Source organism: Gilliamella intestini (assembly GCF_900094935.1).
Lineage (GTDB): Bacteria > Pseudomonadota > Gammaproteobacteria > Enterobacterales > Orbaceae > Gilliamella > Gilliamella intestini.
The window spans coordinates 1-57671 of the sequence record NZ_FMBA01000009.1 but is presented as its reverse complement, the minus strand read 5'-3'; the positions used below and the strand labels follow the sequence as shown (position 1 = coordinate 57671).

The window sequence follows — 57671 nt, the reverse complement described above, 5'->3', positions numbered from 1 at the left end:
TTGTTAGCTGCTTTTACTCGACCGTAAAAGTCAACTTTATTACCATCTTTGTTCCATACTTCGATAGATGCATTTGCACCAGCTGCTACTAAAAGAGCAGGGATAGCGATTGCTAATAGATTACGTTTCATTTTTTACCCTCATGGTTATTTTTTAAAAAGACACATCCCATAAGTTTAGTGTCAATTTTGTTTAAAAATTATTCATCCAAAAGATAATTATATTTTGATTATCTTTATCCACTTTTTACAGTAGTGTAAATTATGTATAAATTTTTTTTAAAATCAAGCGAACTTTTCATTAAATGTAGTGTCTAAGTCTAAATTCAAGCCTGTTTGGTTGTTTTTTAAACTAAAACAGATTAATATCTACCTTTTGTAACTCTCAATAAATTCTTGTTAGGGATTTTAATCAACTTAAAAGTTTGCATTACGCGGCGTTCTTGGGAATGGGATCACATCGCGTACATTTTGAACGCCTGTTACATAAACAATTAAACGTTCAAAACCAAGACCAAAACCAGAATGCGGTACAGTACCGTATCGACGTAAATCACGATACCACCAATAATCTTCTTTTTTGAGTCCCAATTCTTCCATGCGCTTATCCAACATATCTAAGCGCTCCTCACGCTGAGATCCACCAATGATTTCACCAATTCCTGGCGCTAAAACATCCATTGCCGCTACCGTTTTACCGTCATCATTCATACGCATATAAAACGCTTTAATATCTTTCGGATAGTTTTTTACTACCACTGGTGCTTTAAAATGTTGTTCAGCTAAATAACGCTCATGTTCTGAAGCTAAATCAATTCCCCAACTAACTGGATTTTCAAACTTAGCATCACAATTTTGTAATATAGTAATAGCATCAGTGTAATCCACTTGAGCAAAATCAGCATTAATAAAGTTTTCAAGACGATTGATGGCTTCTTTATCGACATGCTGGACAAAAAATTGCATATCATCAGCACGTTTTTCTAGCACTTCTTTAAACACATATTTCAACATATCCTCAGCAAGCTTAGCGTTATCATCTAGATCAGCAAACGCTACTTCAGGCTCCATCATCCAAAACTCAGCTAAATGGCGAGTAGTATTTGAGTTCTCTGCTCTAAATGTTGGACCAAAAGTATAAACTTTAGAAAGTGCACAAGCATAAGTTTCAGCGTTTAATTGTCCAGAAACGGTTAAAAAAGCTTCTTTACCAAAGAAATCTTTATCAAAATCAACTTTACCATTATCAGATTTAGGCAGATTTAGCATATCAAGTGTTGAAACGCGGAACATTTCGCCCGCCCCTTCAGTATCTGATGCGGTAATAATAGGAGTTGATAGCCAATAAAAGCCACGATCATTAAAAAATTGATGAATTGCTTGCGCAAGCGTATGGCGTACACGCGTTATCGCACCAACAATATTGGTTCTTGCACGCAAGTGAGCCACTTCACGAAGATATTCAATTGAATGGCGCTTTGCTGCCATTGGGTAAGTTTCGGGATCGTCAACAAAGCCATACACTTCAACTTGCGTTGCTTGTAATTCATATTTTTGACCTTGACCTGGTGACTCCACTACTTTACCAGTGACTTTAACCGAACAACCAGCTGTTAGACGTAAGATTTCTTGTTCATAATTAGGTAAATTATTTTCAATAACAGCTTGAATAGGATCAAAGCAGGAACCATCGTAAACAGCTAAAAATGAAATACCTGCTTTAGAATCACGGCGAGTTCTTACCCAGCCTTGAACTGAAATAGTGCTACCAACAGCAATTTTGCCTTGTAACACATCAACAATAGGTGCAACTGAAGTCATTTAATTATCCATCTCTACATTAATTTGTTTAAGTAATATTTAAAGTAATACAGATATATTCTAAAGACTATCCCATAACTAAATGGAATTCTTGAATAAGTTGTTTCTTATTACTAATTTTTATTTTCTAGTATTAATAATAAGTTAAATATGAATTATTATCATTGTTTAACACTAAAAGTTCGTTTTAATTCATCAATAAAATCTAAATCCTGAGATATTGTTTTACCTGGACTATCTGATAGTTTAGCTACGGATTGATTATTACATTCCGTTAATTTAAGCACAATGTTTAATGCTTTGGTATTGGCATCTTTAGATGGAATATCACAAGCTAAAAAACCGCCAACGCCAAAAGATAATTTTACGCGATGATTAAAATGTTGATAGATTTTAATCGCTTTATCAAAATTTAAGCTATCAGAAAAAACCAAAAGTTTAGTTTGTGGATCTATGCCCAATTGCTGATAATGAGCAATCGCTTTTTCACCCCATTGAATTGAATCACCAGAATCGTGGCGGAGCCCTTGATAATGAGAAGCAAAATGCAAATCAAAATCGCGTAAAAATGCATCCATTGTAATACAATCTGTTAATGCTATTCCTAAGTCATGAGGATATTCATCTAACCAAACCTGAAGAGCATTTCTTTGGCAATCTTGAAGATTAGCACTTAAACGTTGATGAGCTTGAAACCACTCGTGTGCTTGCGTTCCAACAGGAGTCAGCCCTAAACGATAAGCCAGTAAATAATTACTCGTACTATGAAAATTAGTGAAATGGTTTTTCAAATAACTGACAACTGCCTCTTGCACCACAAACGAATAACGCCTACGCGTACCAAAATCCATTAAATTAAAGCCCGACATATCCATATTAGCTGTTTTTTCATTAAACAACGCCAATTTATCTTTTAGCCGAGCTAGTGCTTCAGGGACACCAATATTAGGCGAACGATCTTTATGAACAATTTCACTGATAACGGCAAGTAATGGCACTTCCCATAGAATAACATCTAGCCATTTACCTTCAATTGTAATAGAAAGCACTCCATCTTCATTTTTTATAGTGAGCAAATCACTATTGAAACGCCATTTTTTAAGCCAATTTAAATAGTCAGATTTAAAAAAGGAAATATTTGATAAATAGTTAAATTCATCATCAGACAGCGCTAATGATTCCATTAATTTCACTTGATGTATTATTTCATCAACATATTGTCCCAATAAATCATCACTACGACAACGAAACTGCGCAACGACAGTTACCTCAGGGTAGTAATGAAATACAGCTTGCTGCATATGCAACTTATAAGCATCAGTATCTAATATTGATGTAATTATTGCTGGTAACATGTAAATTTAGTGCTATTGCTTTAAATAAAAATTTCAAAGATTATAGCAGAATAATAATGAAGATATAGATTAATTATGTAATAAGATTGTTTTTAATCGACTATAATATCGATCAGTATAAAATATAAATTGATTTCAAACCAAAAGGTCATAACAACATGAATATAAAAACACCTGAATCGCAGCCTATTGCCAAAAATCGTCTTGATTATAAATCACCCGATTTTACCATTACCGACATTGATCTTGATTTTGATTTAGCACCCGAAATAACAACCGTCACAGCTCGCAGCCGTGTTGTTAAAAAAAATAATCAAGCGGACAATTTAATTTTAGATGGTGAAGACCTTAAATTGATTTCTGTTAATATTGACGAACAACCATGGCATGATTATCAACTCACAAACACCGGTTTAATCATTCAGCGTGTACCAGCAGAATTTACATTAACGATTGTTAACGAAATCAAACCAATTGATAATACAGCACTTGAAGGATTATATGTATCAGGCGAAGCACTCTGTACTCAATGTGAAGCAGAAGGATTCCGCCATATTACCTATTATCTTGACAGACCTGACGTTCTTGCTCGCTTTTCAACACGTATTACTGCCAATAAACAACATTATCCTTATCTACTTTCGAACGGTAATCGCATAGCGCAAGGCGATCTATCTGATGGACGTCATTGGGTACAATGGCAAGATCCTTTTCCAAAACCGGCTTACTTATTTGCATTAGTTGCTGGTGATTTTGATATTTTAAAAGATCAGTTTATCACGCAATCAAAACGGAAAGTTGATTTAGAAATTTACGTTGATAAAGGTAATTTAGATCGCTCGCAGTGGGCAATGACAAGCTTAAAAAATGCCATGCGTTGGGACGAAACACGCTTTGGACTTGAATATGATTTAGATATATTCATGATCGTTGCAGTTGATTTTTTTAATATGGGAGCAATGGAAAACAAAGGATTAAATATCTTTAATTCAAAATATGTGCTTGCCAAACCACAAACAGCAACAGATGATGACTATCTAGGTATTGAAGGTGTAATTGGTCATGAATATTTTCACAACTGGACTGGTAATCGGGTAACCTGTCGCGACTGGTTCCAACTTAGTTTAAAAGAAGGATTAACTGTATTTCGAGATCAGGAATTTAGCGCTGATATGGGATCTCGTGCAGTAAAACGCATTGAAGATGTCAAACTTTTGCGCACCGTTCAATTTGCCGAAGATGCTAGCCCAATGTCTCACCCTATTCGGCCTGAACAAGTAATAGAAATGAATAACTTTTACACAGTCACCGTGTACGAAAAAGGCGCTGAAGTTATTCGAATGATGCATACTTTATTAGGAGAAGATAAATTCCAAGCAGGGATGAAACTTTATTTTAAACGCCATGATGGTAGTGCCGCAACTTGTGATGATTTTGTTGCAGCCATGCAAGATGCCTCAGGTATCGATTTAACTCAATTTAAATTATGGTATAGCCAATCAGGAACACCTGAATTAACCGTTACCGATAATTATGATGAGAAAAATCGACAATATACTTTAACAGTAGAACAATATACGCCAGCTACTCAAGATCAAGCGCAAAAACAAGCTTTGCATATTCCACTTGATATCGAGTTATATCAACATAATGGTGAAATAATTCCACTGCAATACCAAGGCAAATCTGTTCACCATGTTTTAAATTTAACACAAAAAAAACAACAATTTATCTTTGATAACGTAACTCAAAAACCGATTATCTCAGTATTACGTGATTTTTCAGCACCTGTTAAGTTAACTTATGATTATCAAGATAATGATCTTATTTTCTTAATGCAACACGCTACTAACGCATTTAGCCGTTACGATGCAGCTCAAATGTTATTAGCAAAATATGTTCGCTTGAATGTAAAAAATTATCAAGAAAATCAAAATTTAATGTTGCCTGATTCAGTATTAGATGCATTTAGAGCCGTATTGTTATCAGAAAAAACTGACCCTTTCCTTATTGCACAAATCTTAACCTTGCCATCTGAAAACGAGTTGGCGAATTTATTTACTGTGGTTGATCCAATCGCAATTCATCAAGTGCGTCTATTTTTGTTAACTCATTTTGCAAACGAACTTTATGATGAATTATTAGCCATTTATCACCACAATAAAACATCACAATATCAAATTAAACATAATGACATTGCTAAGCGGTCACTTAAAAACTGTTGTTTAACTTTATTAGCTCATGCCGATGATAATTCGCACGCCAATACATTGGTTAACCAACAATATTATCAAGCAAATAATATGACTGATTGTTTAGCCGCCTTGAGTGTAGCCGTAAAAGCTGAACTTGATTGTCGAACTGAGTTATTGGCTAACTTTGATGACAAATGGCATCAAGATGGACTTGTTATGGACAAATGGTTAGCACTAAACGCAACAAGCCCAGAAAAGAATGTTCTTGCTACCGTGAAAAAATTATTAACTCACCGTTCATTTACACTCAGCAACCCAAATCGGATTCGTGCATTAATTGGAGCATTTGTAAATAATAACCCTGTGGCATTTCACGCTGAAGATGGCAGTGGTTATCAATTCTTAGTTGAGATTCTCACTGAGTTAAACCAAAAAAATCCGCAAGTTGCAGCAAGGCTTATCGATCCTCTAATTCGATTAAAACGTTATGACAAAAAGCGTCAACAGCAGATGCAAAAAGCACTTGAAGCATTGCTAAAAATTGAAAATTTATCTAAAGATTTATTTGAAAAAATTAACAAGGCACTAGAAGCCTAAGTAAGAACTAGCATCCTGCAATATCCTTGCAGGATGCTATTAATAAATTTAAAATTGAAGTTTTATACTAAAACGTATAGTTTCCTGAAACTTTTTTACAATTACTTTAATAAGTTTTAAATAATGACAATAAAAGAAATCACTCCCACAGAACTTGCACAAAAATTAAATCAGCAAGATAATCTATTTCTGCTCGATGTACGAGAACCCAATGAAATAGCCATTTGCAGTATTGGTAACGCAACTCATATTCCAATGAATATGCTCCCTTTATATCTAGATAAAATTCCAGATGAAATCGATATTGTTATTTATTGTCATCACGGCAGACGTAGCCTAACTGTTGCTCATTATTTAGCAGAAAACGGGTTTGATCCTAACTTTCTCTATAATCTTACAGGAGGGATTGATGCTTGGGCGCTAACAATTGATAAACAGATGACAAGGTACTAAAATGCCCGTTATCAAACGGGCTTTTCTTTATTACTTTACTTTACCTTGCTATGCTTATTCTTGAGGCATCACCCAATAACCATTTTGGTTATGCGTTTTCATATAATCTTTAAATTGTTGAGATTGATAAATACGCTTCACATCTTGAGCCCATCGACTATTTTCGTTTCCTTCATTCACTACAACCATAATTTCCAAGTCAGGAATGATGGTTTCAGAAAGTAATGCTTTGTTCGAGTCAATATTAGCAGAATAAACAATGCTACCTGGAATTACCGCAAAATCTAATTCATTAAGCACTCTAGGAATATTGGCCGAATCCATTTCAATAATTTCAATACCTGCAATATTTTGAGCAATATCATTTTTACTAACAATAATTGGGTTGGTATTATTTTTTAATTTTATCCAACCAGCTTTTTCTAGTAGATTATATGAACGAGCAGCATTAGAAGCATCTTGTGGAATAGCAACTTTTGCTCCTGAAAAAACTTGCGTTAGTGAGGTGAACTTATTTGAAAATATTGCCGCAGGTACCGATGGTACATGCACAACCGGTTTTAAATTTGCTTTACGCTGGGCATTAAATACATTCATATAAGCTGTGTGCTGTGCGACGGTTAAATCAATACTACCTTCACTTAAAGCTACATCTGATTCAAGTAAATGCGGAAAATTCACTAATTTAACCTTATAACCCTCTGATTCAAGTATGGGTTTAACAGCATCATTAAAAAGATCGTTATATGGACCTGGTGATACGCCCATGCTAATTTCTTTTTTTGTCTGATTATCGACTTGTTTAGACGAATTATCACAACCAGAGGTCAAAAACACTGAACTAGCAACTAAAACGACTGATATGTATTTAAATATTTTTTGTTTGATAAACGCATTTTTCATTTTAGCTATCCTCTATAAGCTATAAGCATTAAATACACTCTAGCACAGAAAAAAGCATTTATTTATTCCAAGTAATTCTATCTTATAACTATATGGAATAAGATATAAAAAACGATTATTAGAGCAACAATTTAACCTGTGATACCGTTAGATATATCAATTATTGTCAATCGTTGAATATGCTATAAAAACACCTGCAATAAATGATTCAGCCAAATTGCCTAAGCAAGCACTTATTCAACTAGAACAAAATAAATAGGTGATGAACAATGATTAAATTTGAACATGTCTCAAAACAATATGAAAGAAATGGCGTCACTACACAAGCTTTAAACGATATTAATTTAACCATCAGTAAAGGTGATATTTATGGCATTATTGGTTACAGCGGTGCAGGTAAAAGTACCTTAGTGCGCTTAATTAACTTTCTTGAAAAGCCAACACAAGGCAATGTCATTATTCAAAATAAAGTATTAAATCAATTATCTAGTACTGAATTACGTCAAACCCGCCAAAAAATCGGTATGATCTTTCAGCATTTTAATTTGCTTGAATCAAAAACCGTATTTGAAAATATTGCTATTCCTTTAATTTTAATCAAAAAAGATAAACATTCAATTAAACAAAAAGTCTATGAACTTTTGGAATTTGTTGGATTAAGTGATAAAGCTAACAGCTATCCCAAAGAGCTTTCTGGTGGACAAAAACAGCGCATTGGTATCGCCCGAGCATTAGCCAACGATCCTGATATTTTACTATGTGATGAAGCAACTTCAGCACTTGATCCACAAACCACTCAAGCTATTTTAGATTTAATCAAAAAAATTAATGAAAAATATAAAATAACAGTCGTGTTAATCACTCACGAAATGCATGTAATTGAACAAATTTGCCATAAAGTTGCAGTAATGGAAAAAGGCAAAATCATTGAACAAGGTAATGTACTTGAGGTATTTGGACAACCAAAACACCAAACTACTCAAAATTTTGTTAGCTCAGTGATCAACAATCAAATTCCAAATGGTGTTGTAGAAAATCTGTTAGAAATAGAAGGTAAAAAAGACAATATTAAATTATTTAAGCTCGAATTCTTAGGGCGATCTGCGTCAGAACCCGTGATGAATTCCCTTATACTGCAACAAAAAGTTATCGTCAATATTTTGTTTGCCCATATGTCAGAAATCGAAAAAACGGTTTTAGGTAGTATGTTTGTTCAACTAAAAGGTAACGATAGTAATATCAAACAATCAGTACATTACTTACGTGAGCGCGGTGTTCAAGTCACTGAAATTAAACATTGGGAGATGAGTAAAAATGGAAATATTTAATACTATAATTGACTATTTGGCTTCTTGCTTTGCAACATCAGTAACCACTGAACAATTTGTTCAAGCATCCTATGACACCCTAATTATGGTAGTTTTCTCCTTAATTTTAGGTTCATTAATCGGAATTCCACTTGGTATTTGCTTAGTTACAACAAGACCTTATGGACTATTAGAAAATCGTCGAGTGTTTCGTATTATCAACCCGATTATTAATATAGTTCGCTCATTGCCTTTTATTATTTTATTAGTTGCTATCCAACCTTTGACAAAGGTCATTGTAAATAGCTCTATTGGCACTATAGCAGCAATTGTTCCGTTAACATTTTATGTTGCTCCTTACATTGCTAGATTAGTTGAAAATTCATTACTTGACGTGAATAGTGGTATTATTGAAGCGGCTCAATCAATGGGAGCGACACCAATACAAATTATTTGGTATTTTATGTTACCAGAGGCATTTAGCTCTTTAATTTTAACGCTTACAACTGCTACTATAGGTTTAATTGGTGCTACAGCGATGGCTGGTGCTATTGGTGCTGGAGGTATTGGTGATTTAGCTGTGTCATACGGTTATCAACGTTTTGATAATACTGTTACTTATATCTGCGTTTTGATCTTAGTTATCGCTATACAATTTATTCAAAGCACCGGTAATTACTTAGCCCGTAAAGCACGGCATGAATAAAACACATAATCACTTTTAGTTATGCATGATGAGTAAAAAATGGGGGAGCTAAAATATAACTTTCCCCATTTGTTATTTAGAAAAATAACCTTAATTATCTTTTATCTCTCTAATAAGATATTTTACGTAAAACCTCTATTTGCCTATAAAAATCAACTATCGAGTATAAAAACTGTTTATTTACCAGTTATACACAAATAGGCAATACGTTTAATTGATTTCTTTATTTACAAATATCAAGTAAAATAAACAAAATTTTACCATTCTAGTAATCTAGGAAATCAATGTGACAAACGCATTACAACAAAATTTGGTTGAAATTCACGATATGTCTTTTTATCGTGGAACAAGGCCTATTTATAAAAATATGAGTTTGAATGTCCCTAAAGGAAAAGTGACAGCAATCATGGGACCTTCAGGAATTGGTAAAACCACACTACTAAGGCTCATTGGTGGTCAATTAAAACCGCAGTCAGGAAAAATTTTATTCGATGGTGAAGACATTCCAAGCATGTCTCGCTCCCGACTTTATGAAGTACGCAAACGCATAAGTATGTTATTCCAATCGGGGGCTTTATTTACTGATCTAACTGTATTTGACAATGTTGCTTACCCGCTACGTGAGCACTTCAAATTACCTGAACCTATATTGCATAATTTAGTCTTAATGAAATTACAAGCTGTTGGTTTACGTGGTGCAGCTCAAATGATGCCAGCCGAACTATCAGGTGGTATGGCCAGGCGAGCCGCTTTAGCTAGAGCCATTGCGCTTGATCCTGATTTAATTATGTTTGATGAACCTTTTGCTGGGCAAGATCCTATATCTATGGGTGTTATTGTTAAACTGATATCTGAAATAAACCAATCATTAGGATTAACCTGCATTGTTGTGAGCCATGATGTGAGCGAAGTACTCAGTATTGCAGATCATGCTTATATTGTAGCTGAACAGCATATTATTGCAGGCGGTACACCACAGCAATTGCGTGATAATGATGATTTACGAGTAAAGCAATTCCTTGACGGATTGGCTGATGGTCCAGTACCTTTTCATTATCCTGCTGAAGATTACAAATTAGACCTAAGCAGAGGTACAAAATAATGTTAAATTTACTGGCAAAATTAGGACAATGGTTTATTGATATCATTGCGATGATTGGTCGTTCTGGTGTGATGCTCTTTAGGGCATTAATTGGTAAGCCACAATTTAATAAACAATTTCCATTACTCATTAAGCAATTTTATTTTGTTGGAGTACAATCACTCACTATTATTATTGTTTCTGGTCTTTTTATTGGCATGGTTTTGGCCTTGCAAGGTTATTTTATTCTGACCACTTTTGGTGCTGAAGCCAGCCTTGGAATGATGGTAGCCCTTGCCTTACTCCGAGAGTTAGGTCCTGTTGTTGCAGGTTTGCTGTTTGCAGGTCGTGCTGGCTCTGCATTAACGGCTGAAATCGGTTTAATGAAAGCCACTGAACAATTATCAAGTTTAGAAATGATGGCAATTGATCCATTACGACGTATTATTGCACCTCGTTTTTGGGCTGGTTTTTTCAGTATGCCATTTTTAACTGCAATTTTTGTTACCGTTGGTATTTTAGGTGGTGCGCTTGTAGGTGTTGATTGGAAAGGTATTGATGCAGGCTTTTTTTGGTCATCTATTCAAAGTAATGTTGATTGGTGGCATGATTTAGGTAACTGTTTTGTAAAAAGCTTTGCATTTGCCATTGCCAGCACTTGGATTGCACTTTTCAATGGTTATGATTGTGTACCAACATCAGAAGGAATTAGTCGAGCAACAACAAGTACTGTTGTTTATTCATCATTAGTTATTTTGGGGTTAGATTTTATTTTAACCGCATTAATGTTTAGTCATTGAGGTCATTAAACATGAGTCGTAAAATCGAAATTACAGTAGGATTATTTATGGTACTGGTCATTTGTTCAGTGCTATTTTTATGTTTTAAAGTAACCGATCCAACATCATTTGCTAGCCATAATTCCTATCGAGTTTATGCTGTATTTGATAATATTGGGGGATTAAAAGCACGTTCTCCTATCAAAATTGGTGGGGTAGTCATTGGTCGCGTCAGTAATATTTCGCTAAATTCGTCAAATGGCAATCAATACAAACCTTATGTAGCCATGGATATTGATGCACAATATAATAAAATTCCAAGTTCAAGTTCACTTTCAATTAAGACATCTGGAATACTTGGAGAACAGTTTATTGATATCAATATAGGCGTTGATAGAGAAACAGAATTTAGTATTGACGCATCAGGCGTTGATCCAGCTGTTTTAGCTAAAGCTAAAGCAGAAAAAAATAAAACTCCGCCATATTTACTCGAAGGTTTTGTTGTGCAAAACACTACACCTGCTCTAGTTTTAGAAGATCTCATTGGTAAATTCCTTTACAGTATAGGAGGCTCATCAGATAAAGACAAAGCCAACAAAGATAAAAAAGAAGATACAATTGAAAACTAAGGAGTTAACATGTTAAACAAATTTAAAACAACCATTTTTTTAGTATTAGCTTTATTGTTTAGTTCTACAGCTTTTGCTGAAAACGATCCCTATAAAGAAATGCAAGTTGCTGCTGATAAGATTTTTAGCACCATGAATGCACAATCTGCAGCTTTAAAATCAAACCCTAACAAACTCAAAGAGATTGTAAAATCGGATCTATTACCTTATGTACAAGTCAAATATGCTGGCGCATTGATTTTAGGTAATTATTATAAAAGTGCAACAGAGGCACAACGCACAGCTTATTTCGCGGCTTTTGAAAACTATCTGGTACAAGCTTTTGCTCAAGCATTATCTATGTATAATGGTCAAACCTATCAAGTTGAATCGCCAAAAGATTTAACTGGCAAAACACTTATTTCCATTCGTGTTTTATTAAATCAACCGGATAAAAATCAACAACCATTACGTATTGATTTTCAATGGCGTAAAAACTCTGTCACTGGCGAATGGAAAGCTTATGATTTAGTTGCTGAAGGTGTAAGCATGATCACCACAAAACAAAATGAATGGTCAACTATTTTACGTCAAAACGGTATTGATGCATTAACTAAGCAATTAACTGATCTTTCAAATCGCAATATTGATCCAAATGCTAAACAAAAAGGTTAGTCGATAATGTCGCGAATCAAAACAGAACAGCAACAAGATATATTGTGTTTACAGGGTGAACTTGATGTTCACTCTTTAAACGATTTGTGGTCAACACAAAATACTATTTTAAATGGTGTAAAATGCATTGATGTTGCGCAACTTACTCGAGTTGATTCTTCAGGGCTCGCAACTTTAATTTATTTTTGCAATAAATATCATGTAAAGCTCAAAGGTATTAATCCTCAGCTACAAACATTAATTACATTGTATGATCTACAACCTGTAATTGATATTTAAAAAATTTTAATTTTTATACTTAAACACATAGTTACCTGAAACTTTTTAACAAAAAATACCCCCCATAATTTACATTAATGATGAGTATGAATAATGGATAAACAAGAAATTATAAACAAATTAAAAAATTCGCTTGAACTTGATGATGTACATGTCCTAACCGATGATGGAAGCCATTTCCAAGTTATTGCTGTAGGAGAATTATTTGCCGATTTAAATCGAGTGAAAAAACAACAAGCAATCTATGCCCCTTTAGCTGAATTTATTAATGATAACCGTATTCATGCGCTTTCTATAAAGACTTATACCCCCACTGAATGGCAACGAGAACGCAAACTTATGGGATTATAACCATTTCTTAGCATGATAATCCCTTGAATTAATTGTTTTCGCCACCATATTATGTTGTATCAATAGACAACACCATTTGTATAAAGGTATCGCTACATGACTAATCCATTATTAACAGATGCACCATTACCCCTTTTTTCACAAATTAAACCCGAACATGTTTTGCCTGCTATACAAGAAACTTTAAAAAACTGCAGAAATACCATTGAAGCAGTATTAAAGCAAAACAGCGAATATACTTGGGATAACTTAATTCAACCAATTGATGAAGCAGACGAAAAGTTTAGTCGCGCTTGGTCACCTATTAGCCACCTTAATTCAGTTAAAAATAGCCCTGAATTACGTGAGGCTTATGAAGCTTGTCTGCCATTACTATCTGAGTACAGCACATGGGTTGGGCAACATAGACCTTTATATCAAGCTTATAAGCAACTCAAAGAGAGCGAACAATATGCTACTTTAACCAAAGCACAGAAAAAAGTGGTTGATAATGCATTACGTGATTTTGAATTATCTGGAATTGGCTTACCTGATGACAAACAGAAACGTTACGGTGAAATTGTTACAAAATTATCAGAATTATCCTCAAAATATAGTAACAATGTGCTAGATGCCACCATGGGATGGTCAAAATTAATTACCGATATCAAAGAACTATCTGGCATACCTGAAAGTGCGCTTTCTGCCGCAAAAGAGCAGGCTAAATTAAAAGATAAAGAGGGTTGGTTATTAACTTTAGATATACCAAGTTATCTTCCTGTGATGAGCTACTGTGATAATCGTGATTTACGATTTGAACTTTACCAAGCCTATAATACTCGCGCGTCAGATCAAGGACCAAACGCAGGTAAGTGGGATAACACTGAAATTATCAAACAAATCTTAACGCTTCGTAATGAGCTTGCACTACTACTAGGCTTCGATAATTATGCTAATAAATCACTAGCAACAAAAATGGCAAGCTCAACCACTCAAGTAATTGAGTTTTTGAACAATTTAGCCACTAAAGCTAAACCACAAGGTGAAAAAGAGTTAGCAGATCTTAAACGTTATGCCTATGAGTTTTTTGGCGCAAGTGATATCAAACCATGGGATATAGCTTATTATAGTGAAAAGCAGAAACAGCATTTGTACGCTATCAACGATGAAGAATTGCGTCCTTATTTCCCTCAACAACGAGTTATTAATGGTTTATTTGAAGTAGTGCATCGCATTTTTGGTATTACAGCCAAAGAGCGACAAGGCGTTGAAGTTTGGGATCCTGAAGTTAAATTCTATGATCTCTTTTCCGCAAACGGTGAGTTAAAAGGTAGTTTCTATCTTGATTTATATGCACGTGAACATAAGCGTGGCGGTGCTTGGATGGATGATTGTATTGGTCGTATGCGTTTTGCTGATGGTCATGTACAAAAACCTGTTGCCTATTTAACTTGTAACTTCAATCGCCCTGTTGGTGATAAACCAGCACTATTTACACACGACGAAGTCACAACCCTTTTTCATGAATTTGGTCATGGTTTACACCACATGTTAACCGAAATTGATACTTCATCAGTTTCTGGTATTAATGGGGTGCCATGGGATGCTGTTGAATTACCCAGTCAATTTTTAGAAAACTGGTGCTGGCAGCCTGAAGCGCTTGCATTTATATCTGGGCATTATCAAACTGGTGAACCGCTACCAACTAATATGTTAGAAAAAATGCTAGATGCTAAAAACTATCAAGCAGCACTATTTATTTTACGCCAATTGGAATTTGGTCTTTTTGACTTTAAATTACATACACAAAAAGATCCAGATATTTTAAACACATTAGCCGAAGTAAGAAAGCAAGTCGCTGTTGTGCCTACTGTTGAATGGGGTCGATTCCCGCATGCTTTTAGTCATATCTTTGCTGGTGGTTATGCTGCAGGTTATTACAGCTATTTATGGGCTGAAGTATTATCTGCTGATGCATTTTCACGTTTTGAAGAAGAAGGAATTTTCAACGCTAAAACAGGCAATGCATTTCTTGATAACATCTTATCGCAAGGCGGTAGCGATGAACCAATGACACTATTCAAAAACTTCCGAGGTCGCGAACCTCAACTTGAAGCATTACTCCGTCATTATGGTATCCACTAGTCCTAACTTAGCTCAGCTAAAATTGTTAGCTGAGCAGTGGTTATCCACACATGTTGCTCTTCCATTCACTCTTGTTACCCAAAACAATCAACTTCAGTTACAAAAAACTGACGAACCAAAACTAGGGGCAATATGCGTAAATTTTGTTTCTGGAACAATGGCTCATCGTCGCCAATTTGGTGGTGGACGTGGCGAAGCGATTGCTAAAGCGGTAGGTATCAAAGGTGAGTATTTACCTACAGTTCTTGATACCACGGCAGGGCTTGGTCGAGATGCATTTGTTTTAGCATCAATCGGTTGCCATGTCACTATGTTTGAAAGACATCCTGTTGTTGCTGCATTGCTAGAAGATGGCTTGCAGCGTGCCTACCAAGATCCCCAAATCGGTAGTTGGCTTGAGCAACATTTGCGTTTAATTTATCATTCAAGCATTGAGGGATTGAGTACTTACCCTGAAAAACCTGATGTTATTTATCTCGATCCAATGTTTCCACATCGACAAAAAAGTGCACTTGTCAAAAAAGAGATGCGCATTTTTCAACAATTAGTGGGCAGTGATAATGATGCAGATAGCCTATTAGAACCAGCAAGAAAATTAGCAAAAAAACGAGTTGTAGTAAAAAGACCCGATTATGCACCGTTTTTAGCTAATCAAAAACCAACGGCCGAAGTTAAAACTAAAAATCACCGTTTTGATATATATACACCTTTAGAGTAATACAAGGATATTGTTTAAATTATGCGATTAGATAAATTTCTCGCTCATCACTTAGGCGCTAGCCGCACTATTGTAACCAAAGAACTCAAAGCTAAAAAAGTGACTGTCGATGGTGAAATTATAAAATCAGGTGCTTATCAATTATCGCCAGAGCAGATTGTTCAATATGATGGTTACCAAATTGAGCAAATTACAGCTCAACGCTATTTCATGCTCAACAAACCGCAAGGCTATGTCTGCTCGACTGACGATCCTGACCACCCTACTATACTTTATTTTATTGATGAACCTATGCCTGAAAAATTGCATGCAGCAGGTAGGCTTGATCTTGATACTACAGGACTTGTTCTGCTTACTGATGATGGTAAGTGGTCACACCGTATTACATCACCCAAACACCATTGCGAAAAAGTCTATCTAGTAACGGTTGAACAGCCATTATGTATTGAACTGATTGATATATTTAAAAATGGTATCCAATTAAAAAATGAGAAATCACTTACCAAACCAGCAAAATTAAATATTATTGATGACTTTCACGCTGAATTAACTATTAGTGAAGGACGATATCATCAAGTTAAACGCATGTTTGCAGCAGTCAATAATCATGTTATTGAATTGCATCGTAAACAAATAGGCAAGGTAATTGTTGATATACCTGAAGGTGAATATCGACCACTTACACAAAATGAAATTGATTCATTTAACTAATATTAATAATGACTAGCTATGACTTTATGTAATCTTATTACATTAGCATTATTTTAAGCATAAAAAATCTGAAAGAGGTCAAGCATGATTTATCAACTAGACAATTTACACCCCAAAATCGACACAAACTGTTTTATTGCAAAATCGGCCGATATTATTGGCGATGTCACCTTAGCCAAAGGTGTTTCTATTTGGTTCAACGCTGTTTTACGCGGTGATATTGCTCCCATACATATTGGTAAAAATAGCAATGTGCAAGATAATACTACCATCCATATTGAAACAGATATCCCTTGTATTGTTGGCGAGAATGTCACTATTGGGCATAATGTCATCCTACATAGTTGCACCATTGAAGATAATGTATTAATTGGTATGGGTAGTACTGTATTAAACAATGCCAAAATTGCAAAAAATTGCCTTGTTGGTGCCAACTCGCTAGTAACACACACTATACCTTATGAAGAAGGTTGTTTAATTATGGGATCGCCCGCAAAAGTTATTCGCAAATTAACTAAGGCTGAAATTACAGCAAATATCACTAATGCACAGCGGTATGTACAAAATGGTATAAGATTTAAAACTACCCTACTTCCTGTTGCATAATAACCCAACAATAAATTGCGTTTTAGACGGTATTGGCTCTGTGAGCAAGCACAATTTATGATAAAATGCTAGCTATTTTAATAGCAATAGTTTTTAGGTACTTGTTTGAAAAAGCCCAAAATGACAAAAAAACAGATCATCACTCAATTGATTCTACTAACAATAATAGGTTTATCTGTTTGTTTATTTTTATCACAATTCAGTTACGATCCATCTGATCCTGGTTGGTCTCGTACGGCTTGGCACTACCCTATTAGTAATTTTGGCGGTTATATTGGTGCATACATCTGTGACGTTCTTTTTCAATTTTTAGGCTTTATTGCTTATAGCCTACCTTTTATCGCTATTTTTATTTGTTTACAGTCAATCGTTTATTTTTATAAACATGCTAATGATCCTATAAACTACTTTAGTCTTTCATTTCGGATTATTGGTGTTTTAGCATTTATATTTAGTGCTACAGGATTTTTTGCTTTAAATATTGCTGATTCTGAACAATTTGAAGCGGGCGGTTATTTAGGTGCGATAGTCATCGAAAGCCTTTTACCAATTATAGATAGTATTACTTTATCCTTAATTCTTCTTGGAACTTGCTTGGCCTGTGTCACATTATTAACTGGATTATCATGGTTGAATCTAATTGAAAAATTAGGTGCTTTTGTCATGATTTTACTACTACCGATTAGATGGTTAATTAAGCCTCGCACAACCGATAAATTTGAACAGCCAGATCCTCTAAATGAAAAACCAATAGCGCAGACTAATGAGGAAACAAAAGATCCTCAATTTACAATACCTTTTGATACAAAACTAGATAAAAAATCAGATGATAATACCAATATCATTCCAACATCAAATGCTATCTCTAGTGCTGAAACAGCTCAAAATCAGACTGCAAATACTATCGTACCAGCTGAAGATAAAACAATCTCAATAAAAACAACCGATGAATTAATCAAATCATCCCACAAAGATACTCAAGTACCGCAGTCAACAACAGCGCCTCTAACAAGTGATAATCCACAAAATAAAGAGCTCGATCCTAACGAGATTTTATCTCGCCTTGAATCAATTATTCAAAACATGAATGGAAACAAAGCTACTCCAGATCAAGAGCAAACCTTGTCTTCATCAATAGAACAAATAAAACAGGTAATACAAACACAAAAATCAGAAGAAAAATTACCATTCGATGAACCAGAAAAATACACAATTTCAGATGCACCAAGTAAACCACTGTTTACACCAGTACACAACGAACCCAAAATTAATTTTACTAATGAACAAACACCGTTTGAATCATCCATCAACCTTTCAGCTATAGAAACAACTGAAACCAAACAACCATTTATTCAAGAACCACAGGTTATTACAAGTACAAAAGACACTGCATCTATAGAAGATACACAAAACATAACAGATACAAAGACTGAAACTGAAATAAAAGAAGTGAAAGCAGACGTAGAGCAACTAGAATATGTTGACACTGAAGCACTAAAAAAAGCAAATCCAATTATTGACGATATCTATCCTGAAGAAGATCGTGTTGAAGATATTCAGCATAATCATTTCAATGAAAATGACGAAGATAGCTTAATTCATCCGTTATTAAGACGTAATGATAAACCGTTACCTAAACCGACTACGCCACTACCGTCACTGAACTTATTAACTGCACCACCAACAGCTCGAATCGAAGTCGATCATGGTGCCTTAAACGCAATGTCGGAAATGATTGAAAAAAGTTTGTCGGATTATCGAGTTAAGGCTAAAGTGGTCGATTATTTACTAGGACCAGTGATTACTCGATTTGAAATTGAACTTGCACCGGGTATCAAAGCAGCACGAATTTCAACGCTAGATCGTGACTTAGCGCGATCATTATCAATGCCATCGGTTCGTGTAGTTGAAGTTATTCCGGGAAAACCTTATGTAGGTATTGAATTACCCAATAAAAATCGTCAAACAGTTTATTTTAGAGAAGTTTTAGATAGCCCTCAATTTAAAGATGCTCAATCGCCGTTAACTGTCGTATTAGGGAAAGATATCGCTGGGCAATCAGTGGTTGCTGATCTTGCTAAAATGCCTCATTTACTTGTTGCTGGCACTACTGGCTCGGGTAAATCAGTTGGTGTTAATGCGATGATTTTAAGTATTTTATATAAATCACAACCTGAAGATGTCAGGTTTATTATGATTGACCCAAAAATGCTAGAGTTATCTATTTATGAAGGAATACCACATTTATTAACACAAGTGGTTACTGATATGAAAGATGCCGCTAATGCATTAAATTGGTGTGTTAACGAAATGGAACGACGCTATCGTCTAATGTCAGCATTAGGTGTGCGTAATATTGCTGGTTATAACGAAAAAATAAAATTAGCAGAACAAATGAGCAGACCAATTCCCGATCCACTTTGGAAACCAACTGATAGTATGGATCTTAATATGCCGACACTCGAAAAATTACCCTATATTGTGGTCATGGTCGATGAGTTTGCTGATTTGATTATGGCTGTCGGTAAAAAAATCGAAGAACTAATTGCACGGCTTGCTCAAAAAGCGCGAGCAGCAGGTATTCATCTAGTCTTAGCCACACAACGTCCATCGGTGGATGTCATTACGGGCTTAATCAAAGCGAATATACCAACTCGTATCGCTTTTACAGTATCAAGCAAAATTGATTCTCGCACTATTTTAGATCAAATGGGAGCAGAATCATTACTTGGTATGGGGGATATGCTTTATTTAGCCCCTAATAGCTCCATTCCAATTCGTGTTCACGGTGCATTTGTGCGTGATGAAGAAGTGCACGCCGTTGTGCAAGATTGGAAAGCTCGTGGCACACCAAAATACGTTGAAAATGTCACTGTTGCGGCCGATGATAGCGAAAATGGCAATTCAAACTCGTCAGATGAAGAACTCGATCCATTATTTGATCAAGTTGTTGCTTTTGTCATAGAAACACGAAGAGCTTCTATCTCTAGCGTACAACGAAAATTTAGAATTGGCTACAACCGAGCAGCTCGAATTGTCGAACAAATGGAAGTAGAAGGCATTATTAGCGCCCCAAGCCATAATGGAAATCGGGAAGTACTAGCTGTATCAACACATAACGATTATTAGTTTTATCACACGCCAATCCATTTAAGCGAGTGGCTTGGTGTTTACATCATAGCATCATGCAAACTAATTAAATTAAATCCCTATAGGTAACCAATAATAATGAGTGATTATTCTCAGCAAGTAGCATTATTAGAATTACAACTCAATAATGACTCTAACCGATGTTTACCTGCGCAATTAGCAACCAAAGCATTAATCAAAGAAATTTGCTTATCACCAAAACCCGGATTAGTTGATATGAATAATAGTGGTGCACATCGTGATATGGATTTCCAGACCTTTATTCAAAGTATTAGTGCTATTTGTGTCTGGTTTGAACGTTTTTACCAATATGGTAAAACATCAGCTTTGCACGATAACAACCTATTTTTAGCTGGTATTAGACCTATTGGTATTGAGTGCGAACAAGCGATGTTTAAAGCCACCAATCAAGTTAATACTCATAAAGGCGGGATATTTGCCTTTGGTTTGCTACTCGGTGCTATTGGCAAGTTAGAGCAATTAAACTTACCAATCAATATACAAAGCATTTGTAACGAAGTTTCATCCATTTGCCAAGGCATTGTTCAAAGCGAGCTAAAACAAAATAATCTAACAAACTCTGTAGGTGAAAAGTTATTTAAACGCCATAACCTTACAGGAGCAAGAGGAGAAGCAGAATCAGGTTATGCAACAGTTAGAAATATCTCACTGCCTATCTTTCAACAAATGCAAAAGAACAGCTATGATGAAGAAACTTGCTTATTACAAGCGATGTTACATTTACTTGCTTTTAATCAAGACACTAATGTAGTTTCTCGAGGTGGACTTGATGGCTTGGCCTTTGTACAAGAACAAGCGAAAAATCTCATCAAACAAGGTGGCATAATCAATCCAAAAGTACGAGAAAATTTATATCAACTTGATAGTGAATTAATAAAACGCAATTTAAGCCCTGGCGGATCGGCGGATTTAATTGCAATTACTTGGTTTTTGTCTCAATATAATGGATAAAACAAGGCAATAAAAAGATAAGATTTATTGATATAAAAAGTAATTAAAAATAACAGAATTTAATATTTAACACTATTCTCCAATTAATTTTGGGGCTTTAATATCGGCCCCAATTAATATAACCAAAGATGAGTAATAATTATTGATTAATAAAATAGCTCACCTTATGTGCTTCAGTCGGTAGAGGAACTTCCCATTTATTTAATAACCGCTGAATTGCTTTATTTGGCAGCGTAGTATCTCGTGCTGAATTACGGCGATATAACTCTTTTTCTGGTTGTTCAAGATAGACAATTTCCACATTCGCATGATAAGCATAAAGCAAATCGAGTGCTTTTTGACGCATCTCTTGCGATAAGTGGGTCGCATTCCAAATAAAAGGTTGTTTTGTTCTTAACCACTGTTTAACCTTTGCTAACACAAACTGAATAACCAGCCCTTCGTTTTCACCGTGCTTTAGTTTTAGCTCAGATCTAGCATCATCATAAGAAGCAACATCCCATGTTGGATAATGTTTACTCACCCAACTATTTTTACCCGATGCAGGTAAACCAGCTAGCATAATCACCATAGATCCTTCTTGAGGATATAATGCATAATCAGGTAATACATTACTGCCTCGAAAATATTGAATGCGAGTATAATCATCAACAAATTGGCGAGGGTGATATAAACATCCTTCTTCAAAGGCCAACTGTTTAAATAATTCAACTTCATCAAGCGATCTTTTTTTATCAGCACAAATACGACCTTCCATATCTGCTTTAGCTTGTAAACACAACATCCAAATAGGCAATTGCCACGATAAACGGTGAATTAAATATTCGGGTGATTTATTTCTTACGCTATCACTTAAAGCAAAAAAAGGCACTTGATGTACACTAATGATTCGGCAGATTTGTTCCCGCAAATCAAATGGCACCCCCATTCGCCATAATAATATACGACTACGGATCTCGCCTTTTTTGGAATGCCTTGGTTGTGTAATTTTACCTGTCAACTCATCTATGACGGTGGTTTCTGGCTTAGCGATATCATGTAATAAAGCAGTCATAAATAATACAAACTGCTCATCTTCTGTTGCGTTGGTAAACTCTTCTTGCGTTAATAATGCACGCACAACCATTTGCGTATGAACCCAAACGTTCCCCTCTCCATGATGCGAGGGATCTTGTGGCGTTATTATCAAACTATTCAATTCAGGAATACAGGTTAACCATGGGCTAAAATCATCTGTTGCCAACGTACTTGCTATTTGTTGTTTTAGTGCTTGGTAATTCATAATTTACCTCCGTTTAGGCATCCATTATTCCAATTCACTGTTAATTGAGGTGTATATAACTCAACATGTTGAGCCAATTGGTTTGGAATAAAAGGCTGTTCACTATGGTGTTGCCCTGCATCTAAAATCGCCTGAACAAAATCCTGCCTAACCCATTTTAATCGATCAATGGTTTGTTCTTCCGATTCGATTTTAAGATATAACCCTTCCATCAAGTCAGAGTTATCGCATTGTTGCCAAGCTTTGCTTAAGTCAAGCTTTTCACGCATCACCATTTGTTCAAAGCAAGTACGCCAATTGGCTGTTTTAGCTAAAGATGGCTTGACTAATGCCAATAAATCGCTCAATTTAGAAGGTGCAATCCCTGCAAATAGCACAGGTACCGATAAAATAGGACCACCAGCCAATAACTTATGTCGCTTTAAAGTCGATAAAAAACAGTTTTGTTGCCTATCCCAAATATCAAATTCACAAAAATAGTGCGGTAAAGCATCATAAAAGATAGCGTGCTTTTTATGTAACCATTCGCCATACAAAATATAACGATCTTCTAAACGCTCAAGTAACCAACGTTCATGTACCACTGCCCAGTGTTTTAGTAGGTTGAATTGTCGTTTTCTTGCACCACCCAATAAATAGTGCCCTCGTGATTGTAATAATAATTCACCATAAGCAGAAAAACTAATTGCACAATTTGCGCCATCCAGCTTTTCTTCAACAACAATATATTTACCTGCAAGTAGGCTATAAGGACGTTGCCCATGTTCACTATCACCAAACTGTAGGCGTGAGCTTTCTAGGTGCGGTGTTCGTGGATATTTAATTAATTCTAAATTTTGAATATAAGATTCCATTGTCATGATGTTTTCTCCAAAAAAATAAGGGAAAACCGACAAGGCAAAAATCTATAGATTGAATTGTGACGAAGGGGCTTAGATAATACTAAGCAAAAGACAATATGATAGAAGGTACCATGTCGGCATTAAGATAAAGTGTTAACTAAAGGCATTTTGCCACCTCATTAAAATTAAAGTTTAAGGTTAAAAAACGGCGCCATTATTAACGGCTGTTAATTATTTGTCAAGTTTAATTGTAATAATTAATTAAGAAATTAAACCAATAATCGATGGTAAATATTACTTTTGCACTAATCTCTATTACGATTTGAATTCCATTGATTCAAATGATTTTCTACTTAATGAAAAGATAATAATATTCAATAAAGCTGAATTCTTGGGAGTAACTTATGAAGGTAAAAATTGTACAATTTTCCATGACACAATTAGTCATTATTAACATTATAGTTCACCTTTATTATAATATAAAACGGTCAATAAACTGGTTAAACAGCAACAAGATAACAATATGTTAGATTGCTATAAATACCAAAGTTATCGCATTTACTATCCCAATCCTAATACCACTTCGTTGTAAGATAAACAGTATATTGATTTTGTCATATCAATTGATAGACCAATTGCGGAAAATCCTTATGATGTTATCAATAAGACCATACTACCACTACACTGAGCTAATGCTAAGGACGCCTGCTCAAGAAAAAATAATCAAGCTATTATTTACTTATTCACAATACGTCTACACAAGATAGGAAGTAAATGGTTACTTTCCGCTAATTTTCCATTATGTAAATGTAATTCCTAATATTCGATCACAAGGCATGATAACCGATGTTTATCTGCCATTAGCATAAAAAAATTGATTATCAATTTAAAAGAGTAGAAAATTGATTATTTAGGTGAATAATCTGTACCAAAATAATGTTCACTAATTTTCGACAACTTGCCATTATTGATAATTTGTTGTATCCCTTGGTTAATATCTTTAATTAACTGTTCACCTTTAGCATCTTTACTGATCAATAAATAACTGTATGGCGAACCAATACGATCAGTATCATCTTGGTTTAATTCTATTATTTTTAGATTAAGATTATATTCAGTAATCAATTGCGATAGCATCACTTTATCGATTAATTGAAAATCATATTGTCCAGTTTCAACATGCTGAAGTACAGGCAATAAATCAGCTTCACTATAAACAATTTTAACAGGATTATTTGGATGTTGTTCATTATATAACTCTAATGCGGTAGCATAATTCAGTCCCGGCGTCACTTCGGTTGATTTGCCATTAAGATCGGTAAACTGTTTAATATTGTTATTTTTTGTTGCAACTGCAATAGCATATTGATTTTTAAAAATAGGATCAGAATAGAAATACTTTTCTTTCCGTTTTTCATTCATGGCAAAATTATTAGCCCCTACCTGATAACGCTGCGAATCGAGCCCCGCTAAAACTGATGGAAATTCAGTAATTTCAAAGCTAATCTCATATTGAGGTAGATTTGCAAATATTGCTTTTACCACATCAATATCATACCCCATTAGCTCACCTTTCTTATCTACCGTGGTGAAAGGACTTGGGGCCCCAGATGTTGCAATAATAATTTTTTCTTTACCTTTTGCTTGCGTATCTTTATTTTGATTATCACAGCCAGTTAAAAATAAAGTTCCTACTAATAAAATATTTAACCACTTTTTGTAATTCATAACACTATTTTCTCCTTAAATTTGACTTAATCTTGCCAACGGATTGATTGAACTGTTTTTATCTACATTTTAAATAAAACCCATGTTTCTCATTTCAGTTAGATGATCGGATTGATAACGAACCATGCCCGTTTTCATTACTTCAAAGCCTAAATTTTTATAAAACTCGACGGTTTGTGGGTGGGTGTAAAGAATAATATTGCACTGTGTTACCTGCTCAACAAGCTTATCAACTATCAGCCTTCCATACTGTTGCCCATGTAGATGTTTTGCCAATGCAATGTTATATATAGCCGCCTGACAAACACCATCAGATAATGCACGCCCAACACCAACAATGCGTTCTTGGTCCAGTAAAAATACAACGGCATAGCTATTACGAAACACTAGTTCTTGCATTTTAGCATCCAATGAACTAAGTCCATAAAAAGCAAGTAAATCTGCGACGTCTTGCCAATTAATACCATCACAATTTTGTTGAATAATAATATTCATTCATACTCCATTTATTAAATTTCATAATCAACTGCCGAATAATATCTGGCTAAAAAATCTTTAGTTCTTTGCTGAGTTGGATTTGAAAACACTTGCTGCGGTGAATCATCTTCAATGATTTTTCCTTTATCTAAAAATAGCACCCGAGTTGCAATGTCATGAACAAAACTCATTTCATGAGAAACTAAAATCATAGTGATACCTAACTTAGCTGCTATTTTTATTGTTGCTAACACTTCTCCCACTAGCTCAGGATCAAGTGCCGAGGTTGGTTCATCAAGCAACAAAACTTTCGGCTCCATAGCTAATGCTCTAGCAATTGCGACCCGTTGCTGTTGTCCTCCTGATAACTGTTTTGGATAATGATAAATTCGCTCAGCAAGACCGACCTGAACTAGTTTTTCATATGCTATCTGTTTTGCCTTATCCTTTGAGTATTTTTTTACAATCATTAGTCCTTCCATGACATTTTCTAAAGCATTTTTTTGTTGAAATAAATTGAATTGTTGAAACACCATTGCTGTTTGCTGGCGAAACGCTACTACTTTATGCCGTTTTCTACAGCTGACATCAAATTCAAAATTATCAATACGGATCTTTCCTTGCTGTGGTTTTTCTAATAAATTTAGACAACGTAAAAGTGTCGATTTACCCGCTCCCGATGCTCCAATAATCGCAACAATTTCATGGGGGCGAATGTGAAAGTTAAGTTGATTCAATATAAGATTATGATGAAAAGATAATGTTAAATTTTGAACATTAATCATAATAATTTTCCTCGGCGATAACTTGGAGTGTCAACACTTTCAGAAATGGTTAAACGCTTTTCTAAATGTTTTATGATTAGCTCAATAATGATGGTTAATGCCCAATAAATTAAAGCCAATGAGATATAAACTTCAAAATAGCGGTAACTATGCCCTGCTAAAGTTTTCCCTCTACCAGTCATTTCAGTCACCGAACAAACAAATGCTAATGATGTGCCTTTTAGTAAACCAATCAGCGCATTCGCTAAATTAGGTAATGCCACAATAAAGGCTTCAGGGATCACAATCCTTCGTAACAATTGGCTATAGGTCATGCCCAATGATTGCGCAGCTTCAATCTGACCTTTATTCACAGACTGTAATGCTGCGCGGATTGTTTCTGAATTATAAGCTGCCTCGTTTAACGAAAAGGCAATTAACACAAAAAACATTGGGGATATACCATTAATATTATAGTGAGTATCATAAAAATAATTGATATAACGCAATAAGATAGGAATACCATAAAAGCTTAAATAGAGCTGTACTAATAATGGCGTTCCTCTTATAAAAGAGACAAATACCGCTGCTATTTGTGATAATATCGGTATTTTATTCATTTTGATGATAGCAATAATCAGGCCGAGTATTACCCCAAGTAACATTGAGAAAAAAGTAATAAAAAGTGTTACAGGCAAATAAGCAAGTAACATTGGGATTTGAGTAAAGATTAATCCAATATCTAATATATTTGGCATTATAATTATCCCATTAATTAAATTAGTGACTTGAACTAAACTGTTTATCTCGGTTATGTGGTGTATGCCAATTACTCACATCTGGGCCTAAAGGTAAAATATCATAAGGATTATGCGCATTATCACCCAAAAAATAGCCTTTCTTTATTGCTTCAAAATCAGTAGTTTCACCAAAAGCAGGGATTTGATAAAGGTCTCGAGCATAAGCCCACAAGTTAGGGTAGTCGATAATTCGATTACGATTGGTTTTAAAAGCACAATAGTAGGCAACATCAAATCGAACTAATGTCACATAGAGGCGAATATCAGAATCAGTTATCTTATCACCAAATAAGTAACGTGACTGACTCAAACGCTGTTCTAACTTATCCAATTGATTAAAAACAAGGTTGTATGCATCTTCATAAGCTTTTTGCGAACGTGCAAAACCTGCTTTATACACACCATTATTTACTTCATGGAATATCACATGATTTAGTTCATCAATATCCGCTCGTAATTTTTCTGGATAAAGGTCAGGTGCACCCTTTTTATGGAAAGGTTTAAATGCGGTTTCCCAATAATAGGTCAGTTTAAAATAATCATTATTAACGACTTTGCCTGTTTTTACATCGACAACCGTTGGCACTGTCGCCCTGCCGTCATACTCACGATCAGTTAAAGCGTAGATTTCAGGTAGATAACGAATACCTAGTACAGGATCAACACCGCCCGCATCAAGCGAAAATTCCCAACCATAGGGGGTTCTAATCGGACTTACTTTTCCAACACTAATTACATCTTCTAATCCCAATAATTTAATAGCAATCATTGAGCGATGCGCCCAAGGGCAAATAGCCGCCCAAATTAAGCGATAACGGCCTGCTTCAACCGGTAGTTGTCCAGGTTCATCGCCAAATGGTGTAATAAAACGATTTGTCTGGCGAACAAATGCTCCATTTTTGTCAATCTCATTATTTTCAGTAGTAACGATCTTTCCTATAACTAAAGACATATGCTTACCCCTTATTATTTGGTACTGCAAAATTTAACTATCTGATAATTTAGTTCAATCTAGCATCAAACATTTTGCAGATAAAATAACTAATAAGCATATTTATATAATTATCAATTATATAGAAAATAAATCACTATATAAAAAAGACCTTAGCCAATATATTACTTTCCTAAACGTTTATATAGCCTTTCTGGTCGTCCAATTTTTCCATGATTAAGTTCGACTGTTAATAATTTGATTTGTACACAATATTCTAAATATCGCCTAGCGGTCGTTTTGCTAATATTGGCTTTTTCGACTATTTCGTCAACAGTGAGTGCTTTATCGGTTTGCATAAATAAGTCTTTGACTTTTTGTAGCGTGATTTCTTCAATTCCTTTTGAGTGGCGATTCATATCAACAAAATCTTTAGTTTGCAAATTGAAAAGTTCGTCTATTTTTCGTTGATTGACATGTTTTTGTAAACTTTGTCGATATAGAAAGAGTTCAAAACGCTCAAGTGAATGTTTTAATCGTTGATAAGAGACGGGTTTAATCAAATAATCAAACGCACCATAACGAATCGCTTTACTACAAGTATCCATATCACTTGCGGCTGTAATAAAAATAACATAGCAATCTAGATGATTATTTATGATGTATTCAAATAATTCTATTCCTTTGCCGTCAGGTAAATAATTATCGAGTAATATTAAGGTCGGTTTTAGTTTTTCTACCATTATTTTAGCTTCTTCTAGTGTTGAAGCTATTCCAATGACTTTAACTTTGGTATCTTTTTGAATAAACTCTGCATTTAATTCGGCTAAAATTGGTTCGTCTTCGACTATAAGCACTTTAATGGTGTTTTCTTGAAATTCGTTCATACAATTACCTTCCTATTATTTGGGAATAAATACAGAAAAAATTGTTCCATACGGAGTATTATCTTCAAATGTAATATAACCATTGGCTTTTTTTATGTAGGTTGAAACAAGATGTAAGCCAATACCGTGCTCTTTACCTTCTTGAGAGGTAACTCCAGGTTCAAAGATAGAGCTACGAATACCTTGATCGATCCCACAACCTTGGTCGCTAATTTCAAGGACTATTTCGTTTGTTGCATCACTAAGATATAAGTAAATTGTTTTATCACCATGTTCATTTTTTAAGCTAGCGTTGAAAGCATTATCAAGTAAATTACCTAAAATTGACATAAATTCTGTTTCGGTGATAAGTGAAGGTAATACATTTAATTGGCATGCTGGATCAAATACTAGATTTAAGCCAATTTCGTGTGCTTTTGAATATTTGCCAATTAATAAACCACATATAGCTGGCATATTAAAATGTTTGGTGATAAAGTCTAAATTAGTTTGGTTATCGGCAGAATGCAATGCAATAAATGATTGCGCTTCGTCATACCGTTTCATATATATTAAACCAGATAACGTTGCTAACCAGTTAAGATGTTCATGCCTTAATGTGCGTAAATTATCAACATATTTAGTTACTTGCGTTAATTGCATGCTTAATACATTAATATCATCAAAATTACGAAAAGTAATTACCCAGCCTTGAATTTTATCATCAATAACCACTCGAACTCGGCTGGCAATAACAATCATGTTATTGAAATAGCATATATGATCGTGTATGTCTTCAGTTTGATTTTCTTTTTTATAGATAAAGTCACTTGAGGTGATAAATTCGCTTAAATCATGTTTATGTAACTGGTCATCATTTATCTTAATATCTAACATTGTGCGAGCAGATTGATTAATATTGATTATTTTATAATTAAGATCGATTGCAATAACACCTTCAAAAATCGATTCCATGATCGACTTTTGGCTTTTTGCAAGTAGTGCAATTGCTTTAGGCTCTAGATTAAGCATCTGATTTTTAATCGCTTTTGAAAAAAAGTATGAAAAAATAAATAATGCTAAAAACAATAAAGAACAAAAAACGATAAACGGTATAAATTGCTTTATACGCAATGCATAAATATCATCAATCAGATAACCAACTGAAACAATTCCTACAACTTTATCATGTTCAATAATTGGTGCTTTACCCCTTAGTGCTAACCCTAAAGATCCTTCGCTAATGGTGATACTACTATTGCCATTAAGAACCTCCTGATTATCATTGCCAATCATGGGCGAAAATAAAGATCTACCAGATGTATGAAATAGGCGATTTGCATTCTCATCACCAATAACAATATAGCTAGCATCACTTTGTTCAAATATTTCTTTAATTAAAATGGCTATTTTATTAATGTCTTTGTCTTCGACATACTGAATTAAATTTGGTAAAACAGATAACTCTTTTGCTTGAATTTGAGCCTTTTCGCCTAGGCTTCTGTATAAATTACTTTCTGTTGTATTCCAAATGTAGCTTTGTAATAGCGCAAGAACAGTCAACGAAAAGAGCAAAAGCGATAAAAAAAGTTTTGTGGTAAATGATAAGTGGATTTTCCTTCGCATTTTTGTATTTTGCTTTTCAAATTAAGTTCAAATAAGTCTATCACAGCATAAAAAACATATATCCTTTAAAACCATAAAAACCACAGTTAATTTATGATTTATATCACAAAAAAATCATTAATTTTTTGTAAATATACCCGCCAATAATTTCGAATAAATCAACTTATTTTGGAGAAAAAATTAATGGTGAATTTTAACTCATTTGAGAAAAACATTAATGGAAAAGAATCAACGGGTAATACTGTTACAGAAAATTTAACAGGTTGGCCATATAATTGGTGGCGACTAATGGATAATTATAAAATTGGTGTCATCCCACTTCCATTATTTATTATCGCAGGTATTTTTATTTTTGCTGAAGTGTTAGTAACAGGAGAATTACCTAGCGAAATCGTTGTAATGGTAGTTACTTGTGCTTTTTTTGGTTTTCTATGTGGTGAGGTAGGTAAACGTTTACCTATCGTTGGAAAAATGGGTGCTGCAGCAATTTGTGCGACCTTTATTCCTTCTGCATTAGTTTATTATGGTATTCTTCCTGAACCTGTCGTTGTTGCAACAAAAAAATTCTATAAAGATACACATATTCTTTATTTATATATCTGTTGTATCATCGTGGGTAGTATTATGAATATGAATAAGAAAACACTTATCCAAGGATTCTTAAAAATCTTCGGCCCAATGGTATGTGGCGAAATAGTTGGTATGCTTGTTGGTGTTGGCGTTGGTTATTTACTTGGTTTAACACCATTTGAAACATTTTTCTTCTTAGTATTACCTATTATGGCTGGTGGTGTTGGTGAAGGTGCAATTCCACTTTCAATCGGGTACGCTTCAATCTTAGGTATGGAACAAGGTGATGCGCTTGGTCGTGTTTTACCAATCGTAATGTTAGGTGGTTTAACTGGTATTATTTGTGGTGGTATTTTAAATCGTATTGGTAAAGCTTATCCGCACTTAACTGGTAACGGTCGACTATTACCAGCAGATGATGAAGTTGCTGATAAAAAAGCAGCTAAAACTGAATCGATTATTGATGTAACTACATTCGCTTCAGGTGTATTATTAGCAGCTATTCTTTATATGGTTGGTATGATTGGTCACAAAGAGACTGGTATTCCAGCGCCAGTAGGAATGCTATTTGCAGCAGTTTTTGTTAAATTAGTATCAGGTGTTTCACCTAAAGTATTAAGTGGTTCACAAGTTGTTTATAAATTTTTCCAAACTTCTGTTACTTACCCAATTTTATTTGCGGTGGGTGTTGCAATCACGCCTTGGGAAAAAATTGTAGATGCATTCACAATCACAAACCTAATTGTTATTGTTTGTACAGTTGTTAGTTTGGTTACTACTGGTTTCTTTGTTGCTAAAAAACTTGGTATGTATCCTGTTGATGCTGCTGTTATTTCTTGTTGTCAAAGTGGTCAAGGCGGAACTGGTGACGTGGCAATCTTAACTGCAGCAGAACGTATGGAACTTATGCCGTTTGCACAAATTGCAACTCGTATTGGTGGTGCAATCAATGTATCTGTATCATTACTTATTCTCGGCAATTTCTTAGTATAGATTTTACATATTAAATAACAACCTTGGTTTATACTAAGGTTGTTTATTTTTATTTAATATTAACAAAATAGCTTTTAAGGAGTTTTCATGAAGCTTGTCAGTTATCTTGTCTCTGGTAGAGCAAGTTTTGGTCTTCTTACTCACAACGGTATTGTTGATTTAAAGCAAAAATTAGGTGATAAATATGCCGATTTAAAATCACTACTTGCCGATAAAGAAGGACTATCTATTGCCAAAACCTACCTTAATGCCCGAAGTGACATTGATGAACAAGACATTACTTATTTACCCGTTATTCCAAATCCAAATAAAATCTTGTGTGTTGGTATGAATTACGCTGAAAAACGCGCTGAATTTAATGAAACTAGCTCCGCACCAACGCTTTTTGTTCGTTTCCCTGATTCTCAAACAGGTCATAAAACCAACATTATTAAACCAGCTATTACTAATGAGTTCGATTATGAAGGTGAATTAGCTATTATTATTGGTAAAGCAGGTTTTCGTATTAGCCAAGAAGATGCATTGTCTCATATAGCAGGTTATAGCTGTTATATGGATGGTTCAATTCGTGACTGGCAATACACTTGGTTTACTGCAGGTAAAAACTGGCCTAGCACTGGTGCTTTCGGTCCATGCATTACAACAAGCGATGAAATCTCTGATCCAAAAGTATTATCTTTAACTACTTATTTAAATGGTCAAGAAATGCAACATGATTCAGTCAACAATCTTGTGCATACTGTTCCTGAATTAATTTCTTATATTAGTACATTTACCCATTTATCACCGGGTGATGTTATTCTTACTGGATCACCTGGTGGAGTTGGTAAAAAACGTAATCCTCCAGTATTTATGAAAGATGGCGATAAAATTGAAGTCGAAATTACAGGAATTGGTCGACTAACTAATTATGTAGTAGCTGAATAGAGGTGAATTTATGTACGATTTAGTTGATTATACCGTTGTTGATATTTCTAAAGCAGAACAAGATTATCAAGAAATTAAACAGTTGTTATCTCGCTCTGAACTTGATCTTGATTCACAAGTTACTATTTTTATGGTAGCGAAAGTTAGTGAACAAATTATTGCTTGTGCAGGTATTGATCGCAATATTATTAAATGTGTTGCTATCGATCCTAATTATCGCGGTAATCAGCTAAATCTGACATTGATGGATCATGCAATAAAATATGCCAATGAAAACGGCTATTTTCATCTTTTTCTATATACAAAACCCGAAAATATAGATTTTTTTAAGGGATGTGGGTTCTATCCTATTGTTGAAATAACAGATCTTGTTGTCCTAATGGAAAACAATCCAGTTGGAATAAGACAATATTGTAAACAACTAAGTCTGCAACAAAAAGAAGGGAGTAAAATCGGTAGCATTGTTATGAATGCTAATCCTTTCACTAAAGGCCATCAATATCTTATTCAATATGCTGCAAGTCAATGCGATTGGTTGCATGTTTTTGTCGTCAATGAAAATGCTTCGTTATTTTCATTTGATACGCGCTTAAAGTTAGTTAAAGATGGCACAAGACAAATAAAAAATGTTACAGTGCATGCAAGCTCGCCTTATATCATTTCAAGAGCTACGTTTCCTACTTATTTTTTAAAAGATAAGACAAAAATAGATCAAGCTTATATGGGGATTGATCTTCTTATATTCCGAAATTATATTGCGCCAGCGCTTAACATTACCTATCGATTTGTTGGGACTGAACCTTATGATGAAGTGACTAAAGCTTATAATGAAGCAATGCGCTATTGGCTTGAAGATAAAAAAGTCACTGCTCAATCAGTGATAAATGTGGTTGAAGTTCCACGAATAACCGAAGACGATACTATTGTATCGGCCTCATTAGTGAGGAAATTATTAGCATCTAAGCAATATGAGCAGGTAAAAAAACTAGTTCCACCAACAACGTGGAATTACCTTTCAGCTAATTTGGATCAATTTAAAATTTAATACATTTTAAAAGGTAACAAAATGAAAATACAAAAAGAAGCCATGGCAGGGACTCTCGAATCAAGTGATTTGTTAGTCAAAGTTATACCTAATACCGGGATTGAAATTGTTATTAATAGTGATGTTAATAAGCAATTTGGCGATCAAATTCGCGCTGTGGTTGAGCAAACATTACAAGACTTAAATGTAACCGATGGCCTAATTATTATTGATGACAAAGGCGCACTTGATTGCGCTATTAAAGCAAGAATTCAATGTGCTGTATTACGTGGCGCAGAAGAAGAAAACTTAGATTGGAGTAAACTACTATGAAAAAATTACGTCGAAGTATGCTATTTCTTCCTGGCGCAAATGCAGCAATGTTATCAACCTCTTTTGTTTATAAACCCGATTCAATTATGTTTGACCTTGAAGATGCGGTTTCAATCAAAGAAAAAGATTCAGCTCGTTTATTAGTTGCACAAACTTTACTTCTTCCTGTTTATAAAGAACATGGAATTGAAACAGTAGTACGAATCAATGCGCTTGATACTCCATTTGGTTTAAAAGACCTTGAAGCAGTAGTAAGAGCTGGTGTTGATGTTGTGCGTTTACCAATGACCAACAGCGCTGAAGATATCCATGAGCTAGAAGCGCATGTAGAACGAATTGAAAAAGAGTGTGGACGCGAAGTAGGCAGCACTAAATTAATGGCTGCAATTGAATCTGCTCAAGGTGTGGTTAATGCGGTTTCGATCGCTCAATCTTCACCTCGTTTAATTGGTATTGCACTGGCGGCATTTGACTATCTTGTTGATATGCAAACTGAACGTGGCGATGGTACTGAGTTATTTTATGCTCGTTGTGCCGTTTTACATGCTGCGCGTGTAGCTGGCATTGATGCCTTTGATGTGGTGTATTCAAATGTTAATGATGATGAAGGCTTTTTAAAAGAAGTCAGCCTAATTAAAAAACTCGGATATAACGGTAAATCACTTATCAATCCAAGACAAATTGAACTGTTACATAATGCTTATGCGCCAACTGCTGCTGAAGTTGAAAATGCCCAAAAAGTAGTTGAAGCTGCTGAAGAAGGTGAAAGAAAAGGTCTTGGTGTAATTTCTCTAAATGGCAAAATGATTGATGCTCCGATTATCGCTCGTGCCAGAAAGGTGATTGAGTTAGCAAAATATTCCGGTGTACGTAAAGAAATTTGATAGGATTGAAAAATGACTACTTCTATAAACAAAAAAATTGATGATTTGCTTAAACAGCACCCTGATCTCAAGAATATTAAGCCTTTTGTTGATGCTAACGCAACAACTCCATATTTAAAAGATGAGTCTAAATACACGCGTAAATTGTGTGATTCTATTGAGCAAGCAATTAAAAAATGTGAATTGCGTGATGGTATGACTATCTCTTTTCACCATGCATTTCGTGAAGGCGATAAGGTTATCAACAAAGTGGTTGAGACGATTAGCAAATTAGGAATTAAAAACCTAACATTAGCGTCAAGTTCTTTATTAAGTTGTAATGCAGCACTTATCCCTCATATCGAATCAGGTGTGATTACCAAGATCTATACATCAGGTTTGCGTGGTAAATTAGCTGATGCCATTTCACACGGTTTAATGGAAAACCCTGTTCATATTCATTCTCACGGCGGGCGTGTAAAATTAATCCAAAGTGGTGAAATTGATATTGATATCGCATTCCTAGCGGTTTCAACAGCTGACGAACAAGGTAATGCTAACGGTGTATCAGGTAAATCACAATGTGGTGCTCTTGGTTATGCCATGGTTGACGCTCAGTTTGCTAAAAAAGTGGTATTACTGACTGAAGATATCGTTGGTTACCCTAATCACCCAGCAAGTATTCGTCAAGATCAAGTTGATTATATTGTTAAAGTTGATGAAGTGGGTGATCCAACTAAAATTAGTGTGGGCGCAGCGCGTATAACTAGCAATCCACGCGAACTGATGATCGCTCGTTATGCAGCTGATGTTATTGAACACTCTGGTTATTTTAAAGATGGTTTTTCAATCCAAACTGGTTCTGGTGCATCGTCAACTGCAGCAACTCGTTTCCTTGAAAATCGCATGCGTGCGAAAAATATCACTGCATCATTTGCTTTAGGTGGTATTACAGCAAGTATTGTTGATCTTCACGAAAAAGGATTAGTTAAACGTTTATTAGATACTCAAAGTTTTGACGGCACTGCGGGGCAATCTTTAGGTAAAAATAAAGATCATATCGAAGTTTCAACGAATGTCTATGCAAACCCAGCATCAAAAGGTGCAAGTGTTGATGAACTTGATATTGTTATTTTAAGTGCTTTAGAAATTGATCTTGATTACAATGTGAATGTATTAACTGGTTCTGACGGTGTTATGCGTGGCGCATCAGGTGGTCACTGTGATACCGCTGCTGGTGCAAATTTAACTATTATTGTTGCGCCACTTATTCGTAGCCGAATCCCTACTGTAATTAAGAAAGTGACAACAGTTGTAACGCCGGGTGAAAGTGTCGACGTTCTTGTTACTGACCATGGTATAGCGGTTAACCCTGCTCGCCCTGAAATTGCAGAACGATTAAAAGCGGCTAATTTGCCAGTCATGAGTATTGAAGAGCTATATCAACGTGCTGTTTCCTTAACGGGTGAACCAAAACCAATTGAATTTAATGATAAAATCATTGGTATTGTCCATTTCCGTGATGGTTCAGTCATTGATGTGGTTCGTCAAGTTAAGGACTAATTAACCACAAGGTAGCATGGCATTAGTCGATGTCATGCTACTTATTTTTCATTATGAATGATCTATTAATTAAATTTGATGATGGCACCCCTATCACACTTGAACAGATGCTCTTGGCTAAAGAAAAACGTGTACAAAGCCAACAAGAAGCAATAAAACGTTATCATTATCCGCTTATTTCATTAAGCTTAGTTATTCCCGGCCCAATAAAAAATAGTAGTGGCGCCAGTCGATTATTTAAAGAGGCCATTGCCACTATACACAACAGCTTATCAAAAAACAGCATTCCATTAATACATGAAATCCAATTTCATCACATTACTGGCTATGAAGCCATTATTATCGCAAAATGCGCTGCCGATGTACTAAAGCAGTACTGTATTAATATCGAAGATAATCATCCTTTAGGTCGCCTGTGGGATATTGATGTCATAGACCCAATAACCCAACAAAGTATTTCTCGCGCTAAATTTGATCACCACTCAAGACAATGTTTAGTCTGCCAAGAAATGGCTAAAGTATGTAGTCGAAGCAGAAAACACACTATTGATGAGGTCTTTTCTGCCATTGAAAAAATAACAAACGACTATTTTAGCAAGCCAATGTATTAGACGTAGAAATTAATTACGTTGTTTACAGTAATTTGAGAAACTACTGTAATAAATGTACATAAAAAAAACAACATCCCCAGTATCACAGACAAGCAATATGGTGCTGATATCATAAAAAAAATAACTGCTACTGATTTGCTAAACGCTATAAAAAATCTATCTTAGAAAAATACGACATATCGAGGCCAAGCGTCTATCTAGAACATGCTATTTATAACTCTCAAAAGCTCACATGACATTAAATAACATTACTGCGATTAACATAAAAAACTAAAATAAACGACGTAATTTTTTAGGTAAGCTGTGCTCACAATTGAGTAATTACTCAATTGTGAGCTTTTTAGATTATATTTTTGTAAAAAATATTCAGGAGTCTATACCGTTTGGAAATTAAAAAAATCAAAAGAGTAATATGTATTTCAAATTAAAATATGGCATAACTAGCAAATATTTAGCGGTTTAAATTATAAAAAACAAAACTTTATAGATTTATTAACTTTCATAATACCGTTAAACCGTCCAAAACGATTTTTGGGAAAACACCTTATGCGTTTAGAGGATTATTTTAATCATGAAGTGCAAACAACCCGACGTTTTTCTACATCTCAAAGAATATAAAAACAATAGGATTAACGAAATAAACCTATTTCATTAATCCAAATAGCTAACTGTAGATAAAACTTAAAAATTAAACTTTTGCTAATGCTTGTTTTAAATCAGCAAGTAAATCGGCAATATCTTCCAACCCAACAGAAATACGCAATAACTGATCGGAAATACCCGCTGTTTTTCGAGCCTCAGCACTAATGCCTGAGTGAGTCATCGTTGCAGGATGGCATACAAGACTTTCAACACCACCAAGTGATTGAGCTAAGGTGAAAATTTTAAGCGATTGTAAAAACGTTGGCATGGTATCAGCATCACCTACTAATTCAAAACTAAGTAATGAGCCAAAGCCTTTTTGCTGTTTTTGGGCTATATCATGCCCAAGGTTTGACGGTAAAGATGGGTGGTAAACTTTAGCTATTTTGGGGTGATTAGCTAAAAACTGAACAACTTTTTGTGCATTGTCCTGCTGTAATTTTACCCGCGCTGATAGCGTTCTTAATCCACGTAACAGAAGATAACTATCAAATGATGATGTCATCGTGCCAATATTATTAGCCCACCATAAAACATCCGTAGCTAGTTGCTGATCTTTAAAGACTAAAATTCCCGCTAATAAATCTGAATGTCCGTTTAAAAATTTAGTACAAGAATGACTGACAATATCAGCACCAAGCTCCAAAGGCTTTTGTAATATCGGCGTCATAAAGGTATTATCGACTAAAACTAATGATTCGACTTGATGGGCTTGCTCTGCAATTTCTTGAATATCAACAACCCGTAATAAAGGATTACTTGGTGTTTCAATTAATACTAATTTAGGGCGAAGACTAAGTGCTTCTTTTAATGCAATAGGATCGGATTGGTCAACAAATTTGGCTTTAAAATAACCACGTTGACTTAAACTATTAAAAATACGGTAACTACCACCATAGCAATCATGTGGTGCCACAACTAAATCATTAGGCGTTAGTAATGCAACACTGATTAAATGAATAGCAGACATACCACAATTAGTTAAAATGGCATCAATGCCACCTTCAAGTTTAGCAATTGTTTGCTCTACCAAGCGACGGCTAGGATTGGCTTTTCGAGCGTAGTCAAACTCTCTTGGTTTAGCAAATGCTTCATAGCGATAACAAGTAGATGGAGTAATAACGGGAACAACACTGCCATATTGATCATCAGTATTTAATCCACCGCGAACAGCAATAGTCCCTTGACTTAAGTTTTCAGTTTGAATAGTCATGATAATGCCCTCAAACAATATTTTATTTAATATAAGATTAGTCCTTTAAGCATAACACATAAAAAAAAGACGTCAACATGTCTAGACGTCTAACTGTCTTGATGTGTAGATTGCAGTAATCTGAAAAAAAAGATAAAATTACCCACATTATTTGTGATGTAATTTTGGTGAACAATGATGGAATGGAACGGCGAATACATAAGCCCTTATGCAGAGCATGGTAAAAAAAGTGAGCAGGTAAAAAAAATCACAGTGTCAATTCCACTTAAAGTATTAAAAATACTAACTGATGAGCGTACTCGTAGACAAGTGAATAATTTGCGTCACGCAACAAATAGTGAATTATTATGTGAAGCGTTTCTTCATGCTTACACAGGTCAACCTTTACCTGGTGATGAAGATTTGCGAAAAGACCGAGAAGATGGTATTCCGATGAAAACGCAAAAAATAATGCAAAACTTAGGTATCGATCCTAGCTTAATTGATGAGTAAAAGATTATCTTTCTAATATTAACTTTGTCTTAAAAAATAAAAAGGCGCATTAAGCGCCTGCCTTTTTATTATTGCTTATTGCAATATTATTTTTTACCGCCAACCATAGCAAAACGTTGTTTAAATTTATCTACACGTCCGCCAGTTGCAACATCACGTTGTTTACCTGTATAAAACGGATGGCATTCACCACATACGTCAAGATGAATATCATGACCAATAGTTGAATGAGTTTTAATTACGTTACCGCAAGAGCAAGTTGCATTAATTGCAGTATATTCTGGATGGATACCTTCTTTCATAATAAACCTCTAAAGTTTGTTCGTATCGCTATATAAATGGCTATAAAAGCAAAATCTATACACCATACGAGGGCTAAAAAACATGATAAGGCTGCAAATTATATGCCTTAAAGGTTAAATAATCAAGCTACAAAAGGATAATTAAACAGGTAACTGTCCTATTGTTACTTGTAACTCAACTTTTTCACCATTTCGCAATACAATAATGGGGACTGTTGTGCCAGGTTTCAACTCAGCAATTTCATCCATTGTTTCAACTATTGATTTAACGGGTTTGTTATTTACCATAATCAAGATATCATTTGTTTGTACGCCTGCTTGTAACGAAGGACCTTCAGTATTGGTGACTAAAATACCTAATACCACCGGTATATCACTTGGATTTTGAGTTGGCGCAAACTCTAAACCATCAATCCCAATATAACCACGAATAATTTTTCCATCCTGGATTAATTTATTCATAATTTTTACAGCTAAAGAAGTTGGAATCGCAAATCCAATACCTTCTGGAACATCGTTCCCTAAATTTTTTGCAAAGGTGAGAGTATTAATCCCCATTAATTCACCTTTGGTATTAACTAGTGCTCCGCCAGAATTACCATGATTTATTGATGCATCAGTTTGAATAAAATTTTGTCTTCGATAAGGACTTAACCCATCACGACCAGTGGCACTAATAATGCCTTGTGTAATGGTTTGACCTATATTGTAAGGATTACCTATTGCTAAAACCACATCACCAATCTTTGGTTCACGTTTCAGGTTTATGGATATAGTTGGAAGATTAGTTGCTTCAATTTTTAACACCGCAATATCCACTAGCTTATCAGAACCAACAGACAGCGCTTCGAAAATTCGTCCATCTTGTAATGCAACAATAATTTGTTCTGCACCATCTATAACATGGTAATTAGTCACAATATATCCCTGCTTACTCATAATTACCCCAGAACCAAGCGGAGTTATTGCACTATTTTGTGATCCTTGAGATAAAGAATTAATTGAGCGACTATAAATATTAACTACAGCAGGGGCTGCAATTTTAACAGCACTAGAATAACTTAATGGGTTATCACTAAAAATTGAGTTTGGAAAATTTGATTGAGTTCCTTTTTGTAAAGATGGGAAAATAATCAATAAAACAATAGCTAAAACAGCACCAATTAAGATTGGCCATAGAATTTTTTTGAGCATTAATTTTAGAGTTATAATGAGATGAATAGTAAAGATTTTAACACATAAGTATAAAGGTTAAAATTGGAGTTTTTGTCGATGCCAAAGCATCGACAATATAAAAATAAGTTAATTAGCGTAAAATTAAATATAAACGACTATCACCACGAATTATATTCAATGCAATTACCGATGGGCTACTATCAATAATTTTACGAAGATCTGTAATATTTGTTACTCGTTCTTTATTAACACCAATAATAAGATCACCCTCTTGTAGGCTGAGTCGAGATGCAGAGGAATTTTTAGCAATATTTTCTATTAAAACACCTTTTTGCCCTTTAATTTCTCCATTGATAAGCGTTGCACCATCAAGAGCAGAATGCAATGATTTTGCTTCAGTTGTGGTTTCGTCACTATTTTTCAATTTAACATCAACTGTTATCTCTTTACCATCTCGAATTAATCCTAATTTTACTGTTCGGCCTGCCCCCGTTGTTGCAATTTTAGCTCGTAGTTCAGCAAAACTATCTACTGGCTTACCATCCATTGAAACGATAACGTCTCCTGACTTAATTCCAGCCACTTTTGCTGCTGAATCATCAAGAACTTCACTAACAAATGCACCTTTTTGAATATCTAAACCAAATGCTTTTGCAATATCAGAAGTTAACTCATTACCTTTTATACCAAGTACACCACGTTTCACTTCACCATATTCAATAAGTTGAGAAGTTAGATTTTTTACCATATTACTTGGGATTGCAAAACCGATACCAACATTACCTCCGCTAGGAGCAATAATTGCGGTATTTACACCAACTAACTCACCATTCAAGTTGACCAACGCACCACCTGAGTTACCCTGATTAATTGATGCATCAGTTTGGATAAAATTCTCAAAACCATTCATATTAAGCCCTGTTCGAGCAAGCGCTGAAATGATTCCAGAAGTAACTGTTTGACCAATACCAAATGGGTTACCAATTGCAACAACGTAATCGCCAACACGTAACTCATCTGAATCTGCAAGTTTAATTGCGGTTAATTTTTTTGCATCTTCAAGTTTAAGTAAAGCTATATCACTTTGTGGATCTTTACCAATAAGTTTTGCTTTATATTCATGACCATCATTTAATGAAACTGTTATTTTATCAGCATTATCAATAACATGATTATTGGTGACCACATAGCCTTTTTCAGCATCAATAATCACACCTGACCCCAAGCCTGAAAAAGCCCTTGATTGACTATCCGGATAACCAAAAAATCGTCTAAATTCCTCTGGCATATTGTTTTGCATTTGCGCAGTGCCTTCAACTTTAATACTGACAACTGAAGGTAATACCGTTTCAAGCATAGGGGCTAAACTTGGTTGCTGTGCATTATTATCAGTTGAGATAGGAGGAAAAGAAGCAAAAGCATTTGGAAGAGCAGATAAACTCAATCCTAAGCTTAATGCCATAATACTTAACAATTTTTTTTGTTTTTTTAATGAATCAATCATTTTATAACTCTCACTTTTACAAAAAATTAATCTCTATAAAAATATTTTGCCATTAGTTAATGGCAAATAAAATTATCACAGTTAATCTTAGTTAAGATTTGTTTTCATCTGTTTTAAATAAGCCAGATGAATTATCTGAATAATCTCTTGGTTGCTTATCAAGCATAGCTTCTTTTGACTCATCTGAATCAGAGGTAGAGTCAAAATCCAAAGATGATCCTTTATCACTATGAATAAATTGAGTAGAATTCTCAGCCATATGTTGATAAAGACGGCGAAACTCTTTTGCCATATTATCCAATATTTCCGCACTGTGAGAAAAATGTTTGGCAATCATTTGTTTTTGTTCAACTAATTCATCCTTTGTTTGATCTAGCTCCTGTTTAATTTTCGTATATTTACGAGCCTTAGGACTAATAATATTCATAAAAATGTAGCCTAAAATAAAGCCAATTACTAACCCAATTATAAGATAAATAAACATATGTTTATCCATAACTCACTCCTTGTGTCTTTAAGATATAAAATTAATGTATTGTTATCAGTTCTTATTTTGCATGGTTGGCAAGTTTTATCAATTGTTTTTTTAACTTGTTTGGTGCATTTTCTGCTAATGCATATAAAAACATTGAACTTTTAATTGTCATCACACTCGAAGCTAACGATGAGTTAGATGTTTGGAATTGCCGCTGTGATAACTTTACCGCTATATTTGGATTAATCAAATATTGAATAGATGACAGGGATGGCAAAACAGTTTTTCGTATCTCTGAGATTAAATTACTTTGTTCATATTTCAATCTAGCCAGCCAGCCAGCGGTACTTACTTCTAAAATTAAAATGCCTTGGCGATAATTAGCTACACGACATTGTTCACTCAGTGGTGAGGGTAATAAATCACTAACGACTTTAGATAATGTTTTTAATGCATTAGTTCTATCTTGAATTTTAGACAAACAAGAGGCATGCGTCACTATTGACGTTAACATTTTTGGTTCGTTATAACGCATATTTTAACTACCTCTCCTTTTTGAACAATAAAAGTTATTTTCTAAAAAACTAAAAGAATGGTTAGTGTAATAATTTATCTTATTTATAGGTAAAAGTCTTATTGAAAAACTTTATTTACAATTTGATAAACACCTTTTTACTAGATTAGCGTAATTTCTACAACATCTAAAAATAATTTACCATCTTATAATGAATTGAAAAATGAATAAATTTATGTTACGTAAAATTTAGCTTGCTTGCAATTATTTTAAATATGTTAGCTAAATAAAATCAGGAATATATACATAAAGGGCTATAAAAATATACACTACAATTGAATCATAAATAACCTATTAGAGACCAATAAACAACAGAAAATTTTGGCCTCCCCCTTTAATGTAATATGTCAAACAATAAAAATATAGAAATTCGATTATAAGGAATTTTTTACTTTATGTTAATAAATTTTCTCCTAGTATTAATTCTAGCTTTAATTTGGTTATTTTTTGCATACAATAAGCTTAGACATTTAGCTGAAAATGTTAAACAAAAACAATCAAATATTTATGTAACAGTAAAGAAAAGACATGATATAGCATCTAATTATGGTGATCACGAAAAGTTAGTTCATTTCACTATTACTGAGAGCGACAGTGTTTCTAATGCAAATATTACATCCTCTCAAACATCACGTATTATAGGCAATGTCCAGATGATGGCTAACCGTTTTCCTGATTTAAAAGCGAATTCAACTTATCAACAATTGATGACACAGCTTGATGAAATTGAAAATACTATTTTAGAAAGAAGAGAGGCTTATAACGCTGCTGTTCAAATTTATAATTCAACCCGTGGTAGTATTCCTCATTTATTTTATGCAAGTAAACTTGGTTTTGTTGCAGCCACCTATTTTGAAGTAGATGAAAATGGAATAGGCAACTTCCATCATTTAAAACTGATGATGGCAAAATTTTAAGGGACACTATGGGTTAGAATGGCATCTGTAGCAACTGAAAATGTAAAAAAAATTAAAGAATCGAAAGAGCATAAGAGTCAAGAGAAGAACCAGCAAGAATAATCAGTAATCTCTTAATTTATCCATTGGGTCTTCTTTTTATATAATTTAACTGAATTTAAGAAACTCATAGTTTGTTTGTATTTTCAACCAAAATTTCGCCGACAATTGTCGGCGAAAAAGCAAAAAATAATCGAATATTAAGCAAAGCCTTTCAAACCAACTACATGCACATGCTCTTGGTTATTGATAACTTTACGTACTAGTTTATAGGTTGTTCCTTTTTCAGGACTGATGTTTTCTGGAGCAGCAATGATTAATTGCATTTCTAATCGTTCACAAAGTTCAAACAGTGTTGCAATGGATTTGGCATCTAGTCGAGCTGCTTCGTCTAAGAATAGCAAACGACATGGTAAAATATCTTTATTTCGAAGTCGCTTGGATTCTTCTTCCCAACTTTGAATCACCATAAGTAAAATTGACATACCTGTACCAATTGCCTCACCCGTCGATAATGCACCGCTTTCAGCACGTAACCAACCATCTGCACCTCGATTCACCTCAACATCCATTTCAAGATAATTTCGATAATCTAGCAGTTCTTCACCAATATTTTGAGCCGTTCGTTGTCCCATATCAATATGTGGATTTAAACGTTGATAGAGTTTAGCTAACGCTTCTGAGAAGGTAATACGATTATTACTAAATAGATCTTGATGTTCATTTTGCTCATCGGCAAGTGCAGCTAAAAGAGTTGAATGAGCTTCGCGAACATTGACATTTAAACGCACGCCATTAACTTGACCAAATGCCACTGCTTGTAATCCTTGGTTAAGCATACGAATACGATTTTGTTCGCGCTGTATGGTTTTACGAATAATATTCGATACACTCTTCGAGCTAATTGCCAGTTGCTGTTCACGCGAAGTGAGTTCTTCTGTCAAGCGTGACAATTCAATTTCCATCTGTTCAATGGCTTCAATTGGATCGTCAGTTTTAACAATATCTTGGCGAATTCGTTCACGCAAATGTGCGTAAACAGCGATATAGAATTGAATTTTACGTTCTGGGCGTTTTGGATCTTCTGATAGTCTCAATACATCCCGTAAATGTTCATTGTCATTAACCGCTAAACGTAAGGAACCTAATGCTTTATCTGACATAGAACGTAGCTCATCAGCACTTAAATAGGCAAGTTCACGACGATGTAAACGCCGTTCAACACTATTTTCTTTAACAAGCCTTAAGACTAAACACCACCTCGCTTTGGCTTGTACTACCTGTTCGCGTAGTTGCTTATAATCTCGCAGTGTTTGAGTTAGCCGTTTTTGCAATTGTGTCATTTCGCTTTCGCACATAATGAGTTGCTTTTCAAGCGATGTACAATGTTGACGATTGTTATTTAATTTTTGATGGATTTCATCACGACGTAATCGAGCACGTTCTTCAGTGATCGCATCGGCTTTTACCCCAATTTGTTCAATTTCTTTTTGTAGCTCATGCAACATATCACGCTTGGTTTCAAATGCACTTTTAAGCGAAGCTAGCGTTTGATTATATTGATTGTATTTGTCTTGATACTGTTGCATCTGACTGCGTGCTTCAGTTCTTTGAATTTCGACAACTTCTAATCGAGAACGTAATTTTTCATTTAAATCACTATTTTCATTTAACATACCTGCCGAGTCTTCATAGCTAAAGTGGGCACGACGTTGCATTACTTCAGTTAAGGCAAAAACTTGTTGGCGGATGGTCTGTTGTTGTGCTTTAACCGTATTGTATTGTTCACGTAATGCTTCGTTCTGCTCTGGATCACTTTGTAAAACAGCTAAAATTGGTTCAAGTTCTGAAACGGTATTGCGATTACGGCTAACATATTGCACAGATTCTTGTGCTTGTGCAACTTGTTCACGTAAATCGTCAACTCTATCAGCCAGATCATCATCAGCTAATAAATGCATTTGCGCAACCAAGCGATTTACGGTTGCTAATTGTTCTTTGCAATTAGTCACTTGTTGCTGATTTTGTTTATCAATACTTTCCTGAGACGATAATTGTCGTTCAATTTCAGTGCGTCTTGTCGTTAATTTTTGTGCTTCAGCTTCAGGATCGATATCAAAAGCAACTCCTAAATGTTGGCCAATAAATTGCCCAACATTTTGTTCAATTCGTTGTAATTTTTGTAAATCAAATGAGATAGTTGCATAGCGCTCATGTAATTCATCACGTTCACTAGATAATTTTTCAAGGTGAATCTCACGAGCAGCACGACCAAATAGTGGTACTTTAGGAAAGCTTGAGAATCGCCATTGGCGATCACCTGTTTTGACAAGTACCGCTTTATTCATCTCTTCACAATTAAATACGCTATCATCAAACGATGATGGGTCACCTTCAATAAAATAGATATCTTCTGGGTAATCTTCATCACTTGCAGTAAGGCTTTCTAATTGCTGTTTAACTAGTGATAAATCTGGCACCACAATGGCTTGTCTTGATGGGCCATATAATGCTGAAAAATAAGGCGCATCTTCAATTGTTACATCTTCATAAATTTCAGAAAGTAATACACCATTAAATCGTTCTGCTAACGAAGACAAACGACCATCATCAACACCACTAGGTTGATTTAGTTGCTCAATTTGAACATCTAATTGGTTGCGTCTAAAGCTAATTTGGTCTCGCTCAGTGACAAGTAAGCGTTCTTGTTCAAGCAGTTGTTGCATGTGTTGCGTAACTGCTTGACTATGGCTAAACACTTGACCGGTTTGTTCTTGCAATGAAATTAACGCATCTTGAGCTTTTAACCATAACGGTGCTTTTTGTCGATATTCAGTAATCTTCGATTGAATTTGTTCAAGTTCTTGTCTAAATTCAATACGCTTTTCACTTGATTCGTTAGCCCGTTCGGCACTTTCGTCTAATTGCAATTCGAGCTCTTGCTTTAACTCATCTAGTTCATCGTAATTAACTTGGCGTTCAATACGCTTACAAAATTGTGTTAATAATGATTCAGCTTCTTTTTGTTCAAAAAATCGTTGTTCTAGTTCATCAAGTTGTAGTTGTAAATGTTCGGCCTGCTCAGCCTGATAACATTGTGATGGCCATTGTCTTAATGCTTCTTTAGCTGCCGCAAAAGCTTCACTTCGGGTAACATCACCCACTAATTTCACAACTAGTTGATAAGCTCTATCAAATTGATTAATCGCCGCATCAGATACACTTAATTTTTGCTCAAGCTCAAGAACTTGTTCGGTGATCTCTTTTTGCTTTTCTTCAAACAATTCATAGTGATTTTCAATATTACTAATACCTAGTTTTGGTAACTGGCATAATGATTGAGCATTTTTTAATGCCTGTAAAGCCTGTTGGTATTGAATTGCCCGTGTTTGTTGAACATCAAGAGCCTGCTGGTAATCAGCTAATTGAGTTTTGATTTCGTCAACTTCTTGTTCTGTTTGTTCTACTTGATCACGATAGGTTTGGTACTGTTCATTTGCTTCAAGCACTACTTCGTTTTGTTCTTCTAACTTTAAGTTTAAATCATCTAAATCTGCTTGATAACGGTCGATCTTTTCTTGTTGACGTAATGCAGTTTGCACTAAATTGAGGTGATCATTAGCAGCCTGTAAGTCAGTTTCCAAATCATTTTGCGCATCTTGATGTTCTTTAAGTTCTTTTGCCATTTCAACTTGGCGATATTGATTGCTAATAAGCAGATCTTGCGTTTTAAACATATCACGACGCAAGCCAAGTACTGATTCTATATGAACTCGGCGTTCATTATTATGACGCATATAATCAGCTGCCACATAATTAGTTGATTCAGTAATTAAGTGTTTAAATAAGTCACGATCTGATTGTGTTACTCGAATAGCTTCTAAAGTCATCCGATTCTCGCGCAATGCTGCTTCCATATCTTGGAAAGCTTTTCGCACACCACTATTTTCTGGTAATAAATAATCACGCAGAGAACGAGTAATGGCACTTGAGATACCACCATAAAGTGAGGCCTCAATCAAACGGTAATATTTACTTCTATCGGATGGAGAGCGTAAGCGTTTTGGTAAAATACCAAAATCAAACATAACCGAATGATAATCAGTAATAGAGTTAAATTGTTTAAAGATAATGCCTTCCATTGATTCGGCTTTATCTTTTAACTCTGGTAACGATAAGATTCGCGCTTGTTTATCGTTTAAACGTTCGGTTACTAATTCTGTTGGACTAATACCAACTGGTAGGCCCTGTAGTAAAAATGGCTTGATGTCGACTTTTTTATCACGTCCAGCTACTTGTTGTAAACGTACACCACAAATAATTCGCTGATTACGAGAGTTAATCACATCTAGCATTGAATAACAAACACCGGGCTTTAATTTACCATGCAAACCTTTATCACGTGATCCAGATGTAGCACCTGCTTCTGTGGTGTTTCTAAAATGTAATAAAGTTAAATCAGGGATCAATGCAGTAACAAAAGCCGCCATGGTAGTTGATTTACCTGCGCCATTACCACCAGATAATGTCGTAACTAATTGATCTAATTCAAACGTTCGTGCAAAAAAACCATTCCAGTTTATCAAAGTTAATGAGTGAAATTTACCGTGTCCAATCATGATTATTCAGTCTCCTCATTAACGTCTTCATCTTGTTTTTGTTCTTCATTATTATCGTCTAAAATAAGCGATGATTCGATTTTGATTGCTTCGCCATCTCGAATCAGGCGTAATTGCGCTTCTTGTGCGTCATCACTACTCCGTACATCCGCACCAAAACGGAATATTGATTCATTAATACGAAAACGGCTACTGTCATTACCAACAATAAAAAAAATCATGCCTAACCGACGCAACCGATTTAGCGCTGTTTTCACTTTATCAAATAGTTTTTGGCGATCTAAATCTGAACCTGTTGAACGTTGGTTTACTAATTTGAGTAACTTACTTTCATCTGCTAATGAAACCAGTTCATCAAATAATTCTTGTAAGGTAAAGATCCCCTCATGCGCTAATCTCTCGGGACTTAAATACAAATAACAAAGAACTTTGCCAACAAGCATATCAAGTTCCGATAATACTGAACGTGGAATCAATGTTGTTGAACGAGGACGAAGATAGAAAAATCCTTCAGGCGCACGAATTAACTCAACATTATAACGTTGATAAAATTGCTCGAGTTCAAGTTGGAAATCCATTAGAAAAGCATGATGATCAAGTTCATCAATACCAATATGACGGCCAGAGCGTAATAAACTATCCAGCTCAGGAAAGATAGGATTAGCAATTGCTTGGACCAACTTAACGGGCATATATTTATCGATAGAAGCCTGAGAACTCGCTGCTATGCGCCCCATAACTTCATCAAGATGATGTGCAGTTTGTTGTGTTTCGAAATCGTTAGTATCTGTTGATGACATGTGCTTGTACCTTAGCTCCATAATCGTTAATAGGTTTCCATTCGGCAGGAATTCCAAGCCAATCATCTTCAGCAATACCGAGGCGAATGGCCTGATCAATAAATAATCTTGCTATATCAAAATGTTGTTCGCGCGGGAACTGAGACAAATAGCTATGAATGGTTGTGCCCATATCAAGTGGTTTATTTTCTTGCTTGAATACCATTAAATTTTGTTCAATATGGGCAATAATATGTTCTTGAATCTCTTCAATCATTTCAAATTCAAGTTCCGAAGGTAATTCTCCAGTTACCTCAGCATCATGTAGTGCCAATTCTTCATCACGCATATCTAGTAAGCGATCGGCATTAGCAAAAGTGAGTGACCAAGGCAAATCAAAGTATCCTTGAATCGATTTTCGTAAGCGTTGCGAAAACACCCGATTTTTATCTAAATCAATAGCGGTACGAATAAATTTATGAACATGGCGATCATAACCAATCCAAAGGTCAATCGCTTTTTGCCCCCAACCAATAATGCGATCAAGCTTACCTTGTAGGTCCATAACCACATTATTAATTTTATCAAGATCAGGGTTAGCAAGCGTCGCATCTTGTATTAAAAGTAAGCTAGCTTGTAATTTATCGCCTGCAGCAGCTAAAGTATCTTGCAGCTCACGCAATGTTTGTGATGTTTCAGTTAACAATCCTTCACAACTACTAATTGCTGCTTGCCAATCTTGACTTAATAAGGCTGAAATATTTTGTTTAACATCAGCTTGTTGTTCATCCATCACTCGTTGTGTAATATCGATACTGTCAAAAATTTCAGCGACTGAATATTTTAATGGCGCAAAGACATTTCGATGCCAATGTAAATCATCACCACCTTCGACAGCTGCATCTGCGGCACGTTTTAATTCTTGCGCAACAATGGATAATTGAATGGATAAACGCAGCGTTGAGAATTCTCGCTGACGAATATAGTAATCAGAAATGCCTATTCCTAGTGGAGTTAAACGATAAATCGAGAAACCATCTGTCATTTCACTTGCAAAACGTGTGATTAAGCGTTGGCGTACCAAATCATTGATAGCATTATTGGCTCGTACTGTAATAGTGTCTTCACTCTGTTCAAAAATTTGTGAAACATGTCTAAAAGCATCAATTAATTCAGACTCAGTCATTTCACCGTCAAAACGCTCGCTATTCAATACAGCAATAGCCAATAAAAAAGCTAACCTTTCCACAGGCAAAGCAATTGAAAAATCATTCTTTTTTGCCCAAGAGACCAGTTCTGGCACAGATTGGGAAAAATCAATCATAAAATTTCCTTAATTCAAGGAGAATAAAATCTAAACATACCTCATAGCATTTATATCTCAAGGCTCAAGGTATAAATAAAAATAGCACTAATTATATAACAATATAGAGTAAATTTGTAATGGAATTCGAAGAAAGAATTAAAACAGTATTATTCAAATCATGATTGTTTATATATAGCATCATAATAATATTAGCTAATAAATATCACTAAAGTAATTTAAAATTTTTATTTGTTAAATAAAAAATAGATTCCCTACTCGCACAGAAATCTATTTATGCTAAAATCAATCTACATTCTATCTATAAACTAACATAAGGACGTAACGAAATGCATATCGGTATACCTAAAGAACGGTTAGCCAATGAAGCTAGAGTTGCAGCAACTCCTTTGACTGTTGGACAACTGTTAAAACTGGGCTTTACAGTTTCCGTAGAACAAGGCGCTGGACATGCAGCTCATTATGAAGACCAAGCTTTTATTGATGCTGGAGCCACAATTCAAAACACACAAGATGTTTGGCAAAATGATTTAATTTTGAAGTTTCATGCGCCAAGCGATGATGAAATTTCTTTAATGAAAGAGGGTTCAACCCTTATTAGCTATATTTATCCAGCTCAACATAAAGAGCTATTAGAAAAATTAGCCACCAAAAATATTACTGTAATGGCTATGGATTGTGTACCACGTATTTCACGTGCACAATCTCTAGATGCATTAAGCTCAATGTCTAATATTGCTGGTTATCGTTCAGTTATTGAAGCAGCAAATCAATTTGGTCGATTCTTTACAGGGCAAGTTACTGCTGCTGGTAAAGTACCTCCAGCTAAAATATTAGTTATTGGAGCAGGTGTTGCAGGCCTTGCAGCCATTGGCGCAGCGGTGAGTCTGGGGGCAATTGTTCGTGCTTTTGACACCCGCCCTGAAGTTGCCGAACAAATTAATAGCATGGGAGCTGACTTTTTAGAGTTAGATTTTGAAGAAGAAGCAGGTTCTGGTGACGGTTATGCTAAACAAATGTCAGCGGCCTTTATTGAAGCTGAAATGGCACTGTTTGCAGAGCAAGCCAAAGATGTTGATATCATCATAACAACTGCACTAATTCCAGGTAAACCAGCTCCAAAACTCATTTCGAAAGAAATGGTTGAATCAATGAAACCGGGTAGTGTTATTGTTGATTTGGCTGCGTTAACTGGTGGTAACTGTGAATTAACTAAACCAGGTGAAATTTTCGAAACAGATAACAATGTTAAAATTGTTGGTTATACTGATTTAGCTAATCGTATGCCAGCACAAGCATCACAGCTTTATGGTACTAACATTGTTAACCTATTAAAACTGCTTGCTAAAGAAAAAGATGGTAATATTGATATCAATTTTGAAGATGTTGTAATTCGTGGTGTAACTGTGGTTAAAGATAAAGAAATCACTTGGCCAGCACCACCGATTCAAGTATCTGCTCAACCTCAGAAAAAAGCAGCAGAGCCAATTGTTAAACCAGAACCAAAGCCAATGGATCCTCGCAAAAAATATGGTATTTTAGCTTTAGTTCTCATTGTTTTCTTCTGGCTTGCAAACTCCGTTCCTGAAAGCTTTTTAGGGCATTTTACTGTATTTGCATTATCTTGCGTTGTTGGTTACTACGTTGTATGGAATGTTACACATTCTTTGCATACACCACTAATGTCGGTAACTAATGCAATTTCTGGAATTATATTGGTCGGAGCAATATTACAAGTCAGTGATGATAATGGCTTAACTACGGCAATTGCTTTTGTTGCTATTTTGATTGCTAGTATCAATATTTTTGGTGGATTCTTTGTTACTCAAAGAATGCTGAAAATGTTCCAACGTGGCAAGTAAAGGAGAGCATACATTATGAGTAATGGAATCATTCAAGCAGCCTATGTTATTGCTGCATTACTTTTTATCTTTAGTTTACGAGGTCTTTCCAACCAAGAATCTGCCAAATCTGGTAATATTTACGGTATGATTGGTATGGTAATCGCACTTATTGCAGCAGTTGCAAGTATTAAAGGCGGATTACACTGGATAGTTATTGCAATGATTATTGGTGCTGTAATTGGTTTATATTTGGCTAAAAAAGTTGAAATGACTCAAATGCCAGAGCTTGTTGCACTACTTCATAGCTTTGTTGGAATGGCTGCTGTTCTAGTTGGCTTAAACAGTTATTTAGATCCACACATTCAAAATTTTCAAGGTGGTGAGTTAACTGTACATTTAGTAGAGATTTTTGTTGGTGTCTTTATCGGCGCAGTAACCTTCTCCGGCTCTGTTGTCGCATTTGGTAAATTAAATGGACGCATTAGCTCAAAACCATTATCAATTCCAAATAAACATTATTGGAATCTAGCAGCAATTGTTGTTTCTATCATTTTAATGTTTACTTTTGTTGAAGTAAAAAGTGGCGCTGGTGCAATAATTAGTTTGTTGATCATGGCAATTATTGCATTCGTGTTTGGTTTCCATCTTGTTGCTTCAATTGGTGGTGCTGACATGCCTGTTGTTATTTCAATGCTAAATTCTTATTCAGGTTGGGCAGCAGCAGCAGCAGGCTTTATGTTAGGCAATGATCTATTAATTGTAACAGGCGCATTAGTTGGTTCATCAGGCGCAATTCTTTCATATATTATGTGTAAAGCGATGAACCGCTCATTTATTAGTGTTATTGCTGGCGGTTTCGGTAGCGATGGTAGCGCAGCTAGTTCATCGGATGAAGAACAAGGTGAATACCGTGAAATGCAACCAGCCGAAGTTGCGCAAACATTAAAAGAAGCCCGCTCAGTTATTATTGTTCCTGGATATGGTATGGCAGTTGCTCAAGCTCAAGGTGCAGTAAGTAATATTACTGAAAGACTACGTGGTATGGGTATAGAAGTTCGTTTTGGTATTCACCCAGTAGCAGGACGTTTACCTGGGCATATGAATGTATTATTAGCCGAAGCAAAAGTGCCTTATGATATTGTATTAGAAATGGATGAAATCAACGATGACTTCCCTGATACTGATGTGGTTTGGGTAATTGGAGCTAACGATACAGTCAACCCAGCGGCAGAAGAAGATCCAAATAGCCCAATAGCAGGCATGCCTGTTCTTGAAGTTTGGAAAGCAAAAACGGTTGTTATTTCTAAACGCTCAATGAATACTGGTTATGCAGGTGTACAAAACCCACTATTCTTTAAAGAAAATAGCTATATGCTATTTGGTGATGCTAAAGACAGTGTTGAAAAAGTACTACAAAACCTTTAAGTATCACTAAAAGTATTACTGCGGCTTTTGCCGCAGTATATTTCTAAAATAGGCACTTAATTTAAATTCACCTTAGCTAAAAAATCGATTATTTGATCCGTTATTTCACGGCGTATCTCTGTCCTTATGCGATTCCCACCATCTTTACAAATGATTGCTTCTCCTTTAGCCTCTTGCTCTAAAATATCTATAGCACCTGATTTACAAATTTGCATGAAACTAAAATGCATTGCATCAGGTATAAAAACGCCGAGTTGTTTACATTCATGATTAAAATAATCCTTTAACGGCTTTCCTATTGGTTTATAGGTAGGTGATTTTTGTCGACTTTTGCTTGATACGCTAGTTATCGCAGTTTATCTACATAAACATTTATCTAACCAACAAAGACAGCGCCATTTTTGTCAAGAAGTTTCAGGAACGCCCTATGTTTATGTAAAAAACCAAAAAATCATATTTATACCAACAAGCAAAAATTCTCTAGTTTGCTGTTTGGTTTTATTTTTAAGTAAAGGTAAACCTTTGGTATCAACCTGTAGCATTTCTCTCAAGTAGGTTTTGTTATCTCCTTTAGCTTACTGTTTTAATTTATCTCCAATGGATTTTTTCAAGTTTAACCAGATGCTTAATTCCCGAACCGATGGTTTTATTGCGTTTAAAATTATTTTACATCCCTATGATGTATAAATTTCACTCAAATAAATGATATTTTTTAAGCTTATCATAATAATATCTTTAAAAATTATCTAAATAGGAGTAGATTATTTTTTCAGTAAAAATAAAAAAGAGCGATATTATGGTAAATTTCCAAAAATCCAAAAAATTGGATAATGTTTGTTATGACATCCGAGGACCAATTCTTGAACATGCAAAACGATTAGAAGAAGAAGGCCAAACAATCCTAAAACTAAATATTGGAAATCCAGCCCCATTCGGTTTTGCCGCACCAGATGAATTATTGGTTGATGTTATTCGCAATTTGCCATCCTCACAAGGATATAGTGATTCAAAAGGGCTTTATTCTGCACGAAAAGCGGTCATGCAGCATTATCAAGCTAGAGGGATCACCAGCTTGGATGTTGAAGATATTTATATTGGTAACGGCGTATCAGAGCTCATTGTTCAGTCCATGCAAGCATTACTCAATAGTGGTGATGAAATACTTGTGCCTATGCCAGATTATCCATTATGGACAGCAGCTATTAGCTTGTCTGGAGGTAATGCTGTACATTATCTTTGCGATGAAGAAGCAAATTGGTCGCCAGATTTAGATGATATTAAACAAAAAATCACACCAAAAACAAAAGGCATTGTCATTATTAATCCAAATAATCCAACGGGGGCAGTTTATAGTAAAGAAGTATTACTTGAGATCGCCGAAGTAGCTCGTCAAAATAACTTAATAATTTTTGCCGATGAGATTTACGACAAGATTTTATATGATGATGCTGTGCATCATTCCATTGCTGCATTAGCTCCCGATTTATTTGTCATTACCATGAGTGGGCTATCAAAAACATATCGTGTAGCTGGATTTAGGCAAGGTTGGATGGCGCTTTGTGGTCCAAAACACCATGTAAAAGGCTATATTGAAGGTTTGAATATGCTTGCATCCATGCGTTTATGTGCTAATGTGCCATTACAACATGCTATTCAAGGAGCACTAGGCGGCTACCAAAGTATTAATGAATTTATCACTCCTGGCGGACGTTTGTACGATCAATGTATGCTAGCATGGCGTTTGCTTAATGATATTCCTGGAGTTTCATGCACCAAACCACAAGGTGCATTGTATTTATTTCCAAAACTTGATCAAAAAAAGTTTAATATTCACAATGATCAGAAATTAGTTTTAGATTTTTTATTACAAGAAAAAGTCTTACTTGTGCAAGGAACTGGTTTTAACTGGCATAAACCAGATCATGTTAGAATGGTTGCTTTACCTTATTTAGGTGAACTTGAAGATGCTATTGGAAGGTTTGCTAAGTTTTTATCTCAATATAAACAATAAAAGAAAATTTTAATTAAATCCCCCAATATAATTGGGGATTGTACTATTAAATTAACCCTATTATCTATAATTCAAATCGCATTAATTGATATTAACATAATCATTATTTTAAGGAATTCCTAGCGTTATTTACAGGAATTAGAGAAACTACTGTAAACGACGCGAGGCATTTCTACAGATATGGATTTTAATGATATAAATGATGTTGGCGTTCATATCATTACCCCGCGTGCCTATGAGCTACTCCAACCTTTATTCGATGATTCGGTCGAAGTGTTACCTTTAAAAAGTAATGACGGTACTTATTTTCTGCTCAATATCATTCAAACAACCGATTGTCTGGATCAAGAAAACTCAGTATGTAAAGTTTTGCCATTTGGTGTTTAAAATCATCATTGAATGTTCGTCTTTTGCGTTTAATCTTATTCATATTTGTTCTTTTTTAGTTGTGATTAATTTACCCCTTAAAAAAGTTGTATGAATTAGTGTAGCCGATCCACAATTAACACCTCCTGACACAATGAATTAATTAAAACAATCTTTATTAAGTGAATAAATAATAGAAAGCGGTTATAAATTTGGTTAAGTTATTGACAATAAATTATCTTAAATCAAATTTTTAATAAAAAAAACCCGATAAACAGGGTCAGATTGATGACAAACCTCGATATAATTCGGGGTTTATTTTTTATTTAAACCATAAACAGGATTTTTAATTTGGATTTTATTAAATAAATTAAAAAAT

General features: G+C 34.9%; 51 protein-coding genes and 1 pseudogene (1 of these 52 running past the window's edge). 29 read left to right on the top strand and 23 right to left on the bottom strand.

What is annotated here, in order from left to right; translation table 11 throughout:
• The 3 genes from GA0061080_RS03925 to pncB form a co-directional block, all read right to left on the bottom strand.
• Positions 1-131: the start of a porin gene (locus GA0061080_RS03925; protein WP_091121399.1), read on the bottom strand. Its footprint begins 1018 nt before the window's first position; the window shows 131 of its 1149 coding nt (coding positions 1-131); the start codon lies at positions 129-131; its stop codon lies off the left edge, out of view.
• Between the two features lie 285 nt (positions 132-416).
• Positions 417-1820, bottom strand: coding sequence for an asparagine--tRNA ligase (gene asnS / locus GA0061080_RS03920; RefSeq protein ID WP_091121396.1), 1404 nt, complete (start codon positions 1818-1820; stop codon positions 417-419).
• 161 nt (positions 1821-1981) lie between these two features.
• The gene (gene pncB / locus GA0061080_RS03915) at positions 1982-3175 is read right to left on the bottom strand and encodes a nicotinate phosphoribosyltransferase (protein WP_091121392.1); all 1194 of its coding nucleotides are present in this window, start codon (positions 3173-3175) and stop codon (positions 1982-1984) included.
• 158 nt (positions 3176-3333) lie between these two features.
• Here pncB and pepN point away from each other — a divergent pair, with 158 nt between their 5' ends.
• Positions 3334-5967 (top strand): aminopeptidase N, encoded by a 2634-nt coding sequence (pepN, locus tag GA0061080_RS03910; RefSeq protein ID WP_091121388.1) that lies wholly within the window; start codon positions 3334-3336, stop codon positions 5965-5967.
• Positions 5968-6090: 123 nt separating this feature from the next.
• Positions 6091-6420: a rhodanese-like domain-containing protein gene (locus GA0061080_RS03905; RefSeq protein ID WP_091121385.1), complete on the top strand. Its 330-nt coding sequence runs from the start codon at positions 6091-6093 to the stop codon at positions 6418-6420.
• Positions 6421-6474: 54 nt separating this feature from the next.
• Here GA0061080_RS03905 and GA0061080_RS03900 read toward each other — a convergent pair whose 3' ends face one another.
• Positions 6475-7323, bottom strand: coding sequence for a MetQ/NlpA family ABC transporter substrate-binding protein (locus GA0061080_RS03900; protein WP_091121381.1), 849 nt, complete (start codon positions 7321-7323; stop codon positions 6475-6477).
• A 269-nt stretch (positions 7324-7592) separates the two neighbouring features.
• On the opposite strand from GA0061080_RS03900, the gene GA0061080_RS03895 reads away from it, so the two are divergent.
• From GA0061080_RS03895 to citG, 14 genes are all read left to right on the top strand, one after another.
• Complete coding sequence (locus GA0061080_RS03895) at positions 7593-8651, top strand: methionine ABC transporter ATP-binding protein (protein ID WP_091121378.1); 1059 nt, start codon at positions 7593-7595, stop codon at positions 8649-8651.
• Positions 8652-8736: 85 nt separating this feature from the next.
• A complete protein-coding gene (locus GA0061080_RS03890; protein ID WP_439330217.1) occupies positions 8737-9336 on the top strand; it encodes a methionine ABC transporter permease in 600 nt (199 codons plus the stop codon).
• A 286-nt stretch (positions 9337-9622) separates the two neighbouring features.
• Positions 9623-10438, top strand: a complete 816-nt coding sequence (mlaF, locus tag GA0061080_RS03885; RefSeq protein ID WP_245174434.1) for a phospholipid ABC transporter ATP-binding protein MlaF — start codon at positions 9623-9625, stop codon at positions 10436-10438.
• The gene (gene mlaE / locus GA0061080_RS03880; protein ID WP_245174433.1) at positions 10438-11217 is read left to right on the top strand and encodes a lipid asymmetry maintenance ABC transporter permease subunit MlaE; all 780 of its coding nucleotides are present in this window, start codon (positions 10438-10440) and stop codon (positions 11215-11217) included. The genes mlaF and mlaE overlap by 1 nt, the downstream gene beginning before the upstream one ends.
• A gap of 11 nt (positions 11218-11228) precedes the next feature.
• Positions 11229-11825 carry an outer membrane lipid asymmetry maintenance protein MlaD gene (mlaD, locus tag GA0061080_RS03875; protein WP_091121367.1) on the top strand — a complete coding sequence of 199 codons (597 nt, stop codon included), beginning with the start codon at positions 11229-11231 and terminating at the stop codon, positions 11823-11825.
• A 9-nt stretch (positions 11826-11834) separates the two neighbouring features.
• Positions 11835-12479 (top strand): phospholipid-binding protein MlaC, encoded by a 645-nt coding sequence (gene mlaC / locus GA0061080_RS03870; protein WP_091121363.1) that lies wholly within the window; start codon positions 11835-11837, stop codon positions 12477-12479.
• A 6-nt stretch (positions 12480-12485) separates the two neighbouring features.
• Positions 12486-12758 carry an STAS domain-containing protein gene (locus tag GA0061080_RS03865; RefSeq protein WP_091121359.1) on the top strand — a complete coding sequence of 91 codons (273 nt, stop codon included), beginning with the start codon at positions 12486-12488 and terminating at the stop codon, positions 12756-12758.
• Between the two features lie 93 nt (positions 12759-12851).
• On the top strand, positions 12852-13109 hold the full coding sequence (locus GA0061080_RS03860; RefSeq protein WP_065560910.1) for a BolA family protein: 258 nt from the start codon (positions 12852-12854) through the stop codon (positions 13107-13109).
• A gap of 96 nt (positions 13110-13205) precedes the next feature.
• On the top strand, positions 13206-15233 hold the full coding sequence (gene prlC / locus GA0061080_RS03855; protein WP_091121355.1) for an oligopeptidase A: 2028 nt from the start codon (positions 13206-13208) through the stop codon (positions 15231-15233).
• Complete coding sequence (locus tag GA0061080_RS03850) at positions 15220-15951, top strand: class I SAM-dependent methyltransferase (protein ID WP_091121349.1); 732 nt, start codon at positions 15220-15222, stop codon at positions 15949-15951. The genes prlC and GA0061080_RS03850 overlap by 14 nt, the downstream gene beginning before the upstream one ends.
• Positions 15952-15972: 21 nt before the next feature.
• Complete coding sequence (rsuA, locus tag GA0061080_RS03845) at positions 15973-16662, top strand: 16S rRNA pseudouridine(516) synthase RsuA (RefSeq protein ID WP_091121345.1); 690 nt, start codon at positions 15973-15975, stop codon at positions 16660-16662.
• An 84-nt stretch (positions 16663-16746) separates the two neighbouring features.
• Positions 16747-17268, top strand: coding sequence for a gamma carbonic anhydrase family protein (locus GA0061080_RS03840; RefSeq protein ID WP_091121340.1), 522 nt, complete (start codon positions 16747-16749; stop codon positions 17266-17268).
• A 120-nt stretch (positions 17269-17388) separates the two neighbouring features.
• On the top strand, positions 17389-20397 hold the full coding sequence (locus GA0061080_RS13280; RefSeq protein ID WP_091121336.1) for a DNA translocase FtsK 4TM domain-containing protein: 3009 nt from the start codon (positions 17389-17391) through the stop codon (positions 20395-20397).
• A gap of 99 nt (positions 20398-20496) precedes the next feature.
• Positions 20497-21390 (top strand): triphosphoribosyl-dephospho-CoA synthase CitG, encoded by an 894-nt coding sequence (gene citG / locus GA0061080_RS03830; RefSeq protein ID WP_091121333.1) that lies wholly within the window; start codon positions 20497-20499, stop codon positions 21388-21390.
• Positions 21391-21529: 139 nt separating this feature from the next.
• Here the strand turns inward: citG and GA0061080_RS03825 are convergent, their stop codons facing one another.
• From GA0061080_RS03825 to GA0061080_RS03785, 9 genes are all read right to left on the bottom strand, one after another.
• Positions 21530-22672 (bottom strand): AAA family ATPase, encoded by a 1143-nt coding sequence (locus GA0061080_RS03825; protein ID WP_091121329.1) that lies wholly within the window; start codon positions 22670-22672, stop codon positions 21530-21532.
• Positions 22669-23532, bottom strand: coding sequence for an RNA ligase family protein (locus tag GA0061080_RS03820; protein ID WP_209435722.1), 864 nt, complete (start codon positions 23530-23532; stop codon positions 22669-22671). Before GA0061080_RS03820 ends, GA0061080_RS03825 begins: the two co-directional genes overlap by 4 nt.
• 888 nt (positions 23533-24420) lie before the next feature.
• Positions 24421-25242: a transporter substrate-binding domain-containing protein gene (locus tag GA0061080_RS03815; RefSeq protein ID WP_091121325.1), complete on the bottom strand. Its 822-nt coding sequence runs from the start codon at positions 25240-25242 to the stop codon at positions 24421-24423.
• Between the two features lie 69 nt (positions 25243-25311).
• Positions 25312-25737 carry a GNAT family N-acetyltransferase gene (locus tag GA0061080_RS03810; RefSeq protein WP_091121321.1) on the bottom strand — a complete coding sequence of 142 codons (426 nt, stop codon included), beginning with the start codon at positions 25735-25737 and terminating at the stop codon, positions 25312-25314.
• Positions 25738-25751: 14 nt separating this feature from the next.
• Positions 25752-26504 carry an amino acid ABC transporter ATP-binding protein gene (locus GA0061080_RS03805; protein WP_091121317.1) on the bottom strand — a complete coding sequence of 251 codons (753 nt, stop codon included), beginning with the start codon at positions 26502-26504 and terminating at the stop codon, positions 25752-25754.
• Positions 26501-27241 carry an amino acid ABC transporter permease gene (locus GA0061080_RS03800; RefSeq protein ID WP_091121314.1) on the bottom strand — a complete coding sequence of 247 codons (741 nt, stop codon included), beginning with the start codon at positions 27239-27241 and terminating at the stop codon, positions 26501-26503. Before GA0061080_RS03800 ends, GA0061080_RS03805 begins: the two co-directional genes overlap by 4 nt.
• A 22-nt stretch (positions 27242-27263) precedes the next feature.
• Positions 27264-28235, bottom strand: a complete 972-nt coding sequence (locus tag GA0061080_RS03795) for a glutathione S-transferase family protein (RefSeq protein ID WP_091121311.1) — start codon at positions 28233-28235, stop codon at positions 27264-27266.
• A 164-nt stretch (positions 28236-28399) separates the two neighbouring features.
• Positions 28400-29101 carry a response regulator gene (locus tag GA0061080_RS03790; protein ID WP_091121307.1) on the bottom strand — a complete coding sequence of 234 codons (702 nt, stop codon included), beginning with the start codon at positions 29099-29101 and terminating at the stop codon, positions 28400-28402.
• A gap of 15 nt (positions 29102-29116) precedes the next feature.
• On the bottom strand, positions 29117-30706 hold the full coding sequence (locus GA0061080_RS03785) for an ATP-binding protein (protein WP_091121304.1): 1590 nt from the start codon (positions 30704-30706) through the stop codon (positions 29117-29119).
• A gap of 276 nt (positions 30707-30982) precedes the next feature.
• On the opposite strand from GA0061080_RS03785, the pseudogene GA0061080_RS03780 reads away from it, so the two are divergent.
• The 7 genes and pseudogenes from GA0061080_RS03780 to citX all read left to right on the top strand — a co-directional run.
• Positions 30983-32269 (top strand): annotated as a pseudogene (locus GA0061080_RS03780) (2-hydroxycarboxylate transporter family protein); the annotation flags it as partial.
• Positions 32270-32356: 87 nt separating this feature from the next.
• Positions 32357-33196 carry a fumarylacetoacetate hydrolase family protein gene (locus GA0061080_RS03775; RefSeq protein ID WP_091121297.1) on the top strand — a complete coding sequence of 280 codons (840 nt, stop codon included), beginning with the start codon at positions 32357-32359 and terminating at the stop codon, positions 33194-33196.
• A 10-nt stretch (positions 33197-33206) separates the two neighbouring features.
• The gene (gene citC / locus GA0061080_RS03770; RefSeq protein ID WP_091121294.1) at positions 33207-34241 is read left to right on the top strand and encodes a [citrate (pro-3S)-lyase] ligase; all 1035 of its coding nucleotides are present in this window, start codon (positions 33207-33209) and stop codon (positions 34239-34241) included.
• A 21-nt stretch (positions 34242-34262) separates the two neighbouring features.
• Positions 34263-34553 (top strand): citrate lyase acyl carrier protein, encoded by a 291-nt coding sequence (citD, locus tag GA0061080_RS03765; RefSeq protein WP_065636786.1) that lies wholly within the window; start codon positions 34263-34265, stop codon positions 34551-34553.
• Positions 34550-35437 (top strand): citrate (pro-3S)-lyase subunit beta, encoded by an 888-nt coding sequence (gene citE / locus GA0061080_RS03760; protein ID WP_091121291.1) that lies wholly within the window; start codon positions 34550-34552, stop codon positions 35435-35437. Before citD ends, citE begins: the two co-directional genes overlap by 4 nt.
• A gap of 12 nt (positions 35438-35449) precedes the next feature.
• Positions 35450-36979 (top strand): citrate lyase subunit alpha, encoded by a 1530-nt coding sequence (citF, locus tag GA0061080_RS03755; RefSeq protein ID WP_091121288.1) that lies wholly within the window; start codon positions 35450-35452, stop codon positions 36977-36979.
• 29 nt (positions 36980-37008) lie between these two features.
• Positions 37009-37590: a citrate lyase holo-[acyl-carrier protein] synthase gene (citX, locus tag GA0061080_RS03750; RefSeq protein WP_081300198.1), complete on the top strand. Its 582-nt coding sequence runs from the start codon at positions 37009-37011 to the stop codon at positions 37588-37590.
• A gap of 688 nt (positions 37591-38278) precedes the next feature.
• Here citX and metB read toward each other — a convergent pair.
• The gene (gene metB, locus GA0061080_RS03745) at positions 38279-39445 is read right to left on the bottom strand and encodes a cystathionine gamma-synthase (protein WP_091121280.1); all 1167 of its coding nucleotides are present in this window, start codon (positions 39443-39445) and stop codon (positions 38279-38281) included.
• Positions 39446-39619: 174 nt separating this feature from the next.
• On the opposite strand from metB, the gene metJ reads away from it, so the two are divergent.
• Positions 39620-39937, top strand: a complete 318-nt coding sequence (metJ, locus tag GA0061080_RS03740; protein WP_091121276.1) for a met regulon transcriptional regulator MetJ — start codon at positions 39620-39622, stop codon at positions 39935-39937.
• A gap of 86 nt (positions 39938-40023) precedes the next feature.
• Here the strand turns inward: metJ and rpmE are convergent, their stop codons facing one another.
• The 5 genes from rpmE to GA0061080_RS03715 form a co-directional block, all read right to left on the bottom strand.
• The gene (gene rpmE / locus GA0061080_RS03735) at positions 40024-40239 is read right to left on the bottom strand and encodes a 50S ribosomal protein L31 (RefSeq protein ID WP_065636780.1); all 216 of its coding nucleotides are present in this window, start codon (positions 40237-40239) and stop codon (positions 40024-40026) included.
• A 141-nt stretch (positions 40240-40380) separates the two neighbouring features.
• On the bottom strand, positions 40381-41433 hold the full coding sequence (gene degS / locus GA0061080_RS03730) for an outer membrane-stress sensor serine endopeptidase DegS (protein ID WP_091121272.1): 1053 nt from the start codon (positions 41431-41433) through the stop codon (positions 40381-40383).
• Positions 41434-41545: 112 nt separating this feature from the next.
• Positions 41546-42919: a Do family serine endopeptidase gene (locus GA0061080_RS03725; RefSeq protein ID WP_091121270.1), complete on the bottom strand. Its 1374-nt coding sequence runs from the start codon at positions 42917-42919 to the stop codon at positions 41546-41548.
• A 91-nt stretch (positions 42920-43010) separates the two neighbouring features.
• Positions 43011-43415 carry a Z-ring associated ZapG family protein gene (locus GA0061080_RS03720; RefSeq protein ID WP_091121266.1) on the bottom strand — a complete coding sequence of 135 codons (405 nt, stop codon included), beginning with the start codon at positions 43413-43415 and terminating at the stop codon, positions 43011-43013.
• Between the two features lie 52 nt (positions 43416-43467).
• Positions 43468-43929 carry a DUF721 domain-containing protein gene (locus GA0061080_RS03715; protein WP_091121262.1) on the bottom strand — a complete coding sequence of 154 codons (462 nt, stop codon included), beginning with the start codon at positions 43927-43929 and terminating at the stop codon, positions 43468-43470.
• A 434-nt stretch (positions 43930-44363) separates the two neighbouring features.
• On the opposite strand from GA0061080_RS03715, the gene GA0061080_RS03710 reads away from it, so the two are divergent.
• The gene (locus GA0061080_RS03710) at positions 44364-44885 is read left to right on the top strand and encodes a LemA family protein (RefSeq protein ID WP_091121258.1); all 522 of its coding nucleotides are present in this window, start codon (positions 44364-44366) and stop codon (positions 44883-44885) included.
• A gap of 239 nt (positions 44886-45124) precedes the next feature.
• Here the strand turns inward: GA0061080_RS03710 and mukB are convergent, their stop codons facing one another.
• Genes mukB through mukF form a run of 3 tightly spaced genes read right to left on the bottom strand, consistent with a single transcriptional unit; the run spans position 45125 to position 51646 of the window.
• A complete protein-coding gene (mukB, locus tag GA0061080_RS03705; protein WP_091121255.1) occupies positions 45125-49543 on the bottom strand; it encodes a chromosome partition protein MukB in 4419 nt (1472 codons plus the stop codon).
• Between the two features lie 2 nt (positions 49544-49545).
• Positions 49546-50280 (bottom strand): chromosome partition protein MukE, encoded by a 735-nt coding sequence (mukE, locus tag GA0061080_RS03700; RefSeq protein ID WP_091121453.1) that lies wholly within the window; start codon positions 50278-50280, stop codon positions 49546-49548.
• Between the two features lie 43 nt (positions 50281-50323).
• A complete protein-coding gene (gene mukF, locus GA0061080_RS03695) occupies positions 50324-51646 on the bottom strand; it encodes a chromosome partition protein MukF (protein ID WP_091121251.1) in 1323 nt (440 codons plus the stop codon).
• A gap of 329 nt (positions 51647-51975) precedes the next feature.
• On the opposite strand from mukF, the gene pntA reads away from it, so the two are divergent.
• Together pntA and pntB are read left to right on the top strand one after the other, a co-directional pair.
• Positions 51976-53508: a Re/Si-specific NAD(P)(+) transhydrogenase subunit alpha gene (gene pntA, locus GA0061080_RS03690; protein ID WP_091121246.1), complete on the top strand. Its 1533-nt coding sequence runs from the start codon at positions 51976-51978 to the stop codon at positions 53506-53508.
• A 15-nt stretch (positions 53509-53523) separates the two neighbouring features.
• Positions 53524-54915 (top strand): Re/Si-specific NAD(P)(+) transhydrogenase subunit beta, encoded by a 1392-nt coding sequence (pntB, locus tag GA0061080_RS03685; RefSeq protein ID WP_091121241.1) that lies wholly within the window; start codon positions 53524-53526, stop codon positions 54913-54915.
• 56 nt (positions 54916-54971) lie between these two features.
• Here the strand turns inward: pntB and GA0061080_RS12535 are convergent, their stop codons facing one another.
• Positions 54972-55130 (bottom strand): hypothetical protein, encoded by a 159-nt coding sequence (locus GA0061080_RS12535; protein ID WP_167349175.1) that lies wholly within the window; start codon positions 55128-55130, stop codon positions 54972-54974.
• Between the two features lie 581 nt (positions 55131-55711).
• Between GA0061080_RS12535 and GA0061080_RS03680 the strand changes: the two genes are divergently transcribed.
• Positions 55712-56926 carry a pyridoxal phosphate-dependent aminotransferase gene (locus tag GA0061080_RS03680; RefSeq protein WP_091121237.1) on the top strand — a complete coding sequence of 405 codons (1215 nt, stop codon included), beginning with the start codon at positions 55712-55714 and terminating at the stop codon, positions 56924-56926.
• A gap of 180 nt (positions 56927-57106) precedes the next feature.
• Positions 57107-57313 carry a hypothetical protein gene (locus GA0061080_RS03675; protein ID WP_091121234.1) on the top strand — a complete coding sequence of 69 codons (207 nt, stop codon included), beginning with the start codon at positions 57107-57109 and terminating at the stop codon, positions 57311-57313.
• The last annotated feature ends 358 nt before the right edge of the window (positions 57314-57671 follow it).

What these genes read in the sequence shown, in the direction of transcription:
- asnS (WP_091121396.1), bottom strand. Translation starts at nt 1,820, where the DNA reads ATGACTTCAGTTGCACCTATTGTTGATGTGTTACAAGGCAAAATTGCT.
- pncB (WP_091121392.1), bottom strand. Translation starts at nt 3,175, where the DNA reads ATGTTACCAGCAATAATTACATCAATATTAGATACTGATGCTTATAAG.
- pepN (WP_091121388.1), top strand. Translation starts at nt 3,334, where the DNA reads ATGAATATAAAAACACCTGAATCGCAGCCTATTGCCAAAAATCGTCTT.
- GA0061080_RS03905 (WP_091121385.1), top strand. Translation starts at nt 6,091, where the DNA reads ATGACAATAAAAGAAATCACTCCCACAGAACTTGCACAAAAATTAAAT.
- GA0061080_RS03900 (WP_091121381.1), bottom strand. Translation starts at nt 7,323, where the DNA reads ATGAAAAATGCGTTTATCAAACAAAAAATATTTAAATACATATCAGTC.
- GA0061080_RS03895 (WP_091121378.1), top strand. Translation starts at nt 7,593, where the DNA reads ATGATTAAATTTGAACATGTCTCAAAACAATATGAAAGAAATGGCGTC.
- GA0061080_RS03890 (WP_439330217.1), top strand. Translation starts at nt 8,737, where the DNA reads ATGGTAGTTTTCTCCTTAATTTTAGGTTCATTAATCGGAATTCCACTT.
- mlaE (WP_245174433.1), top strand. Translation starts at nt 10,438, where the DNA reads ATGTTAAATTTACTGGCAAAATTAGGACAATGGTTTATTGATATCATT.
- mlaD (WP_091121367.1), top strand. Translation starts at nt 11,229, where the DNA reads ATGAGTCGTAAAATCGAAATTACAGTAGGATTATTTATGGTACTGGTC.
- mlaC (WP_091121363.1), top strand. Translation starts at nt 11,835, where the DNA reads ATGTTAAACAAATTTAAAACAACCATTTTTTTAGTATTAGCTTTATTG.
- GA0061080_RS03865 (WP_091121359.1), top strand. Translation starts at nt 12,486, where the DNA reads ATGTCGCGAATCAAAACAGAACAGCAACAAGATATATTGTGTTTACAG.
- GA0061080_RS03860 (WP_065560910.1), top strand. Translation starts at nt 12,852, where the DNA reads ATGGATAAACAAGAAATTATAAACAAATTAAAAAATTCGCTTGAACTT.
- prlC (WP_091121355.1), top strand. Translation starts at nt 13,206, where the DNA reads ATGACTAATCCATTATTAACAGATGCACCATTACCCCTTTTTTCACAA.
- GA0061080_RS03850 (WP_091121349.1), top strand. Translation starts at nt 15,220, where the DNA reads ATGGTATCCACTAGTCCTAACTTAGCTCAGCTAAAATTGTTAGCTGAG.
- rsuA (WP_091121345.1), top strand. Translation starts at nt 15,973, where the DNA reads ATGCGATTAGATAAATTTCTCGCTCATCACTTAGGCGCTAGCCGCACT.
- GA0061080_RS03840 (WP_091121340.1), top strand. Translation starts at nt 16,747, where the DNA reads ATGATTTATCAACTAGACAATTTACACCCCAAAATCGACACAAACTGT.
- GA0061080_RS13280 (WP_091121336.1), top strand. Translation starts at nt 17,389, where the DNA reads ATGACAAAAAAACAGATCATCACTCAATTGATTCTACTAACAATAATA.
- citG (WP_091121333.1), top strand. Translation starts at nt 20,497, where the DNA reads ATGAGTGATTATTCTCAGCAAGTAGCATTATTAGAATTACAACTCAAT.
- GA0061080_RS03825 (WP_091121329.1), bottom strand. Translation starts at nt 22,672, where the DNA reads ATGAATTACCAAGCACTAAAACAACAAATAGCAAGTACGTTGGCAACA.
- GA0061080_RS03820 (WP_209435722.1), bottom strand. Translation starts at nt 23,532, where the DNA reads ATGACAATGGAATCTTATATTCAAAATTTAGAATTAATTAAATATCCA.
- GA0061080_RS03815 (WP_091121325.1), bottom strand. Translation starts at nt 25,242, where the DNA reads ATGAATTACAAAAAGTGGTTAAATATTTTATTAGTAGGAACTTTATTT.
- GA0061080_RS03810 (WP_091121321.1), bottom strand. Translation starts at nt 25,737, where the DNA reads ATGAATATTATTATTCAACAAAATTGTGATGGTATTAATTGGCAAGAC.
- GA0061080_RS03805 (WP_091121317.1), bottom strand. Translation starts at nt 26,504, where the DNA reads ATGATTAATGTTCAAAATTTAACATTATCTTTTCATCATAATCTTATA.
- GA0061080_RS03800 (WP_091121314.1), bottom strand. Translation starts at nt 27,241, where the DNA reads ATGCCAAATATATTAGATATTGGATTAATCTTTACTCAAATCCCAATG.
- GA0061080_RS03795 (WP_091121311.1), bottom strand. Translation starts at nt 28,235, where the DNA reads ATGTCTTTAGTTATAGGAAAGATCGTTACTACTGAAAATAATGAGATT.
- GA0061080_RS03790 (WP_091121307.1), bottom strand. Translation starts at nt 29,101, where the DNA reads ATGAACGAATTTCAAGAAAACACCATTAAAGTGCTTATAGTCGAAGAC.
- GA0061080_RS03785 (WP_091121304.1), bottom strand. Translation starts at nt 30,706, where the DNA reads ATGCGAAGGAAAATCCACTTATCATTTACCACAAAACTTTTTTTATCG.
- GA0061080_RS03775 (WP_091121297.1), top strand. Translation starts at nt 32,357, where the DNA reads ATGAAGCTTGTCAGTTATCTTGTCTCTGGTAGAGCAAGTTTTGGTCTT.
- citC (WP_091121294.1), top strand. Translation starts at nt 33,207, where the DNA reads ATGTACGATTTAGTTGATTATACCGTTGTTGATATTTCTAAAGCAGAA.
- citD (WP_065636786.1), top strand. Translation starts at nt 34,263, where the DNA reads ATGAAAATACAAAAAGAAGCCATGGCAGGGACTCTCGAATCAAGTGAT.
- citE (WP_091121291.1), top strand. Translation starts at nt 34,550, where the DNA reads ATGAAAAAATTACGTCGAAGTATGCTATTTCTTCCTGGCGCAAATGCA.
- citF (WP_091121288.1), top strand. Translation starts at nt 35,450, where the DNA reads ATGACTACTTCTATAAACAAAAAAATTGATGATTTGCTTAAACAGCAC.
- citX (WP_081300198.1), top strand. Translation starts at nt 37,009, where the DNA reads ATGTCATGCTACTTATTTTTCATTATGAATGATCTATTAATTAAATTT.
- metB (WP_091121280.1), bottom strand. Translation starts at nt 39,445, where the DNA reads ATGACTATTCAAACTGAAAACTTAAGTCAAGGGACTATTGCTGTTCGC.
- metJ (WP_091121276.1), top strand. Translation starts at nt 39,620, where the DNA reads ATGATGGAATGGAACGGCGAATACATAAGCCCTTATGCAGAGCATGGT.
- rpmE (WP_065636780.1), bottom strand. Translation starts at nt 40,239, where the DNA reads ATGAAAGAAGGTATCCATCCAGAATATACTGCAATTAATGCAACTTGC.
- degS (WP_091121272.1), bottom strand. Translation starts at nt 41,433, where the DNA reads ATGCTCAAAAAAATTCTATGGCCAATCTTAATTGGTGCTGTTTTAGCT.
- GA0061080_RS03725 (WP_091121270.1), bottom strand. Translation starts at nt 42,919, where the DNA reads ATGATTGATTCATTAAAAAAACAAAAAAAATTGTTAAGTATTATGGCA.
- GA0061080_RS03720 (WP_091121266.1), bottom strand. Translation starts at nt 43,415, where the DNA reads ATGGATAAACATATGTTTATTTATCTTATAATTGGGTTAGTAATTGGC.
- GA0061080_RS03715 (WP_091121262.1), bottom strand. Translation starts at nt 43,929, where the DNA reads ATGCGTTATAACGAACCAAAAATGTTAACGTCAATAGTGACGCATGCC.
- GA0061080_RS03710 (WP_091121258.1), top strand. Translation starts at nt 44,364, where the DNA reads ATGTTAATAAATTTTCTCCTAGTATTAATTCTAGCTTTAATTTGGTTA.
- mukB (WP_091121255.1), bottom strand. Translation starts at nt 49,543, where the DNA reads ATGATTGGACACGGTAAATTTCACTCATTAACTTTGATAAACTGGAAT.
- mukE (WP_091121453.1), bottom strand. Translation starts at nt 50,280, where the DNA reads ATGGGGCGCATAGCAGCGAGTTCTCAGGCTTCTATCGATAAATATATG.
- mukF (WP_091121251.1), bottom strand. Translation starts at nt 51,646, where the DNA reads ATGATTGATTTTTCCCAATCTGTGCCAGAACTGGTCTCTTGGGCAAAA.
- pntA (WP_091121246.1), top strand. Translation starts at nt 51,976, where the DNA reads ATGCATATCGGTATACCTAAAGAACGGTTAGCCAATGAAGCTAGAGTT.
- pntB (WP_091121241.1), top strand. Translation starts at nt 53,524, where the DNA reads ATGAGTAATGGAATCATTCAAGCAGCCTATGTTATTGCTGCATTACTT.
- GA0061080_RS12535 (WP_167349175.1), bottom strand. Translation starts at nt 55,130, where the DNA reads ATGCAAATTTGTAAATCAGGTGCTATAGATATTTTAGAGCAAGAGGCT.
- GA0061080_RS03680 (WP_091121237.1), top strand. Translation starts at nt 55,712, where the DNA reads ATGGTAAATTTCCAAAAATCCAAAAAATTGGATAATGTTTGTTATGAC.
- GA0061080_RS03675 (WP_091121234.1), top strand. Translation starts at nt 57,107, where the DNA reads ATGGATTTTAATGATATAAATGATGTTGGCGTTCATATCATTACCCCG.